This window comes from Neisseria shayeganii 871 (assembly GCF_000226875.1).
Classification (GTDB): Bacteria; Pseudomonadota; Gammaproteobacteria; order Burkholderiales; family Neisseriaceae; genus Eikenella; species Eikenella shayeganii.
In genome coordinates, this window is sequence record NZ_JH164926.1 from 305,281 (window position 1) to 362,444 (window position 57,164).

Below are 57,164 nucleotides of genomic sequence, written 5' to 3' on the forward strand. Positions count from 1 at the left end.
CTAGCTTGCCTATCTATCTGATATGTCTGCACTCGCTGCGCTGCTACGCCTTGAACTGCATCCACATCTGGGGCTTTTGCAAAGGTCTCAGGCTACCTGAAAGGCGTGCCGGCATGGAGCAGCTGTTTTCAGGTAGCCTTTTGTGCGTTGGCGGTTTAGGGCACCAGTTTTTCGGCGCCGCCCAGATAGGGGCGCAGGGCGGGCGGAATGGCGATGCTGCCGTCTGCCTGTTGGTGGTTTTCCAGCACCGCCACCAAGGCGCGGCCGACGGCGAGGCCGGAGCCGTTGAGGGTGTGCAGCAGGCGGTTTTTGCCGTTTTCGTCTTTGAAGCGGGCTTTCATGCGGCGGGCTTGGAAGTCTTCACAATTGGAGCAGCTGGAGATTTCGCGGTAGGTGTTTTGCGCGGGCACCCACACTTCGAGATCGTAGGTTTTGCTGGCGCCGAAGCCCATGTCGCCGGTGCACAACACGATCACGCGGTAGGGCAGTTCGAGCAGTTGCAGGATTTTTTCGGCGTGGCCCACCATTTCTTCCAAGGTAGCGTAAGACGTGTCGGGGTGGACGATTTGCACCATTTCCACTTTGTCGAACTGGTGCTGGCGGATCAGGCCGCGGGTGTCTTTGCCGTGCGAGCCGGCTTCGCTGCGGAAGCAGGGCGAGTGGGCGGTGAGTTTAATCGGCAGCGCCTCTTGCGGCACGATGCGCTCGCGCACGGTGTTGGTGAGGGTGACTTCGGCGGTGGGAATCAGGTATTGGCCGAGTTTGCTTTCGTCGCCGCCGCGGGTAACGTGAAAGAGGTCTTCGCCGAATTTCGGCAGCTGGCCGGTGCCCAAGAGGGTGCTGTCGCTGACGATGTAGGGCGTGTAGCACTCGGTGTAGCCGTGCTGCTGGGTATGGGTGTCGAGCATGAATTGCGCCAGGGCGCGGTGCAGGCGTGCGATGGGGCCTTTCATCAGGCTGAAGCGGGCGCCGGAGAGGGCGGCAGCGGTCTCGAAGTCCAACCCCAGTTTTTCGCCCAAGTCAACGTGGTCTTTGACTTCGAAATCGAATTGGCGCGGGCTGCCGACGCGGCGCACTTCCACATTGTCGTTTTCATCGCGGCCGGCGGGCACGCTGTCGTGGGGCAGGTTGGGGATGACCAGCAGCCAGTCGTCCAGCTGTTTCTGCACGTCTTGGTAGGCGGCATCGGTTTGTTCCAATTCGCTTTTGATGGCGGCCACTTCGGCCATGGCCGCTTCGGCTTCCGCGTGTTTGCCTTGGCCTTTGAGGGCGCCGATCTGTTTGGACACGCTGTTGCGGCGCGCCTGCAATTCTTCGGTTTTCACTTGCAGGGCTTTGCGGCGGCTTTCCAGTTCTTCAAAGGCGGCGGTGTCAAGAGCGAAGCCGCGGGCGGCCAGCTTGGCGGCGACGGCGGCAGAATCGTTGCGGAGGCGTTGGATGTCTAACATGATGGGCGCGAATAAACGGAAAAAATAAAGCGCGTATTGTAAACGCGCCGCAGCATAAAGGCTACCTGAAAGGCTTTCAGGCAGCCTGTTTTCAGGTAGCCTCTGCCGGTGCGGGGGAGCGGCCGGAGGCGGCCATCAGTTCGGCGACGGACTTGCCCTGCAGTTCGGCCAGTTTGGTGGCCACTTGGGCTTCGGCTTCGGCACAAATCTGCTGGCGGGTTTTGCCGGCCACGGCAATCGGCTCGAGAAAATACAGCGCCACTTCGCTTTGCTTTTGCGGCAGGATGCGGCAGAACGACTGCCACATGCTGAGGTCGCCGAAGTAGGCCATATCGGTGTTCGGGCTGCCGTCTGCTTTCGGGTAATAAAGGGCAATCGGCCACACGTCCTGCCCGCTTTGCACGGCGGCTTCAAACAGATTGCTGCGGAAGGGTTTGAGCTCGGTGCCGTCGGTGCTGGTGCCTTCGGGAAAGACCACGGTGTAGTCGCTTTCGGCCAAAATCTGCAACAGGATGTCGCGCACCTGTTGCGAGGAGCGGCGGTTGTTGCGTTGGATGAACACGGTTTCCGCCCGTGCCGCCAGCCAGCCGACGGCGGGCCAGCTGCGCACTTCCTCTTTGGCCACAAAGCGCACCGCATGTACGGAATTGACGGCGAAAATATCCAGCCAGGAAACGTGGTTGCCCACCATAAACAGGCCGCCGGAAGCAAAAAAACGCTCGGCGCCGTAAACGCTGAGTTTCACGCCGCACACGCGCATGCACTGGCGCGACCACTCGCGCACGCGCCGCTGGCGGCCCGGACGGCCTTCGCGTTTGAAAAACAGGGCTACCTGAATGCAGCCCCAAGCAATCACGCCGCCGATGCCGATCAGGCGCAGCCACAAACGAAGGGTGCTCATGCGGCTGCCTCAACGGACAAAATGTTTGGCATAGCGCGGATGGATGCGCCACATCGGCATCATCACCAGCATATCGGCTGTTTTGAAATCCTGATCCCAGTGCGGTTCGCCGCAAATCCATACGCCGGCACGCAGATAGCCTTTTAAGAGCGGCGGGGGAGCCACCGGGAGGTCTTGCCGCAACTCGTCCAGCGGCAGGGGATGCTTGGGGAAAACGCGGTATTCTTCCGGCGCGTAGTGGTGCTGTTCGATGTAGCGGAACAGGCTGGCGGCTTCATGCCCGCCGTCGGCCATGGCCACGCTGCCGCAGCCGATCATGTAGTCCAGATGGTTCAGCTTCATAAACTGGGTGAGCCCCATCCAAAGAAGGGAGATGGTGCTGCCGGAGCGGTAATCGGCGTGCACGCAGGCGCGGCCGAGCTCGACCGCTTTGGGCAGAATATTCTCGATGCGGCTCAAATCGAATTCGGAAGCGGAATACCAGCCGCCGTTGGCTTCGGCGGCTGCTTGGGTGGTGAGGCGGTAAGTGCCCACAATTTCGCCGCTGTGTTTGTCGCGTACCACCAAATGGCGGCAGAAGGCATCGTAGCGGTCGATGTCGCGGCCGTCATGGCCGGCAATATTGGCGCCCATTTCGTGGGCGAAAATGTCGTAACGCAACCGTTGGGCCGCTTCGACAGTGGCTTCGTCTTGGGCAAGCAAGACCTCCAGCCGGCTGCTTTCGATGGCGGGCCAGGATTCGGTTTTCGTTCGCTGCATAAAAGACTCCCGAAGGTGTACTGTGGCGAAGGCCGAACTGTAAAGCCCAACGCGGGCAAAGGCAAGCGGATTATCGGGAAAATCAGCACAAACCCGGCCGTCGGGTAAGCCGGGCTGAGACCTTTGCAAACCCTCCAGATGTGGATGCAGTTCAAGGCGTAGCAGCGCAGCGAGTGCAGACATATCACACGATAGGCAAGCGAGCGAGCAGCGCACAACGCAGAAATGCGCCGCAGATGGGGGGTTGCAAAGGTCTCGGGCTGATGTTTTTCCCCGCCCGCCGTTTTATAATCACGGCCTGTTTGTAAAGGAATGGTTTGGTGAAGATGTTTGAGGAACAGCCGCAGAGCCCGCAACGCCGGCATTGGCTGCTGTCTGCCGCGGCCTGCTCGGCCGTCTGCCTGCTGCCGGCCGTGGCGAGAGCCGGCGCCCAGCGTGAGGAAACCCTGTCTGACGACGTGGCTTCGGTGATGCGCCATTCGGTCAACAATGTCAACCCGCCGCGGCTCGTGTTTGCCGATCCTTATGATGCGCCGCGTTGGCTGAACGATATGTCGCTGCGTTTGGCGCGCTATGTGCCCGATGTGCTGGCGCGGCGGCGTTTGTTGATCAACATCCAATACGAGTCGGTGCGGGCGGGCTTGGACACGCAGATGGTGCTGGGTTTGATTCAGGTGGAGAGCGCGTTCCGCCAATACGCCATCAGCGGCGTAGGCGCGCGCGGCCTGATGCAGGTGATGCCGTTTTGGAAAAACTACATCGGTAAGCCGGAACACAATCTTTTCGACATCCGCACCAATTTGCGTTACGGCTGCACCATTCTGCGCCACTACCGCAATGTGGAAAACGGCAATCTGCAGCGGGCATTGGCGCGCTACAACGGCAGCTTGGGCAGCAGCCGTTATCCCGATGCGGTTATCGGTGCGTGGAAAAACCGTTGGGATTGGGCTTAGGGGCGGCGTTTGTGAGACGCCGCCCCCAAAAACGGAACGAGTCGGGCCCTTACCAGCGATAGCGCAGACCGGCGCGCAGAGCGGCGCCTTCTTCTCCTGCGTTGCTATGACGCCACACTCGGTTGCCCTTACCCAAAGAACGAACATAGCGCACGTCGCCGTAAACACTCAAACCTTTGGCGGCTTGAATCTGACCGCCCAAGCCCAACTCGGTTTTCCAACGCGTATCGTCCGAAACCAGCACATCATTGCCCAGGCGCACGTCTGTGCGTCCGAAGGGACGGATCAGATTGGCAATCAAATACACGTCATTGTTCCCGTCACGCCACATTAGGCGGCTGCCCACGCGCGCAGTCAAACGATGATCTGCACCGTCCGCTATCTCACGCACGCCGTCGTGTTTGCCGTTCAAATATTGGTATTGGTATACCAGCTGGGCCTGCGGTTCTACATACCAATTACCGCCCAGCAGGAAAGGCTTGCCTACTTCCGCAGAAGCCGCTACCGCATAACCTTGCTGAGAAGCCAGGCGATGTCGGTTTTTCAGCCAGGAAATCTGACCCACCAAATCCAAATAGCCGCCGCTAGCTGCGTAACGGGTGTGGTACACACCGGCCGAAACAATATCGGTTTTGGCGCTGCCGATGTATTTGTCGTCGCTTACCAAACCATTGGTTGCACGGTATTTATCGTACAGGTTGTGATCGGCATGGCTATATGCCAGCATCAAGCCGGTGCGTCGGCTGCCTTGTTCTGCGTGGGAGCGGTGGATGTCGGCGCCGATTTGCAAGGTATTGGTACGGCTGCGTGCGCCGAAGCGGTCTTTATCCTGAATGCGTTTATCCGCATTGATTGTGCGCACCCATACATCCGGTCCCTCACCTTGTTGTGCGTCATTTTGGTAACGGCTGCCTACCCGCTGGTGCAGCATGCCGATATGTTCCAAGCCTAGGTTTAAAGCCAAGCCGCGGGTTTGCACATAATGGGCCGCTTCAGGCGCAATGATTTCCCTTCCCCCAGCTTTTAACGTCCAGCGGTAATTATTGTCGTTGCGCACCAGCTGTACCTGTTGCGCTCCATCGGTTTGAGCCGTGCCGAAAAAGGCATGGCCGTCCGGGGTCTGCGCTTCATGCTTCCCATTTACCACAATCACATCCTCAGAGAAGATATCGGTATTTTTCGGCGTAATATTGCCGATGGTGCGGCTGTGGAGCTTCACTTGTGTGGCTGCATTAACCTTAAGATCGGTAATGATCAGCCGATTGCTTTGGGTAGTGCCGTTCGGGTCGGCAGCATCATCATCCCAAGTGGTATTCATCACAATGGTGCCGCCCTTCGCCTCGTATCGATCGGCGTATATCGAATCGGTACCGTTGATGGCAAATTCGATTTTGCCATCCGTCAGGCTTAAGCTCGTGAGAAACGAATCCAATTTGTCAGTGGTGCGCCATATGCTGTCTGAGCCATACTGAGTCAAATTCAATTCACCATCACCCTTATGCAGGCTGCCCTGTAGCAAGCCATTTGCATCGGGTTTGCCGTTGGATTCGTTCTTGATATCAACCACGCCAGCGGCCTCATTGCGGACAGCATAAACTTGTCCTGTTGATTTCAAACTGCCTGTATTGCTGATTGCAAACTTACCGTCGCCGTGGTGACGCGCGATACCGCCTTGTCGCTCAATACTACCGGTGTTTTTAAACTCAGCCGCAGTGTTGGCAGCAGCAGTAGCATGCACCGCAATATCTTCTTTTTCTGTTACTGCTAACTTTCCATCGTTTTGCAGCACCCCGCCGCCCTTCAGCTCAATGGCGCGGGCATGCGGTGTCTTGATGGTGGCGTCACCCTTAAAGTGCAGGGTATTTTTGCCGTCGGGCGAATCCGGGGTGGGGGGCGAACCCACATCGATGGCCAAGCCGACGGCGGGCTCCTCGATGGTTAAGCTTAGCTCATTGAATTCGAGCCGATTGCCTTGGTTTTGAACCATGTCTATAAAAGTATCGCCCACTTCGGCCACGGTCTTTGCACCGAAAATTAATTCGGCCTCCGCTCCTCCAACACGGATGCGGCCGCCTTGATTGTGTCCCACTCCCTTTCGGCCTTGGATATCGGCGCCGCCGTTCAAGCGATAGGTGCCGTAACCCAAGCGGATCAAATCGGAGCCTGCCGTATTCGCCGTCAGCTTGCCCTCCAGCGTCATAGAGGTATCTTGGCGTCCTTTCTTAGTAAGTAAACGGATACTATTCCAACCGTAGCCTAAATCCAATATCGACCCCGTATAGTCACCATGGGTCACCGACAAATCGCCTCGAATGTGCAAATCGCCTCCACCGCCCACCACAATATCGCGGGTATTGCGCACGTTCGCCTGCTCTACCACCACATCACCTTCGAAAACCGCACGGTTTCGGACGTCACCTGACTCATCGCGTAAATAAATAGCCGAATAATCTTGCGGCTTATTGCCTGCTCCCGGCCCCGACTTATGCAACTGTACGCGGTTTGCGCTAAACGTGGCGGACCCGCCACCCCGCACATCAATAACGGCAGATGTTCTGCCGGCAGCGCTGAATGTGTCTTCAGCATAACTGCATGTCTCTCCGGATATGGCCAAAGCCTGAGTGGCGCTGTAGGTGGGGCAGGCCGCTTGGCTTAATGCCGGCAGCGCAGCCAAAACGGCGGCCAAAACGGTGAGTTGCGGTTTGTGCAGTGTGCTTTTGGCCGCAGAGAAGCCGTGTCGGGCAATATTGGAGGATAGGATATTTAAATTCATAAGTATGACTCCCGTACTTTAAATAAATGTTATTGATGAATTTATCGACCGAATGATTGGAAGAAGGCTCGGTAAGCCAGGCAATGGCGAGAGAAAAAGTGTTGCCAGCAACACACTTGCCGGATGCCCACCCGGCAAGTGTGTTGGTGGATCTGCCCTAAGCCGACTGGATAAGCTGTTTTAACGCAGCTTGCCAATCTGAAGGCAAATAGCCCACTTGGCGGATTTTATCACAGTTTAACACACTATAGGGAGGACGCGGCGTGTGCTCATCGCTTTGCTGAGAGAATGCTTCTTGCACCGTGGCGTTGACCGGGCAGATTTTTTCCAAAGTGTGCAGAATGATTTGGGCGAATTCATATCGAGTTACCGGAACATCGCCACAGAAATGATAAATCCCAGGTGTGATCCTGGACTCTTGGGCGAATTGAATCATTAATTTGGCCAAATCGCCGGCATAAGTGGGACAACCGACTTTGTCCGTGACGACGGAAATCATTTCTTGATCGGCTTGGCTAAGGATGTCTTTGACAAAATTGCTACCGTATTCGGAAAAGACCCAGGAGCTGCGGATAATGATACTGTCAGGATTGGCCGCCAAAGCCAGCAGTTCTCCGGCTAATTTGGATTTGGCATAGGTGCTCAGCGGGTTGGGGTAGTCTAATTCGGTATAGGGCTCGTGTTTTTGGCCGTCAAAAACATAATCGCTGGAGATATGGATGAATCGGACATTGTGCTTGGCTGCGGCTGCGGCCAAGTTACGTACGCCTTCTGCGTTGACGGCAAAAACCTTGTCTTTATTGTGTTCGGCTGCTTCCAAGTCGGTATAGCCTGCGGCGTTGATGATGACGTCAGGCTCGAAATTTTGCACCATATTATCGACGGCTTGTGCTTGGGTAATGTCTAGGGTGGCAGAGTCGGCTGCGATCATTTCCCAGTGTTCGGGTTTTTGTTGTTTCAGACTTTGGCCGACTTGGCCTTTGGCTCCGGTCAATAATATTCTCATGTAATGTATCTTTCAGTTACTTTAAAAAATAATTAACTCAATTATATCAATATATTATTTTAATATAAATTTGAAAACAGGTCTCAATTATAGCAGCTTATCTCAAGGTCTGTTGGCATTGGTATTGCAGTGGTATTTTAGCTTCCAAGCCTGTTTTGCTATCCGGTTAAAATCTATGTCTGATGTGTTGGTAAGGTGAGCAAGTTTGGGCATATTTCTGTCTGGTATGTGTTGTATCTAGTTGTTGTCAAGCTAACTGCCTCAGTAATCCAGACCGATACTTGGCGTATTTGGATATGATCTGTTATAATAAAAACCAGATAAATTACAACAAGCCGCCGTTTGCGCGGCTTGCCTTTTTTATGGAAAATCGGTTCGGGCGGCATTAGGAAATGCTGCCCGAATCGTACTTTATTTGGAGAATGCGTAATGCAGAAAATCCCTTTAACCGTACGCGGTGCCGAACTTCTCAAACAGGAATTACAACAACTGAAAAGCATTGCCCGCCCCGCCATTATTGAAGCCATTGCCGAGGCACGCTCCCACGGTGATTTATCTGAAAATGCGGAATATGAAGCAGCTAAGGAAAAGCAGGGCTTTATCGAAGGTCGTATTGCCGAAATAGAGAATAAGCTGTCACTTGCACATATCATTGATCCAACTGAGATTCATGCTGAAGGCAAAATTGTTTTTGGCAGTACCGTGGTATTGGAGGATTTGGAAAATGAAACTCAAGTCCGCTATCAGATTGTTGGTGACGATGAGGCAGATATTAAAGAAAATAAAATTTCCGTCAGCTCTCCGATTGCTCGCGCCCTTATCGGCAAAGAAGAAGGAGATGTGGCTGAAGTCCAGGCTCCGGGTGGTTTGCGAGAATACGAAGTGGTGGAGGTATTGTATATCTGACATATTATTATAGAGCCAAGCTCTTGTTCCATTTTGCCTGGTGATGAGCCAAAGAAGAGGCACCTTAACCCTAGGGCATAAACGCATAACGCAACAATGCGCCGCAGATGGGGTTTTACAAAGGTTTCAGGCTACCTGAAAATTTCAGGTAGCCTGTTTTATCTTTTATCGGAGCGGAAAACGGTTTATTTCACCAGATTCACTTTCACGTAGCTGCCGGGCGCGGCGGCCAGTGGCGGGAAGTTTTCGTTGCCGATGCTGCGGGCAGGGATTTTGTCGCCGGCGTAGGCCTGCACCCATCGTTGCCAGTATGTCCACCATGAGCCTTCGTGATGCGCGGCGCCGGCCAGCCAATCGCTGCCGTTTTCAAAGGCGGCGGTGTTGGTGAAGTAGCCGTATTTGTTTTTGGCCGGCGGGTTGACGATGCCGGCCACGTGGCCAGATTCGCCCAACACCAAGGTGCTCTCACCGCCCAGATGTTTGGAACCTTTAAAAGTTTCCTCCCATAACGCGATGTGGTCTTCTTTGGTGGAAATGAAGAAATTGGGTGTTTTGACGCGCGACAGGTTGATGCCGACGCCGCCCAGTTTTACTTTGCCCGGCTCGGCCAGGCTGTTGTTGAGGTAGAGATCGCGCAGCAGGAAGCTGTGGACTTTTGGGGTGACATTGGTGCCGTCGCTGTTCCAGTAGAGGATGTCGAATTCGGCAGGTTCTTTGCCTTTCAGGTAGTTTTCGATGTAGTAGTTCCAATAGAGCGAGTTTTCGCGCAGCAGGCTGAAGGTAACGGCCAGTTGGCGGCCGTCGAAATAGCCCAGCTGTTTGTCCATGCTTTCGATGGCACTGATGACGGGATCATTGATGAATACGCCCAACTCGCCGGGGTTTTCGAAGTCTAGGATGGTGGTCATGTAGGTGGCGGACTTGATGCGGTTTTTCAGCCGTTTGCCCACATAGTAAGCTTGGGTGGCGGCCAACAGTGTGCCGCCCATGCAGTAGCCGAGGGCGTTGACTTCTTTTTCGCCGGTGATGTCTTCAATGACGCGTACGGCTTCGCAGATGCCGGATACGGCCAAGTCTTCAAAGCCGATGTGTTGTTGGGATTTGTCGGGATTGGCCCAAGACATCAGGAACACGGTATGGCCTTGGCTGCGCAGCCAGTGTACGAAAGAGTTTTGCTCGCGCAGGTCGAGAATATAGTATTTGTTGATGAAAGGCGGCACCACCAGCAGCGGTGTTTTGTAAACTTCTTTGGTAACGGCTTCGTATTGCAGCAGCTGGAAAATTTCGTTTTCGAAAACCACGCTGCCGGAGGTGACGGCCAAATCGGTGCCCACCTCGAAGGCATGATCTTTCATCATGCGGATTTTCAGGTAGCGGGCGCTGTTCATCAGGTCTTCGTGAAACAGTTTCATGCCGCGCAACAGGTTTTCGCCGTTTTCTTCAACGGTGAGCTTGAGGATTTCGGGGTTGGTCCAGATGAAATTGCCGGGGGAGAGCGCGTTGATGGTTTGGCGCATGAAAAAGTGCAGGCGGTTGCGTACCTGCTCGCTCAGGCCGTCAACGGAATCAATCATGCTTTCGCAGGTGGTGGAGAAATGCAGGTAAGATTGGCGGAGCAGGTCGAATTGGGGCTGGGTTTTCCACAATTCGTTTTTGAAGCGGCGGTCGCCGGGCAGGTCGTCGATAAAGGGGGTTACGCTGTTGTCGGAAGCGCGCAGCATCACGTTGCGGTAGATTTCCATTTGCCCTTGCCACCATTTCATCTGCATTTCCATCAGGCGGGCCGGATTTTTGGCGACGGCTTCGTAGAATTTGCCCAAATCTTCAGTATTGATTTTGGTGAGCGCTTCGCTCAGCGGGCTTTCGCCATAATAGAATTCTTGGATTTTCTGCCAGATGTTTTCGTTGAAATTGAAAAACTGCTGTAGGGTTTCGTTTGGCTTGAAGGCGTCCTGCATCATGTTTGCTCCCGAAGCGAGTGTGCGGTTAGGTAAACAAAAAAGGAAAGGCGGCCGCCGTTGCCGGCGCCGCTTGCGGGCTGCAGCCTTTCAGGTAGCCTGAATCGGCTCAGGGCGGTTTGACGGGCGGCAGCCCCGAAGGTGTGGAGATTTATTTCTTTTTCTCTACGGATTCGGCAACCAATTTGTCCAGCTCGGTTTTGAATTCGTTGGCCAAAGCAGACAGTTTTTTGCCGTCTTCAATCATTTGCTGGCTGATGCGGGTCATGGTTTCCATTTGTTTGGTGCCACTGCTGATCAGGCTTTGCACGTCTTTGATCTGGCTGTTCATGTGGATTTGGGCCAGGCCGATGTCGGCGTATTGGCGGGCAGAGTCCAGTTGCAGATTGGTCAGTGCGGAAAAGTTTTTGGCGACCAATTGGTTGAACTTCAATACCGGCTCGAAAGTGTTTTGGGATTGGTCGCTCAAGGTTTTGAAGAGATCGGTGTACATAAAATCTAACTCCTAAATAATTAAGGTTGGTTTCGTTTGTTTACGGTTTAAAGGATGCCGGATTTCCGGCGGAACGGGCCGCTAAGGTTTAACGGCAAATCAATGCATATACAGCCCGCCGTTGATCGACAGGGTTTCGCCTGTGATGTAGGCGGCGCCGTCGGAAGCCAGGTAAGCGACGGCGGCAGCAATCTCGTCGGGTTCGGCCAAGCGCTGCATGGGAATTTGGGCCTTGATGCTGTCCACCACGTCATCCCGCATGGCGGTTACCATCGGGGTGGCGGTATAGCCGGGGGCGATGGCGTTCACACATACGCCGGCACGGGCGCCTTCGGCGGCCAAGGCCTTGGTAAAGCCGATCATGCCGGCTTTGGCGGCAGAGTAGTTGGCTTGGCCGAATTGTCCTTTCAGTCCGTTAACCGAAGTAATGTTGACGATGCGGCCGGATTTTTGCTCGAGCATACGCTGGAATACCGGTTGGGTAATGGTAAACAGGGATTTCAAATTGGTGTCCAAGACGGCACACCATTGCTCGAAGCTCATTTTTTTAAACTGGGCATCACGGGTGATGCCGGCGTTGTTAACCAGTAAATCGATGCGGCCTTCCGCGTCTAAGGCTTTGTTGATGGCTTCGGTGGCGGCTTCGTGGCTGTTGACGTCGGTCACCACAAAACGGATGGACGACGCATCGAAGCCTTCCTGCTGCAGCCATTGCCGTTCGCGCTCGCCGTTGCCGGAAGACAGCAGGGCGATGATGCGGTAGTTTTCCGCCAGCAGTGTGCGGCAGATGGCCGAACCGATGCCCCCTAGCGCACCGGTTACCAAGGCAACTTTAGGGGTGGGGTTGTGTGCAGACATGGTACAGACTCCTTTGCAGTCGTTGTGATGATGCCGGTTGCAGACAACCGGCGCTTGATTATTTTATTTTTTATTATTGCTTGGTTTCAGGTAGCCTTTGGCTGCTGAAAACTGTGTTTGCACGATGTGCGGATTTATACCATAAATCGGCCGCGGATAAATGGATTTATGTCAAAAAGAAATAAAATTCTAATTTATGTAAACGTGTTTTGTTTGTTTGGCTCTGATGCAAGCCGTTTTTTCAATTGAAGCGTTTACTCGGATATTAGCATAAGATTGTGACGGTTTAAGTACATTCTGCCTTTGACAGAGCGGGGGAGCTGATATTTCAGCGGCAGAAGAGAAGGGTGCCGGCCAGTTCGTTATCAGTGTAATGAATGCATGGCTTTCTGTATCCGATTGGGAAGCTTGTTTATTTTTCTCTTAAAAAACGGATATATTTCAATTGGCTAATCCTTTTGGCTAGGCTTTGCGGCCTTCTTTCGGTAGAATGACGCGTTTAAAGCAGAGGCGCAGGCCGCCTGTTTGCAAAAATTTTTTAAAAAACGTGAACAACGCAGATGCAGGCCGTCCGCAAAGTAGGGGATGGCGGAGTTTTTCATAATGATTGAAACAATTAGTCCGATTTTGCCGCCGGCGATGTTGGGTATTTTGGGTGGCGGTCAACTGGGTCGGATGTTTACCGTGGCCGCTAAGCAGATGGGGTATCGGGTCACCGTGCTGGATCCTGATCCGCAAGCGCCGGCAGCCGAGTTTGCCGACCGCCATATTTGCGCGGCCTACGACGATTTGCAGGCTTTGGCCGATATGGCGGCCTGCGCGGCGGTGACCACCGAATTTGAAAACGTCAACGCCCAAGCCATGCGTGCTTTGGCTTTGGAGACGGTGGTATCGCCCTCGGGCGACTGCGTGGAAATTGCGCAAAACCGCATCCGCGAAAAAATGTGGATACGCAAAGCAGGCTTGCAGACCGCGCCGTATCAGGTGGTGGAAAAGCTTGAAGACATTACCGAGGCCGAAACCGCCGCCTTGCTGCCGGGTATTTTGAAGACTGCGGCGCTGGGTTACGACGGCAAAGGCCAGGTGCGCGTGGCCACGGTGGAAGAGGTGCGGGCCGCGTTTCAAACCCTAAAAAGTGTGCCCTGCGTGCTGGAAAAAATGTTGGACCTGCATGCGGAAATTTCTGTTTTGGTGTGCCGTTTGAACGACCGCCAAATCAAATGTTTTCCGCCTGCCGAAAACCGCCATGAAGACGGTATTCTGGCGTATTCCATCGTGCCGGCCCGTCTGCCCGACAGCGTGCAGAGGCGGGCTCAGGAATTGGCGGCGCGTTTGGCCAATACCTTGGATTATGTGGGTGTGCTGGCGGTGGAAATGTTTGTGATCGGCACACAGCAGGAATTGATTGTGAACGAAATTGCGCCGCGCCCGCACAATTCCGGCCACTATACCTTGGATGCCTGTGTCAGCGACCAATTCGAGCAACAGGTCCGCCTGATGTGCGGGCTGCCGCCTGCCGACACCCGTCTGCTCACGCCTTGCTGCATGGCCAATTTGTTGGGCGATATTTGGCCGGCCGACGGCGAAGTCAATTGGGCGCCCGTGTTGCAGCGGCCGGATGCGGCTCTGCATTTGTACGGCAAAAAAGAAGCGCGGCCGGGGCGCAAAATGGGACATTTTACCGTGATGTCCAATCAGTCTTCCGACATTGCCTTCATGTTGGCCTATAAGCTGCATTGCCAACTCAGTCGGGCTGCAGATTGCGGCCAACCGGCCTGAGCCATTGTTTTCAGGTAGCCCGAACCATTTTTGGGCAGGTTTTGAAAACAGCGTGACGACTTGACTATATTGAAAAACAACCATGATGAACAAAGAACAATTTGCCGATAACCATTTCATCCGCAACATCATCGACGAAGACCTGAAAAGCGGCAAACATACTGCGGTCCAAACCCGCTTTCCGCCCGAGCCCAACGGCTATCTGCACATCGGGCACGCCAAATCCATCTGCCTGAACTTCGGTTTGGCTTATATCTACGATGGCTTGTGCAATCTGCGCTTCGATGACACCAACCCTGAAAAAGAAAATCAGGAATACGTGGATTCGATTAAAGAAGACGTAGAGTGGTTGGGCTTCAAATGGGCGGGCGAGCCGCGTTATGCGTCCGATTATTTCGATCAGCTTTTCGATTACGCCGTCGGCCTGATTCAAGACGGCAAAGCCTATGTGGACGACTTAAGCGCCGAAGAAATGCGCGAATACCGCGGCACGCTCACCGAACCGGGCAAAAACAGCCCTTACCGCGAGCGCAGCGTCGAAGAAAACCTCGATTTGTTCATGCGCATGAAAAACGGAGAGTTCCCCGACGGCAGCAAAACCCTGCGCCTGAAAATCGACATGGCTTCCGGCAACGTGAACCTGCGCGATCCGGTGATTTACCGCATCCGCCGCGCGCATCACCACAACACCGGCGACAAGTGGTGCATCTACCCCATGTATGACTATACCCATGCCATTTCCGATGCCATCGAAAAAATCACCCATTCGCTGTGTACGCTCGAATTTGAAGCCCACCGCCCGCTGTATGACTGGGTGCTCGACAATATCCCGATCGACAACCACCCGCGCCAATACGAGTTTTCCCGCTTGGAACTGCTGTACTCCATTACTTCCAAACGCAAACTGAACCAGTTGGTTAGCGAAAGTCATGTGAACGGTTGGGACGACCCGCGTATGCCCACCATCTCCGGCATGCGCCGCCGCGGCTACACGCCTGAAGGCTTGCGTCTGTTTGCCAAGCGCGTCGGCATTTCCAAGTCGGAGAACGTGGTGGACATGAGCGTGCTCGAAGGCGCGATTCGCGAAGAACTGGAAAACTCCGCCCCGCGCATGATGGCCGTGTTAAACCCGATTAAGGTCACGCTCACCAATTTCGAAGCCGGCAAAACCCAAAGCCGCAGCGCGCCTTACCATCCGCACCACGAAGAAATGGGCGAACGCGAAGTGCCCATCAGCCCAACCCTGTATATTGAAGCCGACGATTTCAGCGAAAACCCGCCAAAAGGTTGGCAGCGCCTCACGCCGGGCGGCGAAGTGCGCCTGCGTTACAGCTATGTGATTAAGTGCGACGAAGTGGTGAAAGACGAAAACGGCAATGTGGTCGAACTCAAATGCAGCATCGACCACGACACCTTAGGTAAAAAGCCTGAAGGTCGTAAAGTGAAAGGGGTCATCCACTGGCTGTCTGCCGAACACGCCGTGCCCGCCACTGTGCGCCTGTACGACCGCCTGTTTACCGAACCGCGACCCGATGCCATTCGCGGGGAAGACGGCGAATACCGCCCGTTCACCGATTTCCTCAACCCGGACTCCATGAGGGAAATCACCGCTTATGTAGAGCCGGTGGCGAACACTTTGGCACCGGAAAGCCGTTGGCAGTTTGAGCGCTTGGGCTATTTTGTGACCGACCGCTACGACCACAGCAAAGAAAAACCGGTGTTCAACCGCACCGTCGCCCTAAAAGACACCTGGCAGGCCAAAGAAGCCTGAGCGGCTACCTGAAAGCCGATTGGCGACATATCGTTAAGTAAGGATGTCTGTGATGATGCAGGCATCCTTTTGTTTTCAGGTAGCCTGAGGCCTTTGCCGCAGACCCAGCGGCATGGTGCTATAATCCGCCCTTTTCCATTTTCCCGAATCTGCAAGGAACGGTATGAGCTTAAAATGCGGCATCGTCGGCCTGCCCAATGTCGGCAAATCTACTTTATTCAACGCCTTAACCCAATCGGGCATTGAGGCGGCCAACTATCCTTTCTGTACCATCGAGCCCAATGTGGGCATTGTGGAAGTGCCCGATCCGCGCATGGCCGAGTTGGCGAAAATCGTGAACCCGCAGAAAATGCAGCCGGCCATTGTGGAGTTCGTCGATATCGCCGGCTTGGTGGCCGGCGCCAGCAAAGGTGAAGGTTTGGGTAACCAGTTTCTGGCCAACATCCGCGAAACCGACGCCATCGTGAACGTGGTGCGCTGCTTCGACGATGACAACATTGTGCACGTTTCCGGCAAGGTGGATCCGATTGCCGACATCGAAACCATCGGCACCGAGCTGGCTTTGGCCGACTTGGCCAGCGTGGAAAAAGCGATTGTGCGCGAAGGCAAACGCGCCAAAGCGGGCGACAAAGACGCGCAAAAACTGGTGGCCTTGTGCGAAAAACTGCTGCCGCACCTCAACGAAGGCAAACCCGTGCGTTCATTCGGCTTGGATGCCGAAGAACTGGCTCTGCTCAAGCCGCTGTTCCTGCTCACGGCGAAACCCGCCATGTATGTGGGCAATGTGGCGGAAGACGGTTTTGAAAACAACCCGCACTTGGCGCGCCTGAAAGAATTGGCCGCCAAAGAAAACGCCCCCGTTGTGGCCGTGTGTGCCGCTTTGGAAAGCGAAATCGCCGAGCTCGAAGACGAAGAAAAAACCGAGTTCCTCGCCGAAATGGGCCTAGAAGAACCCGGCCTTAACCGCCTGATCCGCGCCGGCTATGATTTGCTGGGTTTGCAAACTTATTTCACCGCCGGCGTGAAAGAAGTGCGCGCCTGGACCATCCACAAAGGCGATACCGCGCCGCAAGCCGCCGGCGTGATCCACACCGATTTCGAGCGCGGCTTCATCCGTGCCCAAGTGATTGCTTATGACGATTACATCGCCTTGGGCGGTGAAGCCAAAGCCAAAGAAGCCGGCAAAATGCGGGCCGAGGGCAAGGAGTATGTGGTGCAGGACGGCGATGTGATCCATTTCCTGTTTAATGTGTAAACCCGCCATTCAGGCTGAGACCTTTGCAAAACCCCCAGATGTGGATGCAGTTCAAGGCGTAGCAGCGCAGCGAGTGCAGACATATCATGAAGATAGGCAAGCGAGCGAGCAGCGCACAACGCAGAAATGCGCCGCAGATGGGGGTTTTGCAAAGGTCTCAGGCTACCTGAAAGCTTTTCAGGTAGCCCGATGCACGACATCCCCGATATTTGGTGTTATCCTTGCGGCTTGACCGCTTATTGAATTTGGTTGTTGCATGAAAAAGTCATTATGGGCCGCTTCCGGCGTGGCCGTTACCGCCGCCGTTTTGTTCGGCGCCGCCCCGTATTATCTGGGCATTAAGGCCGAGCAGAGCTTGAGCCGCCAGCACGAAATGCTGGCGCAAACCTCGTTTCTGCAAGTGGAATCGCGCGAGTATGCGCGCGGCTGGTTTTCGTCCACCGAAACCACGGTGCTGCGTTTCAAGCCCACCTTTTTGGCGCAGATTCAAGACAAGCTGCCTGATAACCTGAAAACCTTGCTCAAGCAGCCGATTACGGTCAACAACCACATCCGCCACCATCTGTTTGCCAACGGCGTGGTGCCGGTGCGTGCGGTGGTGGACAGCGAGTTTGTCTTCCAAGCCGAATCGCAACAAATTCTGCAGCGCTTTTTCGGCAACCAACAGCCGGTCAGCCTGAGCAACGTTATCCGTTTGGACGGCAGCGGCAAGCTCGAATGGCAGATTCCGTCATTCCAATACGAAGAGCTGTCGGGCATTGCGATCCAATGGCAGGGCTTGCAGGGCGAAACCGAATATGCGCGCCATTTTTCGTCTTACCAAACCGATATCCGCAACCCCGGCGTTACCATGACGTTGGCCGACAAAGGCAGTGCGGCCTACAGCGGCTTGCACATCCGCACCCACACTGAAGAAGGCCGCCACGGCTTGTCTTTAGGCAGCAGCGAATTCAAGCTCGATTCACTCACTTTGGAGTGGAAAGACAGCATCGAATACGACATCAAGCTCAACGAGCTGATCAATATGGTGTCCGGCCTGCAAATCGGCAGCTTTCTCAACCCCTACGGCCAAGTGGCGCCGTCTAAAGTGAAGCTGGAAAACCTGTATATGAACACCGCCATGTCGGAAGACGGGCAATGGATCAATACCGAAGGCCGTTTCGGCTTTGCCAAACTGGTTTACGGCGAAGAGCAATACGGCCCGTTGGCGATTGAGGCCGCTGCCGAGCATTTGGACGCCGCCAGCCTGCTGGCCCTGAAGCAGCGCCGCGACGAGTTGATTTCGCGTCAGTTGGATGAAAATGAAATGCGCGAAGCGCTGTTGGCCAGCATTCGCAATGAAGCGGCCGGCCTGTTTACCAACGATCCCCTCATCACCCTGCGCCGTTTCGAGTTTGCCATGCCGCAAGGGGCCATCCGTAGCGAAGGGGCGTTGAAATTCAGCGGCCTGACCGCCCCGGATTTGAACGATTTCAATGCGATGATGCGCAAAACCGATGCCGATTTCCAAATCAGCCTGCCGCAAAAATTAGTCGAGCAGCTGGCGGTGGCGCAAGCGAAAAACTACATCAGCGTTGATCCAGAAGCGGGCGATGCCGATGCCGAAATCAGCGAGGCAGTGCGCCTGTGGCTAGACAGCATGCTGACGGCCATGGCCGATCAAGGCTACCTGAAACTCGATCAGGGCATCATCAGCACCCAGATCGTGGTGCGCGACAATACCTTGAGCATGAACGGCAAGAAAGTGGATGTGCAGCCCGATGCCGACCTGCTGCCCGACAGCGCTTTGGAAGAAGGGGCGGCAGAAACGGCGGCAGAGGCAGATGCGGCTTCTGCGCCGGCTTCATCGTCTTAATCCTCCCCCATAAAATCGGGGCTGAAGCGGTAATCGCTTCAGCCCCGATTTTATTTTTCCAAACCGAAATGCAGATAACTGCGCTCGGTGGCCACGCGCCCGCGCGGAGTGCGCTGCAGAAAACCCTGTTGGATCAGATACGGTTCGATCACGTCTTCAATGGTATCCGTGCTCTCGCCGATGGCGGCGGCTATATTGTCCAGCCCCACCGGGCCGCCGCCGAATTTTTGCAGCACGGCTTCCAGAAATTTTCTGTCCATCACGTCCAAGCCTTCTCCATCCACATCCAGCATCTGCAAAGCCGCATCGGCGGTGGCGGCATCTACGCGGCCGCTGCTTTTCACTTCGGCATAGTCGCGCACACGGCGTAGCAGGCGGTTGGCGATGCGCGGGGTGCCGCGGCTGCGTTTGGCAATTTCAAATGCGCCGTCTTCTTCAATCGTCATCTGCAGCAAAGCCGCCGAACGCGACACGATGGTGGCCAAATCGCTGCTTTCGTAAAACTCCAGGCGGGAAACGATGCCGAAACGGTCGCGCAGCGGATTGGTGAGCATACCGGCGCGGGTGGTGGCGCCGACCAAGGTAAACGGCGGTAGGTCGATTTTTACCGAACGGGCGGCCGGCCCTTCGCCGATCATGATGTCGAGCTGGTAGTCTTCCAAAGCGGGATAGAGGATTTCCTCCACCACCGGGCTGAGGCGGTGGATTTCGTCGATAAACAGCACATCATGTGGCTCCAGATTGGTGAGCAGGGCGGCCAGATCACCGGCCCGCTCCAGTACGGGGCCGCTGGTTTGGCGCAGATTGACGCCCAATTCGCGTGCAATGATGTGGGCAAGCGTGGTTTTGCCCAAGCCGGGCGGGCCGAACAGCAGAGTGTGGTCCAAAGCCTCGCCGCGCTGTTTGGCGGCGGCAATAAAAATGCCCAGCTGCTCTTTGGCTTTGGCCTGGCCGATGTAGTCGGACAGGGTTTTCGGCCGCAAAGCGCGTTCCAGCAGCTCTTCTTGGGCAGACATCTTTTTGGTGGTAATCAGCCGTTCTGGAGCGGTGGCGGTGAGGGAGTCGGTGTGCAGCATGGCGGAGACAGAATGGGCGGAAGAGGGCGTTATGATAACCGAACGGGGGGAATTTTTCAGGCAGACGGGGTTGTGTGGGTTTTCAGGTAGCCCGAACGGCATTCAGGCCCCGCCGCAGCGGAGCCTGAATGGGCAGACAGCGTTTGATTTAGCGCACACGCTGCCAGGTTTGGGTACGGCCCAAGGCGGATACGCCCATATAACCTCGCACTTTCAGCGCATTGCCACCGTCGGCCAGTTCGGCTTTGGCGCGGTAGGTATTGCCGCTTTTCGGATCAAAAATGCGGCCGCCCACGTATTTGCCGTCTTCTTCTTTCAGGCCGGTGAGCACGGTCATGCCGACCAGCGGGGCATTGGCTTTGTCGCCGCTGCAGCCGGGGCAGCGGTTTTCGACGCCGGGCATCAGTTGTACGATGGTGCCGTTGTAAACACCGTTGTTTTCGCTGATGCGGATCACGGCTTTGGGTTTGCCGGTTTCATCGTCCACGGTACGCCATTGGCCGACAATGCCTTCTGCACCGGCAACGGCGGTGAGGCAGGTGAGGGCGGCGGCAAGCAGCCATTGTTTGGGATTTCTCATAGCGGTACTCCTGTGTAGTGTTTGGTATTCATGAGGAAGGCGGTCTGCCGGAGAGGGATGCTGTCCGCCGTGTGCGGAGCAGGCTGGGGCAGTGGCTGGCACTATAGGGATAATCAGCGGCGGATACAAGCATTTGGGGCTGAAATCGAGCAACAAAAATCGAATAAATATTACTAAATTTTGCTCTAAATCGAATTTAAGATTCTATTAAATATATATTTTTTAACTGTTCGGATTCAAACGGAATCAGGAGCGTCCGGCAGCAGGGCCGACAGTTCTGGAATGCGGCAAACGTAACCGCCAGCTACGGCCGCTTCGGGGGAAACGGCCAGTTGGGCCACGGCCAGGCAGCGGTTTTTGTCATCCGACCACACCGGCCACAGCGGACGCAGAAAAGGCGGTACGCGGCGCTCCTGCAGCAGACGGCGCACACTTTTGTGGCCGCCGCCGCGCAAAGGCAGGCGGTCTTGCGCCGATACCGGCCGCCAGTGCCCGTGGCGGATGATTGCTTCGGGCAGGCCGTATGCTGCGGTTTGCCACTCAGGCGTGAGGCTACCTGAAAGCAGCTGCCGGATGGTTTGGACGGCAGCCTCGGCCGAATAGAGGCAGTCGCCGTAATACACCGCACGGCCTTGCGGCAGCGGCCATTCGGCTTGTTGCGTGGCGGGGGCAGCCAAAGTGGCGGCGAAGTCGGCCACGGAAGCGGCGGTGGGCGTACCGAGTTGGAGCTTACGGGCAAAGGCGTACAGCTGCTGCTTGCGGCGCAAGGGGCTGAGGGCGCGCCATCGGGAAACATGGAAGCGGCCTGCGGCATCATGAACGGCGGCCCAATCGGCAGCGGCATATTCTTCCAGCAAAGCCAAATCGCGCTGAAGCTGGGCGACTGAGGCGGCCAGTTGTCGGGCGAAATGGGGCACGCGCTGGCGCCAAGGCGGCAGGCCTTCCAAACGCAGCCAGTTGCGCAACAGGGCGGTGTCTTGGTTGCTGTCGTCTTCGATCCAGCTCAAGCCGTGTTCGCGGGCATAAGCTTCCAGCTCTTGGCGGGAAAAAGCCAGTAGGGGACGCCATAAGCGGATCTCGCTGCTCAAATCCCTTTGCGCGGGCATGGCGGATAAAGCGCGCAGCCCGCCGCCGCGCAGGGCGGCCAGCATAAAGGTTTCGATTTGATCGTCGGCGTGATGGCCCAGGGCAATGATGCGGGCCGAACTGGCAGAAAAACAGCGGTAGCGTTCGGCACGGGCGGCGGCTTCCCAGCCTAAGCCGGCAGAGGCTACCTGAACGTATTCCACGCGCAGCGGAATCTGCCATCGGGCGCACAACTGCCGGCAAAATGCCACCCAATCGTCGGCTAAGGCGCTCAGGCCATGGTGGACGTGAACCGCGCTCAGCTCCAGCGGCAGGGTGCTGCGCAGGCTGTGCAGGATGTGCAGCAAAACCACCGAATCGAGGCCGCCGCTGAGCGCCGCTTCCACGGAAAAACGGCCGGCTGCGGCAGCCGGCCATTGTTGTGCCACGGAGGCAGCCAGTTTATTTTTCGCTGAATTGGCCATAAGCCATGATGCGGTCGAAACGTTTGGCCAATAGGGCGTCTGTGCTTTGGGCGGCACATTCGGCCAGCTGCTCGCTGATGACGCGGCGCACGTTTTCCATTACCGCTGCGTGGTCGCGGTGGGCGCCGCCCAAAGGTTCGTCGATGATGCGGTCGATTAGGCCCAAATCCAGCAGGCGTTTGGCAGTGATGCCCAGGGCTTGGGCGGCTTCGGAGGCTTTTTCGGCGGTTTTCCACAAAATGGAGGCGCAGCCTTCTGGGGAAATCACGGAGTAAGTGGCGTATTGCAGCATATTCACCGCATCGCCCACCGCAATCGCCAGTGCACCGCCGCTGCCGCCTTCGCCGATGACGGTGCAGATCACCGGCACGCGAAGGCGGGTCAGCTCGTAGAGGTTGCGGCCGATGGCTTCGGATTGGCCCCGTTCTTCGGCACCGATGCCAGGGTAAGCGCCTGGGGTGTCGATAAAGGTTAAAACGGGCAGGCCGAATTTTTCTGCGGTTTTCATCAGACGCAAAGCTTTGCGGTAGCCTTCGGGGCGCGGCATGCCGAAATTGCGGCGGATTTTTTCTTTGGTGTCGCGGCCTTTCTGATGGCCGATGACCACCACGCTTTGTCCTTCAAATTTGGCCAAACCGCCCACGATGGCATGGTCGTCGGCGTAATGGCGGTCGCCGTAGAGCTCTTCGAAGTCTGTGCACAGCGCATCGATGTAGTCTAGGGTGTAGGGGCGTTGGGGGTGGCGGGAGATCTGCATCACCTGAACAGGGGTGAGCTTGGCGAAGATGTTTTTGGTGAGTTCGTTGCTCTTTTTCTGCAAGCGGGCGATTTCTTCGGAAATATCCAGCACGGAGTCGTTTTGCACAAAGCGCAATTCGTCGATTTTCTGTACCAGCTCGGCAATCGGCTGTTCGAAATCCAAGAAAATCTGCTTCATCGGTTGGCTTCTTTCTGGGTAAAAACTCCCGCTATGATACGCCAATACGGGCACAGTTGCAGCTTTTCGGCGGCTTATTCGGAGCAAGTGCGGAGGGGTTTGGGAGTAAGCATTTGTTTTGCCGAAAAGATAAAGAAAAAATTTTTGTTAAGACGGACTAACTGAAAACGGATGGTCGGTTATTTATTGCTTAATATCTTGAGTACAATACGGAAAGAATGAAGATACTTTATTCAAAATCAACATCATTCCATATTTTCAGCTAGCCCTTGGTGGTTGTTTGGGTTGTAGGTGTGGAAACTAAGCCATTCAACGGTAAATCGGGGCAGTTTGAGTAACAGCTGGCACAGCAAAACGCTGCGTTACATCAATGCGCAGGCCGGTGTTTTCCGTTAGAATTTGTCGTCTGTTCAGCCGATTTCTATGTGAAGGAGTATTCCTGATGAAGCCGCATTACCTGCATCCTTTGTTTGCGCCGTCGCATGTGGCGGTGGTGGGCGCCAGCGATACCTCGGGCAGCGCGGGCCAGATTCTGCTCGGCAATCTGTTGGCCGGCGGCTTCAAAGGCAAAATCACGCCGGTCAATATCCGCCATGGCATGGTGGGCGGTTTGAAGGCTTATGCGCACCTGAGCGAGATTCCCGACCCGGTGGACGTGGCGATTGTATTGACGCGGATTTCTTCGCTGGAAGCCATTTTCAAAGATTGTGCAAAAAGCAAAATCAAATTCGCCGTGTTGTTGAAAACCCATAACCAAACCACGGCCAAAGACCGCAAGCTGCTGGAAAAAGCGGTGAAAACGGCAAAGAAATTGGGCGTGCGCGTACTGGGGCCGAGCTTTTTGGGCATGATGCGGCCGGCCGTCGGCTTGAATGCGGGCATCCACAACGGCACGGTGAAGGCGGGCAATCTGGCCCTGGTCAGCCAGTCCAGCGCTTTGTGCAGCGCCATGTTGGATTGGGCGGAGAGCCGCGACATCGGCTTCTCTACCGTGCTCTCTCTGGGCGAATACACTTGGGACGTGGATTTCGGCGAGATTCTCGATTATTTGGTCAACGACCGCAGCACGCAGGCGATTTTGCTGCATATCCACCATGCCGGCAACGGCCGCCACTTCATGAGCGCTTTGCGCTCTGCCGCCCGTTCCAAGCCGGTGGTGGTGATCAAATCGGGCAATGCCAACGGTCATTTGGCCGGCTACACCCTGGCCAGCCGCCGTTTGAGCGCCGGTCATGTATTCGACAGCGCTTTGGCGCGGGCGGGCGTGCTGCAGGTAAGGACCATGTCGGAAATGTTTACCGCGGTGCGCGTATTGGCGGCCAATTACCGCAGCAGCGGCGACCGTCTGGCGGTGGTGTGCAACGGCGTCGGCTTGGGCCTGCTCGCCGCAGATACGGCAGCCGATGCCGGTGTGCCCTTGGCGCAATTGGGCGAGCGTACCTTGGCTGCCCTGGCGGCCGGGCTACCTGAAAACTGGCCGCAGACCAATCCGGTGGATATTTTGGGCGATGCCGGCCCGATGCGTTTTCGCACGGCGGTGAAGCTGTGCTTGGAAGACGAAAACACCGATGCCGTGCTGGTGTTGTTCTCGCCGCAAAACGGTACCGACCACCTGACCACCGCCAAGATGATGATTCAGCTGCAAAGCGAAACGCAGAAGCCGATTTTGCTGTCTTGGCTGGGCGGCACCAAGGTGCAGAGCAGCCGGGATTTGTTTGTCCAGTCCAAACGGGTGCATTTCAGCAGCCCCGAGCAGGCCATGGCGGTGTTCCGCAAACTGGCCGACTACAACCACAACCAGCGTCTGTTGCTGCAAACCCCGCCGCCTTTGAACGACACGCATTTGCGGCCCGATCTCCCCGCCGCACACCGTTTGCTCGACTGGGTAGCCAAGAGCGGCCAACACATCGCGCCCGAACACATTTCCAAGCAGCTGCTCGGTTTATTCGGCATCCACACCAATCCGACACGCTTGGCGCTCAATGAAGAAATGGCCTGCGAAATTGCGGAGGAGATGGGTTATCCGGTGGTGCTGAAAATCGATTCGCCCGATTTGTTTTACAAATCCGATATCGACGGCGTGCGTCTGAATCTCGCCAACCGCGAAGAACTGGTGGCGGCTTACCGCCAAGTCTTGGCCAATGCCGAGGCGGTGGAGCCGAAAATCCGCATCAACGGCCTCACCGTGCAGCCGATGTATGCCGCCAAACACGGGCGCGAGGTATCGGTGAGCGTGGCCAACGATGCGGTATTCGGCCCGATTCTGACCTTGGGCGCAGGCGGAGACAGCGCCGACATACAAGGCAAGCTGGCAGTATCGCTGCCGCCGCTGAACGACACCCTGATCAGTGATATGTTTGCCCGTGCCGAAGTGGGCAAAACCTTCGGCAGCTACCGCAATATGCCGCCGATCGACGATTTGGCGCTGCGGCACCTCCTACTGCGTGTGTCGGAAATCGTGTGCGAGCTGCCGGAAATTGCCGAAATCGAAATTGATCCGATTATTGTGGGGCCGGAAGGCATCATGGTGCTGGATGCGCGGATGGTGTTGCGCCAGCAGGAAGCCCCCGTCGCCCGCTACGGCCACATGGCCATCATGCCGTACCCGCATTTCTTGGAAACCGAGACCACATTGAAAGACGGTACCGCCGTGTTCGTGCGGCCGCTGCGGCCGGAAGATGCCGATATGGTGCAGGCCTTTGTGCGCGGATTGTCGGACGAAAGCCGCTACAACCGCTTTATGTCCAGCATCAAGCAGTTGTCGCAAAACGTTTTGGTGCGTTTTACCCAACTCGATTACGACCGCGAAATGGCTTTGGTCATGCTCAAGCGGCACCCGGACGGTCATGAGGAAATTTTGTCGATTGCCCGCTATATTACCGACCCGGATATGACCACTTGCGAATTCGGCATTTCGGTTTCCGACCAGTGGCAGGGCCACGGCATCGGCGTGATCATGATGAATTTGCTGTTTGATGCGGCCCGCCATCAAGGCCTGAAAACCATGCGCGGCGAAATCCTGACCGCCAACACCGGTATGCAGAAGCTTACCCGCAAGCTGGGCTTCAATATTAAGAAAGATCCGGACGACACCAGCATTTGCCTGGTGGAGCGGCCCTTGGTGGAAAAAACGGAGCAGGCTGGTAAGGCTTAAGAATCGATAAGCCATGCCATATTGTTGCCCACCAGCTACCTAAGCCCTTTTACTTAACATATGCAAGATTCTCGTGCGGCACATTTCTGCGTTGTGCGTTTATGCCCTATGGGTACTGCTCGCTCGCTTGCCTATCTAGATGATATGTCTGTCCCGCAGGGACTCCTTCGTTCGCCTCGCTGCGCTGCTACGCCTTGTACTGCATCCACATCTGGGGGTTTTGCAAAGGTCTCAGGCTACCTGAAAACCGCTTCAGGTAGCCTGAACGTTAAAATGCGCAGACCGGCCGCGGATGTTTCTTTCTGCAGGGGTGTTCACACGACACGTTTCGGTAAGGGCCAAATCACGGCTACCGTCATGGCGGCCACAATCAGTAAACCGCCGAGCCAGACATGGCTACCGATGTGTTCGTTCAGCAGCCACCAGGCAAACAGGGCGGAAAAGAGCGGTTCCAGATTGAAAATCAGTGCCGCCCGCTGCGGTGTGGTTTGGTTTTGAAAACGCATCTGCACCCAGAAGGCAAAGGCGGTGGCAAAACCCGCCGTCAGCAGCAGGGCGCGCCACAGGCTGAAATCCCAGTTTTGCGGCCACAGCGGCTGCCCGCTCGGCAGGCAGAGTGCGGCAAACAGCAGGGCGGCGGCGGCCAGTTGGATCACCGTCAGCCATTCGGCGTTGTGGCGCAGGGTGAGCCTATCGGCGGCGATGATCTGCAGGGCGCTGAATACGGCGCCCACCAACACCAACATATCACCGAGTGCCACGCCCTCGAAGCTGAGTTGGGAAAGCACGGCCAAACCGGCCAGGCCGAGCAGTACCGACCATTTCACGCCGGCCGACATCGGTTTGCGCCACACCATGCGTTCCAACACAGGCACAAACAGCATGGTCAGCCCGGCCACGAAGCCGGTGTTGGCGGCGCTGGTGTATTGCAGGCCGCCGATGAGAAAGGCGAAGGTGAGAAACAGCAAAGCGCCCAACACGCTGCCGGTAAACAGGGTGCCGCCTGTCAGCTCGCGCGGCCGGCGCAGGGCAAACGGCAAGACCAGCAGGGCGGCCAAGGTAAAACGCAGCCACAACAGCGTCCACATGCCGTGCTGGGCCATGGCGTCTTTCATCAAGGGAAAGCCCAAGCCCCAGGCAATGGCGATGTTGAGCAGCATCACTTCGGCCAGCAGGGTGCGGCGGTTCAGCAGGGTAGTCATTAGGAACGTATAGAGAAAGGGTAGGGGAGTGAGAGAAGGCTACCTGAAAACGGTTTCAGGTAGCCTTCGGCGATGCGGCGGATTACACACCCTGTTTCAGGCTGGCTTCGATGAAGCCGTCCAAATCGCCGTCGAGCACGGCCTTGGTGTTGCCCATTTCGTAACCGGTGCGCAAGTCTTTGATGCGCGAGGAATCGAGCACATAGGAGCGGATTTGGTGGCCCCAGCCCACTTCGGATTTGCCGTCTTCCAGCGCCTGTTTTTCTTCGTTGCGCTTGCGCATTTCCAATTCGAACAGTTTGGATTTCAGCATGTCCATGGCCGCGGCTTTGTTGGCGTGCTGGGAGCGGTCGTTTTGGCACTGCACCACAATGCCGGTGGGCTCGTGGGTGATGCGCACGGCGGAATCGGTTTTGTTGATGTGCTGGCCGCCGGCGCCGGAAGCGCGGTAGGTATCGATGCGCAAATCGGCGGGGTTGATCTCGATTTCGATGCTGTCGTCCACTTCGGGGTAAACAAACACCGAGGCAAACGAGGTGTGGCGTTTGTTGTTGGAATCAAACGGCGAATAGCGCACCAGGCGGTGGATGCCGGTTTCGGTGCGCAACAGGCCGTAGGCGTATTCGCCGTCGAGCTTGATGGTGGCGCGGTTGATGCCGGCAATCTCGCCCTCGTCTTCCTCCAGCACCTCCACTTTGAAACCTTTGCGCTCGCCGTAGCGGGTGTACATGCGCAACAGCATGCCGGCCCAGTCTTCCGCTTCGGTGCCGCCGGCACCGGCGGTAATGTCGATGAAGCAGTTGTTGACGTCGGCGGGCTGGTTGAACATACGCTTGAATTCCAACTCAGCCATTTGGGCCTCCAAGCCGGCCACATCGGCTTCCAAAGCGGCAAAGCCGTCGGCATCGCCTTCTTCCACCGTCATTTCGATCAGCAGGCGGTTGTCTTCGATGCCGCCGGCAATGGTGTCGAGCGTGAGCACGATGCCTTCCAGCACTTTGCGCTCTTTGCCGATTTCCTGGGCTTTTTTCGGGTCGTTCCACAACTCCGGGTCTTCAGACAAGCCGATCACTTCTTCCAAGCGGTCTTTCTTGCCGTCGTAATCCAAGTAAACGCGGATTTCTCCGCTGCGCTTTTCGAGGTCGTCGAGGGTGTTGTTGAGTTGGTTGATGCGTTCGGCTTCCATGAGTTTCTTTATTAAGAGCTGAATTTTTTAAGGCGCGTATTGTAGCAGAGTTTGCCCTCGGCCGAGAGGGCGGAAAACCGCCCGCAACGGCGGGCTTCCGGCTTTCAGGTAGCCTGATGGCGGCCGTTATTTTGTTGATTCGCTGCCCCCGCCCGTCATCTGCTGCATGGTCTCAAAAAAGGCTTTTTGCTGGTTCAGCAGGGCTTTTTGGCTTTGTACCGCCTGTAATTGGAACTGCAGCCAGGTTTCGATGTAATCCAGCTCGGCGATTTTGCGGGCGGCCTCTTCCGCCGAAACCGGCGGCATAAAGGGCAGGGCGGTGGCGCTGCTGTTTTGCCAGAGTTGCTGCCAGGCGGCGAAAGGGTTGTCTGCGGACATGGTTTTCTCCTCGATGGTGTGGTGGTCTTGTGTTTATTGTCTGGATTGGCCTCAGGCTACCTGAAAAGCGTTTAGCGGCAAACGGTAACGGGTTCGTCTTCGCCGTTTTCTTCATGGCAGGCTGCGGGAGCGGGCACGGGAATGGCCGGTCCCACTGCGGGCTTGGCCGACAGGGCTTCGAGCAGTCTGGCGTATTCGGGCGACTGCTGCAACAGCACGCCGGCGGCGGTTTTCAGGTTGTTGACGTCTTGATTCGGCAGCTGGAAGCTGGTGGAAATATTGAGCACGGCGTGGCGCAGCGGCGTATCGGGCAGGTCGCGCAGATTGAGGCTGACAAAATGCATGCCGATTTTGCGGCCGGCCGGCGTGCGGATGTCGCTCTCGTTCCATTGGTCGGCCACGGCGCGGAAGCGGCGCAGCGATTCTTGGGAATATTGGTCGATCGGCACGTTGATCACGGCATTCAATACGTCCACAAAGCCCGGAACGGCAGCCGATTGGTCGATGTTGCTGCTGAGCTGGTTTTGCGCATTCACATTGATGATGGCGATGGTGTGCACCTTGCCGTTGGCAAACTGGCGGCGCAGCATGTTTTCGGGATAGATTTCGGAGGCATCCAGCAGGCTGCGCAGGCCGAGGTTGTCGGTAAGGCCGCCGTCGATCAGGTGGATGTACGGGCGTTTGCGGCTGTCGCCGTATTGGTTCAGGTGTTGGACGGTAAACTCGCGGCGGGTTTGGCTTTGCAGCCGTTCTTCGTCGCTGTCGGCCAAGGCTTGGCGCATATTCGGCGGCAGAGTATAGCCGCAGTTGCCGCCGTGGTTGTTGAGCGTGAGCGGGCTGAACACCAAGGGCACGGCGCTGGACGCGGCCACGGCGCGCGCCACCGGCAGCTTGGATAAATTCAGGCACATCACGTCGAAATATTCTTGGGTGAAGTCGAAACGGTGTCCGAGCGACATATCGGTGGCGGAAATCACCGCAAACGGCCCTTTGCGGCGGGCGGCCAAATCGCCGAAAGTGGTGTGGCCGAACAGGGTGTTTTCAAACTGCTCCTGCAGCAGATCGCCGCGGCCGAATTCCGGCGACGTCAGGCGGGGCAGATTGGCCAACGAAAATACTTGGCTGACCACCTGCTTCTGAAAGTTCTGCTTCAGAAAATTCTGCTCGAAAGCCGGAATGGTGTCTTTGCCGTGCATGGCGTAATAGGCGGCCAATACCGAGCCGCCGGAGACGCCGTATACCAAATCCACGCTGTCCATCAGCGTGGTTTCGCGTCCGTTCACATACACTTTCTGGCGGCTCAATTCTTCCAAAACGCCGTAGCCCAAAGCGGCCGCCCGCGAACCGCCGCCGGAAAACATCAAAATCACAAACACGTCATCATCGTGTTTCTGCAGGTTGTGGCTCAAACGGTAGCCCTGCTGGCGGTCGATGCGGCTGATGGTTTCCACCGGCTGATATTGCACCAGGGCACAAGCGGAAAACATCAAGGCCACCGCCGCCAGCCATAAGCAGCGGCCAAGCAGGGAGAGCAGACGGAGCGCTTGCATGGTGTTCGACCCGAATGGAATAGAAGAGAAAAAGAATGCAAAACTGCCGTGCGGCAGTATAACCGAAAGCCAGCGGCAGCGGATATGGCGGACCATAGAAAACAGGCTACCTGAAAGCGTTTCAGGTAGCCTGCTCGGCATCAGTCTGGCATCAGGCACCGTAAACCGGATTTTTGTCGCACAAGGCTTTGGCCGCGGCGGCCACACGCTCCAGCGTGGCTTGGTCTTCTGGGTTCTCCAGCACGTCGGCAACCAAATTGGCCAACTCGCGGGCATCGGCTTCGCTGAAACCGCGGGTGGTAATCGCTGCGGTGCCGACACGGATGCCGGAAGTGACAAACGGTTTTTCGGGGTCGTTCGGAATGGCGTTTTTATTGATGGTGATGTGCGCTTTGCCCAAGGCTTCTTCGGCGGCTTTGCCGGTAATGTTTTTGGAGCGCAAATCCACCAAGAAAACGTGGCTTTCGGTGCGACCCGAAATAATGCGCAAACCGCGTTTCACCAACTCTTCCGCCATGGCTGCGGCATTGATTTTCACTTGTTTGGCGTATGCTTTGAATTCCGGCTCCAATGCTTCTTTGAAAGCCACGGCTTTAGCGGCAATCACATGCATCAGCGGGCCGCCTTGCAGGCTCGGGAAAATGGCGGAATTGAGGGCTTTTTCGTGCGTGTTGTCGCGGCACAGAATCACGCCGCCGCGCGGGCCGCGCAAGGTTTTGTGAGTGGTGGTGGTGACGAAGTCGGCATAAGGCACGGGATTGGGATATTCGCCCCCGGCCACCAAGCCTGCGTAGTGCGCCATGTCCACAAACAAGTAGGCGCCCACTTTGTCGGCGATTTCGCGGAACTTGGCCCAGTCGATTTGCAGGGCGTAGGCGGAAGCACCGGCCACAATCATTTTCGGTTTGTGTTCCAAAGCCAAGCGTTCCACTTCGGCGTAATCCAGCACTTCGTTTTCATCCAAACCGTAAGTGATGGCGTGATAGAGTTTGCCGGAAATGTTGACCGATGCGCCGTGAGTTAAGTGGCCGCCGTGTGCCAAGCTCATGCCGAGAATGGTGTCGCCGGGTTTCAGCACCGAAGCGTATACGGCTTGGTTGGCTTGCGAGCCGGAGTGCGGCTGTACGTTGGCGTATTCGGCGCCGAAGAGTTTTTTCACGCGGTCGATGGCCAGTTGCTCGGCGATGTCTACATATTCGCAGCCGCCGTAATAGCGTTTGGCGGGGTAGCCTTCGGCGTATTTATTGGTCAGCTGGCTGCCTTGCGCTTCCATCACGGCGCAGCTGACGTAGTTTTCGGAAGCAATCAGCTCGACATGGTCTTGCTGGCGTTGCACTTCTTTGGCGATTGCGGCCGCCAGTTCGGGATCGTATTGCTCAATCGTCACGCTCTTGGAGAACATGTTTTTTCCTTTTGCGGGGTAGGGGGTGAAAACGGGCCTTATTGTAACCGAGTTTGCTGCGGTGGTTGGCGGATTTTCAGGTAGCCTTTCGGGCTACCTGAAAGCCGGAACCGTCATCTGGCGAACAGGTTTTATTCGGCCAATAAGGCCGGCACAAAACGCAGCAAGGTATCGCGCAGGGGAATCAGTTTGCCGTGGAAAAAATGGGAAGCCTGCGGCAGCACGGTAAGCGGCAGATTCTGCGGCGCGCTCCAATCCAAGGCATTCTGCAGCGGCACCACATCATCGGTTTCGCCGTGTACCAACAGGGTTTTGGCCACATCCGGCACGGCAGGCGCCGCTACGGGATAAATGCCCACCGCCGGCCCCAGCAGCACCAAAGCATCCGGCTCGCGCTGTTGGGCGGCAAATGTGGCCACATAGCCGCCAAAGGAGAAACCGGACAACAATAATTTGGCGGCTTCGGGGTGCTGCGCACGGGCAAAATCTATCACCGCCACACAGTCGTCGGTTTCGCCGCGGCCGTAATCATGGGTGCCGTCGCTTTCGCCCACGCCGCGCAAATTCGGCAGATAACAATGAAAACCGAGCTTGGCATAGGCTTTGGCCGCGGTTTGGATGACCTTGTTGGTAAACGTGCCGCCGTGCAGCGGATTGGGATGGTTGACCACCGCCACGCCGCGCACTTCGCCTTCGGCCGGCAGATAAATGGTTTGCAGTTTGCCGGCCGGGCCGTCAATCCACAGCAGGTTTTGCGGAGTGAGCATACAGCGATTTCCGTTCGATTGAATCAAATACTTCCCATAACTGTAATTATGGGAAGTATTATTTGGGTTGGAATAGGGCGTTTTGAGGCAATTTATTCACGGCTGTTTTCATACAGGAACCGCCCTGGTTGTTACTTGGGCGGCTCCCTCTGAACTTTCAGGTAGCCTGCATCAGCCTTTGTGGCTCAACGCCGCTTTGATGAAGGCGGTAAACAAAGGATGGCCTTTGCGCGGCGTGGAGGTAAACTCGGGATGGAACTGGCTGGCAAAGAACCACGGGTGCTGTTCTGCCGGCAATTCGATGGTTTCCACCAAGCGTTCGCGACCGCACGATAATCCGCCCACCACCAAACCGGCGGCTTCCAACTGCGGCACATAATGATTGTTCACTTCGTAACGGTGGCGGTGGCGCTCCTTGATGCGGGTGCTGCCGTACACTTGAGCCGCCAGGCTGTCGGCTTTCAGTTCTACTTCCTGCGCGCCCAAACGCATGGTGCCGCCCAAATTGGCGTGTTCGTCGCGTTTTTCCACGCTGCCGTCGGCGGTTTGCCATTCGTCAATCAAAGCCACTACCGGATGCTCGGCTTTCAGGTCAAACTCGGTGGAATTGGCACCGGCCAAACCGGCCACATGGCGGGCAAATTCGATCAACGCAATCTGCATGCCCAGGCAAATGCCCAAATACGGCACGTTGTGTTCGCGGGCATAGCGGGCGGCGGCGATTTTTCCTTCCACACCGCGAGCGCCGAAGCCGCCGGGCACCAAAATCGCATCCATGCCTTTCAGGCAGCCGGGACCGTCGGTTTCGATGGCTTCGCTGTCTACATAGGTAATCTGCACATCGGTTTCGGTGTGGATGCCGGCGTGTTTCAGCGCTTCGGTGAGCGATTTATAAGATTCGGTGAGATCCACGTATTTGCCCACCATGGCAATGCGCACGGTGTGCTTGGGGTGTTCGATGGCGTGGACGATTTTTTTCCAAGGGGTCAAATCGGCCTGCTGCACATTGAGCTGCAACTGCTCGCAAATGGTGTTGTCAATGCCTTGATTGTGCAGCATTTCGGGGATTTTATAGATACTGTCGGCATCGTAGCAGCCGATAACGGCGCGCTCTTCCACATTGCAGAATAAGGCGATTTTGCGTTTTTCTTCTTCCGGCAGAATGCGGTCCATGCGGCAGATCAGCACGTCGGGCTGGATGCCGATTTCGCGCAACTCTTTGACCGAATGCTGGGTGGGCTTGGTTTTGATTTCGCCGGCCGCGGCGATATAAGGCACATAGGAGAGATGCACAAACAGGGTGTTGTTGCGGCCCAGCTGGCTGCGCATCTGGCGGATGGATTCCAAAAACGGCAGCGATTCGATGTCGCCCACGGTGCCGCCGATTTCAACAATAGCCACATCATAACCGGCTGCACCTTCATGCACTTTGCGCTTGATTTCGTCGGTGATGTGCGGAATCACCTGCACGGTGCCGCCCAAGTAGTCGCCGCGACGCTCTTTGGCGATCACGGTTTCGTACACCTGGCCGCTGGTGAAGTTGTTGCGCTTGTACATGGTGGCGTTGATGAAACGCTCGTAGTGGCCCAAGTCCAAGTCGGTTTCAGCGCCGTCTTCGGTCACGAACACTTCGCCGTGCTGGAAGGGGCTCATGGTGCCGGGATCGACGTTGATATAGGGATCAAGCTTGAGCATGGTCACGCTCAGGCCGCGCGATTCGAGGATGGCGGCAATGGAAGCGGCGGCGATACCTTTACCCAAAGAAGATACAACGCCGCCGGTTACAAAAATAAACTTGGTCATGATGTGCTGCCTGTTTCGGAAAGCGCGATTTTACCTTGTTTCGGCAAAAAGCAAAAGCGCCCCGCTTTCGATTTGAGGCTACCTGAAATAGCCGCATTCTATGGCTTGCATAACTTTCAAAGCCTTTGCCGCTATGCGATAATACGGCTTTCCCATACGGCTGCAACCGCATCATGCTTGGCAATATTTTCATCATCTCCGCCGCATCGGGCACCGGCAAAACCACGCTGGTTTCCCGCTTACTGCAAAAACATCCCGACATCCGCGCCTCCGTGTCGCACACCACCCGCCTGCCTCGGGAAGGCGAGGAAAACGGCCGCCACTATCATTTTGTCAGCATCCCCGAGTTTGAGGCCATGATTGGCGATGCCGGTTTCTTGGAGTATGCCCGCGTGTACGACAATTATTACGGCACCAGTATGCGCCAGCTGGAAGAGCTGACCCGACAAGGGGTGGACGTGATTCTAGAGATTGATGTTCAAGGCGCCGCACAAGTGCGCCAAGCCTTGCCGCAGGCAGCCAGCATTTTCATTGCCCCGCCCTCTTTTGCCGTACTGGAATCCCGCTTGCGCGGCCGCGGCACCGATGCGCCGGAAGTGATTGCCAAGCGCTTGGTCGAGGCCCGCAACGAAATCGAGCAGGCGCCGCTGTTCGATTATTTGGTGGTGAACGATGATTTGGACAACGCCGAAGCCGCCCTGCTCAACATCATCCGCGCCAAGCGTTTCCTCAGCTCGGCACAGGAAAAAACCTTACACAGTCTCTTGGCAGAAACCCGATAAGCCTTACAATAGGCCGCTGACTGCAGGCTACCTGAAACCTCCATCCGCTTTTCAGGTAGCCTGCCCCCTCGTCCCCAATCGTTTTAACAAAAGGAAACCCACATGGCCCGCATTACCGTAGAAGACTGCATCACCCGCATCCCCAACCATTTCAACCTGACGCTGGCCGCCGCTTACCGCGCCCGCCAGCTGGCCAACGGCACCGCGCCGCTGGTGGACGACATCCGCAACAACAAACCCACCGTGACCGCCCTGCGCGAAATCGCCGCCGGCCAAATCGGCGAAGAAATCCTCTCGCGCAACAAATAAAAAATTGCACCTGCCCGCGCCATGATTGCCCCGACTGCCGATTACGATACCGCCACCCTGAGCCTGCGCACAGGGTTGTTCGCCCGCGTCCAATACCTGAAAAAAGAAGAGCGCTGGGCCATGCTCGAGGCCGCCTGTGCCTACGTTTTCGAAACGGCAGCCAAGTCGGGCCAAACCGAGCAGTTGTCGCGCGCGTTTGCCTTGTGCACCGCTTTGGCCAAGGAAGAGCAGCGGGTGCACGCTCTGTGTGCGGTACTGATCCAAACCGCCATGGAAGACCTCGGCACCCAAGCCGAGTTAGACAAACTGCAGCCGCTGTTCGGCGATGTCTGTACCGAAATCATCGCCCACCTCAACACCCGCAGCGGCACCACGGCGGAAGAGCAACTCGCCCTCTGCCGTCGTCAAATCAACGAGGTGTACAGCCTCATTATTGAGCGGGAGCGCGCGCGGCTGTTACAGGCCGCAGGCTACCTGAACGAAGAAGAACGCGCCCTGCTCAACCGCGCTTGCGACTTCGGCATCCAGGCACACGAAGGCCAGTTCCGCAACAGCGGCGTGCCTTATATTACACATCCGATGACCGTAGCCGCCCAGCTCGCCGGCTGGCAGATCGACATCCAAGGCTTGTGCGCCGGCGTGCTGCACGATGTGCTGGAAGACACCGGCACCAGCAAAATGCAGTTGGCCGCCGAATTCGGCGACGCCATTGCCGATATGGTGGACGGTCTCTCCAAATTGGAAAAGCTGGAGTACAACGACCAAGCCCAGCATCAGGCGGAAAGTTTCCGCAAGCTCATCATGGCGATGGTGAAAGACATCCGCGTCATCATCGTCAAGCTTTCCGACCGCCTGCACAATATGCGCACGCTGGATGCGAAAAAGCCCGAAAGCCGCCGCCGCATTGCGCAGGAAACCATGGAAATCTATGCCCAGCTGGCCAACCGCATCGGCCTCAACCATGCTTACCGCGAGCTGCAGGATTTGTCTTTCATGCACCTCTACCCCAACCGCTATTCCGTGTTGGAAAAAGCCCGCAAGGCCAGCCGCCGCAACCGCCGCGACGTAGTGGGCAAGGTGTTGAGCGCGTTTAATGTGCGCCTGTATGAAGCCGGCATCGAGGCGCAAATCAAAGGCCGCGAAAAAAACCTCTACAGCATCTATAAAAAAATGCAGGACAAACAGCTGCATTTTGCCGAGGTGATGGACATTTACGGCTTCCGGGTGATCGTGAACAGCATTCCCGACTGCTATGCCGCCCTCGGCGCCCTGCACAGCCTTTACAAACCCAAGCCCGGCAAGCTCAAAGACTACATAGCCATTCCCAAAGCCAACGGCTACCAAAGCCTGCACACCACACTGGTCGGCCCTTTCGGCCTGCCCATCGAAGTGCAGATCCGCACCCGCGAAATGGACAAAGTGGCCGAAGAAGGCGTGGCCAGCCATTGGCTCTACAAAACCCCCGGCGGCGCCGACAATGCCGCCACGCTGCGTACCCACCAATGGCTGCAGAACATTCTCGATTTCCAAGCCCAGGGCGACAATGCCATCGAATTTCTCGAGCATGTCAAAGTGGATTTATTCCCCAACGAAGTCTATGTGTTCACGCCCAAAGGCCGCATCCTCGTGCTGCCTGAAGGCGCCACCCCCATCGACTTCGCCTACGCCGTGCACACCGACATCGGCCACCGCTGCGTCGGCGCCAAGGTGAATCACAATATGGTGCCGCTGCGCACCCGATTGCGCACCGGAGACAGCGTGGAAATCATCACTTCCGACAAACCCCGCCCCAATCCGGCGTGGCTCAACTTCGTCGTTTCCGGCCGCGCGCGCAGCGCCATCCGCAACCAACTCAAACACACCGACCGCCGAGATGCCGTGGCTTTGGGCGAAAACCTGCTGCAAAAGGCCCTCTCCGGCCTGCTGCCCAAAGACGTCCTGTTGTCGGAAGAACTCAAAGACCAATACCTGGCCGACCTGAGCAGCCGCAACACCAGTTTCGAAGACATCCTCTACGAAGTGGGCATGGGCCGCCTGCTGCCCGTTTCCGTGGCCATGCACATTGCCGCCCTGGCCGGCGAACATGGTGGCAGTGAAGTCAAAATCGCCCCCATCAGCGTGAGCGGCAGCGAAAGCGGCCGGGTGCGTTTCGCCCAGTGCTGCCACCCGATTCCCGGCGACAGCATCAAAGCCCTGTTGATCAAAGACCAAGGTCTGATCATCCACCGCGACCACTGCCCCAATGTTTTGAAAACCGACCCCGAGCAGCAGCTGGATGCCAATTGGGACAAACTGGAAAAACGGCAATACCGCGCCGGCATCCGCGTGGCTTCCATCGACACCCACGGCCTGCTGGCTTCCTTGGCGCAAACCATTTCCGCCAACGGCGCCGACATCGAATCGGTCGATACCCTGTCGCGCAAACAAGACGGCACCGAAGGATTCATCGAATTCCGTTTCTCCCTGCAGGTGCAAAACTGCGAGCAACTGCAAAAAATCAGCCACGCCCTACAATCGATACCGCAGGTACGGCAAGTGGAACGCGTCTAGCGCCGAACACCCTTTCCACACTGCTGTCCTTCATCGGGCTGCCGCTTTCAGGTAGCCCGATGCCGATAAACAAAACACCCGCCGCGCTTATTGCCTTCAGGCTACCTGAACACCCGCCACATCATGAAACCTTCTTTACTCGACAAACTGCACGCCCTCTCCGAGCGGCTGGAAGAAGTGACCGCCCTCTTGGGCTCGCCCGAAGCCACCGCCGACATCGACCACTACCGCCGCCTCAACCAGGAACACGCCGAACTCACCCCGGTGGTGGACACCTACCGCCAATACCGGCAGGCGCAAAGCGACTTGGCCGCCGCCGAAGAGCTGTTGGCCGACCCGGAAATGAAAGACTTTGCCGCCGAAGAAATCGACGATGCCAAAGCAAAAATCGACACACTCGACACCGAGCTGCAAAAACTGCTGCTGCCCAAGGATGCCGACGACGACAAAAACATCTTCATCGAAATCCGCGCCGGCACCGGCGGCGACGAAGCGGCCCTGTTTGCCGGCGACCTGTTGCGCATGTACACCCGCTTTGCCGAGCGCCAGCGCTGGCAGGTGGAAATCGTGTCGGCCAATGAGAGCGATTTGGGCGGCTATAAAGAAGTGATCGCCCGCATCGTCGGCCACGGCGCCTACAGCCAGCTCAAATTCGAAAGCGGCGGCCACCGCGTGCAGCGCGTGCCCGCCACCGAAAGCCAGGGCCGCATCCATACCTCGGCCTGCACCGTGGCGGTAATGCCAGAAGCCGACGAATTGGAAACCATCGAGCTCAATCCCGCCGATTTGCGCATCGACACCTTCCGCGCCTCCGGCGCCGGCGGCCAGCACATCAACAAAACCGATTCCGCCGTGCGCATCACCCACCTGCCCAGCGGCCTGGTGGTGGAGTGCCAGGACGGCCGCAGCCAGCACGCCAACAAAGCCCAGGCCATGAAAGTGCTGGCCGCCCGCCTCAACGACATCCAAAAACGCGAAGCGCAGGCCAAAGAAGCGGCCGAGCGCAAATCGCTGATCGGCAGCGGCGACCGCAGCGAGCGCATCCGCACCTACAACTACCCGCAAGGCCGCGTGACCGACCACCGCATCAACCTCACCCTGCACAAGCTCGATTTTGTGATGGACGGCGACATGGGCGAAATCACCGCCGCCCTGATTGCCGAACATCAGGCCGAGCAATTGGCGGCGATGGGCGAATAAAGCCGCATTCAAGCAAACAGGCTACCTGAAAACTTCGGCTGGGCATTCATCTGCTTGGCCTGTTTTCAGGTAGCCTGTTTGTATTGGCTATGTGCTCTACGGTACGGCTTCGTCTTGCAAATACTCCGCCCAACTGTAACGGCATGGCTCACCGCGTTGGTTTTGCCAAGATACGCTCAAGGTCTGTGCGTCATACACAAAATGCCGCCGCAGCCACAACCACATCGACACCCCATAGCAGGCACGGCCGAGCAACCAAACCAGCCAACCCGGCCAGCCCCAAAACCAGTCAAACCAAGCCAGGCCGGCAATCCACAGTATCAAGGCTAGCCAACTGAGCCCATCCGACACATTGAGCAACACATAGCCTGCCGGGCTGCAACGCCGCCAGCCCAATCTTTCGATCTCATGCTGCCACATCGGGCTGAACAGAATCATGCCGCCCCTTTCTGCTTTATCGGCACATCACAAGGGCTTTAAGACGCCTCGTCCTCCGCCTCAAACCAAGTCCTTTCCAAGCGTAGCGCCTTCCCTTCGCAAGACAAACTCTGCCCCGCAGCGGCAAATTTGATGACCGAAAGTTGGATAAAACCGTTTTCATCGGCGGCATTGTTGATGACAATGCCCGCCTCTTCTCCGGCCACCTCGATTTTGTTGCCCGGTGCCACAGCCGATTCGCTGCGGGTTTGCGCCAAGCCGCGCTTCACTTGGCCACGATATTGCGCCCGGGCAATGATTTCCTGCCCCGGGTAGCAGCCTTTTTTGAAATGCACGCCGCCCAAACGGTGTTGGTTCAGCATTTGCGCCACCGCCGCCTCGCTGGTGGCGGCCGATATCCAAGGCCGGCCGGCGCGGATTTCCCCGGCAAACCAAGCCGATTCGGCCGCCGCCGTGTCGGCCGCCGGCAGGCTTTCCCGACTCAACAGCAAGCCGTTGCCGCCGGCCAACACACCGCTCAGCACGCCTTCTGCCTCAGCAAACGGCAGTTTCAAAGTATCGGCCGCCGGCTGCGGCCCGCTCATGCCGCTCTGGCCGTACACCTGCCAGCCGGCAGCTTCATCGAACACCACTTTGCTGCGCAAGACAAACATACGCAGGCGCTTAACCACCGCCGCCGCCAAATCCGCCGCCATCAGCAGCAAAAAGCGGTTTTCCAGCCGCCACACCAACATATTGGCCAACACCCGCGCTTTGGGTGTGTTGTAGGTAGCGAAACAGGCTTCGCCCACGGCCAAATCGGTGATGTGGTTGGAAAGCTGGCCGTGCAGAAACTCGGCGGCATCGTCGCCTTCCACGGCAATGACTTGGAAAAAGGGCAAACGGCATAAAGCAGGCATCGGCTTCTCCTATTTGGTCAGCGTTGTTCGCCGAAAAAGGCGTGGACGGCATCGTGAAACACATCGGTCATCGGGCTGTCTTCGTATTCCAAGCGCGCCAATTCGTCATCAAAGCCCAAGCGCACCGATTCGGCCACTTCCTGCACCATATCGGCTGGCAGGGCGCGCACCAAGCTGCGCAAGGCAGTGGCCAATACCAGGTTTTGCGTGCGCAGGATGTCGATTGACTCTTCCAAATAGCTGATTCTTTGATGCAAATCTTCCATCGTATGCCTTAAAAAACGGTAAGGGTAAAGGGCGGCCATTATAAACCCGCCGCCGCTGGTTTGACAAAAAGACCGCCTGCGCCCGATTCGGCTATAATACCGACGGTTCCGATCCCCTATCCACACTCCCTGCCATGAATCAAGACCATCCGCAAAACCCGCTGGTATTTACTCTCAACGACGACGGCCCCGCTACCTCTTCCACCGCAGACACCGCCGATATGGAAGATTGGGAAAAAGGCCTGCAACGCCTACAACAGAAAAGACGCTACCTGAACAGCCCGGACAGCGCGCCCGGCGCCGAACCTTCCCGTCAGATGTTTACGCTGGAAGAACCCGTTCCGCCCCCGCCGCCCAAGCCTGCCCCTTCCGCTGCCAAAACCCATATCGCCGAAGCCGGCCGCCGGCGCAAACTGAGTTTGGACGAACAAAAACAGACCTATCAGGCTTACTTGGCACATTGGCAGCAACAGCACAACAGCCGCCAGCCGGAAGGCGATTTGGACGACCCGCAGATTCTGTTTCAGGAAGACTGGCTGAACGCGCAAAACTCCTTGTATGTGGGCCGCCATGATGAGGCCGCCGCCCAAGCCACCGTTTGGCTGAACAACCGCCGCCCGTCGAGGGTAAGCGAAGGCCAAACCATTTTGGACAAACTGCAAGCCTTGGAAGCGGCTGCCCAGCCCCAGGCTGAAGGTCAAAGCGGGGCCGCAGCGGCGACGCTTCAGGCCGACCTGCCTGCCCAGCCGGAAAACGGCGACGCCACCGCTGCTTTGGCCGCCGCCGCCGAAAAAATCGTACTGCTCAACATTTATGCCCCGCCCGAAGCGGCCGGCCGCAAAATGCTGTGCTTGAGCGAGCAAGTGTTGCTGGAGCGCTTGGCGGAAAAACTGCGCCCCCATCTGGCCGACGCCGTGGCCGGCATGGTGAAAACCGCCGTGCAAAAGCAAACCGCCGTCATGCTGCAGCAGATGCAGCAGTCGTTTTTAGACGAAGTGCCGCAGCTGGTGGACGATATCCTGCGCCACAACCTTGGCCGGGCTTTGAATGCGGTCAAGCGCGAACAGCTCTGATTGATCCGCACCACAACAAACAGGCTACCTGAAAACAAGCGCCGCCAGTTTCTGCGAAGCTAAAGCGTTTCAGGTAGCCTGTTTGGGCTAGAAGCAAATGGTTAACCGGGCGTATGCCTTATTTGGCCACCACCACCAGTTTCTGGTTCACAAACTCTTTGATGCCCAAGTCGCCCAGTTCGCGGCCGAAACCCGAGCGTTTCACGCCGCCGAAAGGCAGCTCGGCCACCGAATCGCCGCCTTGGTTGATGAACACCATGCCGGTTTCGATGCGCGAGGCCAAGCGTTTGGCGCGCTCCACATCGCCCGAGAAAATGGTGCCGCCCAGGCCGTAGTGCGAATCGTTGGCCAGAGCCACCACTTCGTCATCGTTTTCCACCACATACAGCTGCGCCACCGGGCCGAAAAATTCTTCGAAATAAGCCGGGTTGTCGCGGCTGATGTCGGTGAGCACCGCCGGCGCGAAAAACTGACCCTGCGCCGGCACCGGCGCATTGCCGCACAACAGTTTGGCGCCGTTGGCCACCGCACGATCGAGCTGCTGCTGCAAATCTTCTTTGGCCCGTTTGGACGACATCGGCGCCAAGGTGCTGGCTTCGTCCAAGGGGTCGCCCATCACCACCGACTGGAAAGCCTCCAACACGATGCGGGTAAATTCTTCGGCCGCGCCGGCCTGCACGATATAGCGCTTGGCAGCGGTACATACCTGGCCGGCGTTATACAGGCGCGCGCCGACGGCGGTTTTGGCGGCGCGGGCCACATCGGCGTCGTCCAACACCACAAACACATCGTTACCGCCCAATTCCATGGTGGCTTTTTTCAGTTTGGCACCGGCTTGGCCGGCCACAATGCTGCCGGCGTATTCCGAGCCGGTGAGCGCCACGCCCTGCACGCGGTCGTCGGCAATGATGGCCGCCACTTGATCGGGGCTGATAAACAGATTGGTGTAAGCGCCTTCAGGTGCGCCGGCTTCACGAATCACGTCTTCCATGGCCTGTGCGCACTGCGGCACGTTGCTGGCGTGTTTCACCACTACCGGATTGCCGGCGGCTATGGCGGGGGCGGCCACGCGGATCAGCTGGTAAAACGGGAAATTCCAAGGCTCCACCGCCAAAATGATGCCGATGGGGTGGTGTTCCACCCAAGCTTCGCCCAAGACATCGGGATACGGTACCGGCGCCAGCAGGCGCGCGCCGTTATCGGCGTAATAGCGGGCGATGTCGATACACGACTGCACTTCGCCGCGGCTCTGGCCGATCAGCTTGCCCATGTCGATACTGATGTAGCGGGCCAGCTCTTCTTTGCGCTCGGTCATCACATCGGCCAAACGGCGCAGGGTATCCAAGCGTGCCGCCATATTGGCGGGCGCGGCCCAGTCTGATTTATACAGCGCGTGGCCGGCGGCCAAGGCAGCCTCTACCTCGGCATCGGTGTGCGGAGTAAAGGTTTTCACCACTTCGTCGGTATAGGGATTGCGGGTTTGATAAGCCATCTTGATATGCTCCTTGATGCAGACTCCGGTGCCGGAAAGCGGCACCGCTTATAAAAATTCAGGGCGGATTGTAGAGGCTGGCATCGGTTTTGGCTACTGCGGCAAACGCAAACGGCCTTTCAGGTAGCCTCTCCGGCATGCTTGCGCGAAAACGAACATTTTGGCACAATCGTTTTCACTTTCTTACTTCTTCAGAACACAAACCGACATGCCGCACCGCATCCCCCGCCATCAGAAAATCATCCAACTCGTGCGCGAAAACGGCTTCATGCCCATCGACGAACTGGCCCGCGACTTGGATGTGACCCCGCAAACCATCCGCCGCGACATCAACACCTTGTGCGAACAAAACATTCTGCGCCGCTATCACGGCGGCGCCGCTTTGGGCAGCAGCGTGGAGAACGAAGACTATTTCTCGCGCAAAAACAAGCTGCAAAGCGAAAAAGCCCACATTGCCGATTTGATCGCCGAGCACATTCCCGACAATGCCTCTTTGTTTATGAGCATCGGCACCACCATCGAAGCGGTGGCGCTGGCGCTGATCAAAAACCACAAAAACCTCTGCATCATCACCAACAATATCCACGTGGCCTCTATTGTTTCCAGCCGCCAAGACTACACCGTGATGATCACCTCCGGCGTGGTGCGGCCGGTGGACGGCGGCATCACCGGCGTGGCCACCATCGATTTTATCAACCAGTTTAAAGTGGATTATGCCGTGCTCGGCGCTTCCAGCATCGAGCCGGACGGTTCCTTGTTGGATTTCGACTATAAAGAAGTCAGCGTGATGCAGGCAATGATGGCCAACGCTCGCCACCGCTATTTGGCCGTGGACCACAGCAAATTCGGCCGCAACGCTTTGGTGCGCATGGGCGACATCACCGAATTCCACGCCCTGTTTACCGACGAACAACCCGGTGACGGCATCTGCAAAAAACTGGATGACGCCGGCGTGCGCTGGTATTTGGCCGACAAAGAAGACGAGTAGGTCTGCTTGGCGGACTGCCGGCACGGTCTTTATGAAGCGAATCCCAGCTCTAAAACAAATGCCGTCCGGTCCGCAATCCGACCGCCCCAAGCCGCCGAATGCTGTTATCATCACACCGCCCCAGGCTACCTGAAAACCCCAAAAAATAACCACCAGAGGAACCGAATTATGTCTGTTTTAAAGCGCCCGGAAGAAGTGATCATGGCCGTTATCTGCGCCTTATGGGTGGTGCTCACCTACTTCTGCGCCCGTTATTTCGGCGCGCCTTGGGAACGGGTTTTGCTGATCAGCGCCCTCACCCTGATTGTTTTGGTGCCGGCCTTTCTACTGTGGCAGCGCAACCGCATCACTTGGCTGTGGCCGCTGTTTCTCGGCCTGTTGGTGGCCTGCTGGTGGCCGTTTCTTGATTGGTTGGCGATTAAAGACATCCCCCTCTCCAGCCTGCATGGCGACACCATCATCCTGCAGCGTCCGTGGTACGCCTCTTGGCCGTTTAAAGCGGCGCTGGCCCTGCTGCCGGTGATCGGCGGTTACGCTTGGATTTGGCAAGGCCGCCGCAAAGCCTTGCCCCCGGTGTGATGTCCGATTTACCAAACTTCTGGCGCCTACCTTAGGCAGACCGCATTGCCATGCCCGACCAGCTTATGCAACTTAAAAGTCGGGCTGTTTTGTGTTGATGGGCATAAGGGCTGCCCAAACAACCTCGCTTTCAGGTAGCCTGAGACCTTTGCAAAACCTCCGGATGTGGATGCCGTTCAAGGCGTAGCAGCGAACGTGAATGCCGGAAATCCCTGTGGGAAGACATATCATCTACAAGGCTAAGCAGGCAGGCAGTACCCATAGGGCATCAACGCACAACGCAGAAATACGCCGCAGATGGGGGCAAAGGTCTCAACCTGCAACGTTTGTCGCGTTGCGGCACCAACCGTTGGCGCACCTGTTTCGGCACCGCCTGCCGCCCCTGCGACTCCGGTATTACCTGACAGCCAAGCGCCTACCGCTCCCCCTGCGCCGCCCGCCGCTGCAGCTCCCGCCGCACCTGTACCGCTGGCACCTGTACCCGTGTCTACGGCCATCCCTGCGGCTCCGGTTATGGCGCCCGCCGCATCTACCGCACCTAGCGGTGTTGCCGCAGCGGCGGCTGTGCTGGCTGGCGGAGGTGTCGCCACATCTGAGCAGGTAAACGCTTTGTATAGTCAGCTTGGCTTGATTTCCTAATCTCATAACCGACAACCCCGCTTCGGCGGGGCATGGAGACAATTATGCAACAAATCGACGACCCGCGTATTCCGTTGCGTTTCACGCAGACCGAGGCCAAGACCGATGCGGCTTTACGCAATGGAGACTTGCCGCAGTGGCATCGGAACTTCCTCAACATGATGTGGTATGCGAGAATCCCGGCCTCAGTCTGGAATGACATTTACCTGCGTACTTCCAAATACACCAGCTTGAAGCTGATGAATGGCGAACCTGTCGAGCTGGATTCCGGACAAATCGCTGTCATCGAACATTTGACCAACATCGCCAGCTCGCTATATACCGCCGGCGCGTTACCCTGTAAGGACACCAAGGCTATTGCCGGTGTCTTCAAGTTGGGTATGGATAACGCTAACTATCCGCCACAACTGGAGCGGCTAACCGCCCGCGTCAAAGAGCTGGAGGCACAGCTCCCTCGTGAGGTCCCCGCCGCTACGACCACACCGAATATGCCGCCGCCCCCGCCGGTTGCTCCTGTAACGCCTACTTCGCCTGTTACGGCTCCTGCGATGCCCGCATCGACTCCTGTGGTACCCCCGCTGGTACCCTCGCCCCCCCGAAGATTGAGGTAGCCCCCCGCTCCTACCGCGCCGGCGGCTACAATTGCGCCGCCGGTACCTCCTACTCCGGCCGATGATGTAACGCCTACTGCATCCATCCCGGCACCCGTAGCTCCGCCACCTGCCGCTAAAGATGCGGTAGCCAACCGCCTTGCATATCTTTGCTTCCTGTTGATTCTTTTACTTTCCAGCGCTTGTTTCCCCTCTTATGCCCCGCATTCTGTCCGCCGCCGAAGCCCGCCGCCTGCGCAGCCACCTCAAGCGCGGCGGGCTGGTGGCTTATCCGACCGAATCCAGTTACGGTTTGGGCTGCCTGCCCCAACACCCGCACGCGCTACGGTGCCTGATTCGCCTGAAAAAACGGCCCCAACACAAAGGACTGATTGTTATCGGCAGCAGCCTCTCCGATTTGCAGCCTTTGCTCGGCAGGCTACCTGAAACGCAGCGGCAATTGGCCGCACAAACATGGCCGGCGCCCGTTACCCTGCTTCTCCCCGCCCACCCTGCCCTGCCTGCCGCCCTGCGCGGCCGCCGCCGGCACAAACTGGCCGTGCGCGTCCCTGCCCATGCGGCGGCCAGAGAACTGTGCCGCTTGCTCGGCACGCCTTTGGTGTCCACCTCGTGCAACTTTGCCGGCCGGCGGCCCTGCCGCAGCGAACGCGAAGTGCGCCGCCAATTCGGCCGCCAAGTCGCTGTAATCCGCGGGCGCTGCGGCGGCGCCAAAACGCCCAGCCGCATCATCGACGCCGAAAGCGGCCGCCGCCTGCGCTAAACCGCTCTTTCCGCATACTTTGCTCTGAATCAAGGCAAAGTATGCGATACAATCCCTCCCGTTTTCTTTCAGGTAGCCCCACTATGCCGCACTCCGTCTGGCAGGCCGGACGTTTCCGCCTCACGCTCGACGCCCCCAAAATCATGGGCATCGTCAACCTTACCCCCGATTCCTTTTCCGATGGCGGCACGTATTCCGCCAACACACGCTCCGCCTTGGCGCACGCCGAACGCCTGCTGGCCGAAGGCGCCGATATACTCGACATCGGCGGCGAATCCACCCGGCCGGGCGCACCCTATGTTTCGCCCGAAACCGAATGGGCCCGCGTGGCACCGATTTTGGCTGAATTGGCCGCCTGGCAGGTGCCTATCAGCTTGGACAGCCGCCGCACGGCCGTGATGCGCCAAGCTTTGGCACACGGCTGGGCCGACATCATCAACGATGTTCAAGCCTTAGAAGACGAAGGCGCGGTGGCGCTGTTGGCCGAATATGCCGACACCGGCATTTGCCTGATGCACATGCAGGGGCTGCCGGAAACCATGCAGCAGAATCCGCAATACGGCGATGTGGCTGCCGAAGTGGCAGGCTACCTGAAAACACGGGTGGCGCAATGCGAGGCCGCAGGCATAAGCCGAGCACGCCTGATGCTTGACCCCGGCTTCGGTTTCGGCAAAACCCTGGCCCACAATATCGAGCTGATGCAGCGCCTGCCCGAACTGGCGGCCGACACCGGCCTGCCGCTGCTGGTGGGCGTGTCGCGCAAGCGCATGATCGGCGAGCTGACCGGCGAAACCGATGCCGCCGCCCGCATACATGGCAGCGTGGCGGCCGCCTTGGCCGCCGCGGCGCGCGGTGCTGCGGTGTTGCGCGTGCACGATATCAAAGCCACCGCCGATGCCCTGAAAGTATGGCAGGCCGTGGGGATCAGCGCCGCCGGCTGAAACGGACACAATCGAAATAGGCAAAGTGCCGAAGAACGCCCCCTGCCGCCAGCCCGAGGCCTGATTTTCCCGATTTAACGGCACAGAAACTGGCACAAGCCCGGCCGCTGCTTTACAATTCGCCACTGCTCGGCCCAGCCGCATTTCCCGGACATTTGGACAATTAAGGACCCCGTATATGGCAAAAAAATATTTCGGTACCGACGGCGTACGCGGTGAAGTAGGCAAATTTCCAATCACGCCCGATTTCGTACTGAAATTGGCCTATGCGGCCGGACAAGTGCTGGTCAAACACGACGGCGAACACAAGCCTACCGTGCTCATCGGCAAAGATACCCGTATTTCCGGTTATATGCTGGAAACCGCTTTGGTGGCCGGCTTCACCGCCGCCGGCGTCAACGTCATTCAAACCGGCCCGCTGCCTACGCCGGGCGTGGCTTATCTCACCCGCGCCCTGCGCCTGTCGGCCGGGGTGATGATCTCCGCTTCCCATAACCATTACGCCGACAACGGCATCAAGTTTTTTGCCGAAGGCGGCGTGAAACTTTCCGACGAGCTGGAACAGGAAATCGAAGCGCAAATCGACCAGCCGATGCAGACCGTGCCTTCCGACCGTTTGGGCCGCGCCCGCCGCGTCAGCGGTGCCGACGACCGCTACATCGAATTCTGCAAATCCACCTTCCCCGCCAATATGAACCTGCGCGGCTTGAAGCTGGTGGTGGACACCGCCAACGGTGCCGGCTACCACGTGGCGCCCAAAGTGTTTCACGAACTGGGTGCGGATGTGGTGGAAATCGGCAACCAGCCCAACGGTTTCAACATCAACAATAAATGCGGCGCCACCCACCCGAAAGCCCTGCAAGCCGCGGTATTGCAGCATGAAGCCGATTACGGCATCGCTTTAGACGGCGACGGCGACCGCCTGATTATGGTTGACCGCCACGGCAAGGTGTATGACGGCGACAGCCTGATCTATGTGATTGCCAAAGCCCGTGCCAAAAGCGGCGTCGACATCGGCGGCGTGGTCGGCACCGTGATGACCAATATGGCGATGGAGCTGGCTTTGCAGGAGCAAGGCGTGGCCTTCTGCCGCGCCAAAGTGGGCGACCGTTATGTGTTGGAGCAGCTGCATCAGCGCGGTTGGCTGATCGGCGGTGAGGCCAGCGGCCATATTCTGTGCATGGACAAACACAATACCGGCGACGGCACCATTTCTGCCCTGCAGGTATTGGCCGCCCTGCTAACCCTGGACGAAGACTTGGTCAGCGCCGTGGATTGGCAGCCTTTCCCGCAAACCATGATCAATGTGCGCATCGAAAAAGACAGCGATTGGGAAAAGGCTTCGGCCCAAGCCTTGGTTGAGGCGGAAGCCGAGTTGGCCGGACAGGGCCGCATCGTGTTGCGCGCATCGGGCACCGAGCCGGTGGTGCGCGTGATGGTGGAAGCGCAAAACGCCCGCCTGGCCCAACAGTGCGCCGAGCGCATTGCCCAAGCCATCCGCCCATCCTGACCGACGGAGACAGACAAATAAGATGCTGGATATTTTAGAAGCCTTTTTTTCCGAATACGGCTACGCCGCCGTCTTCTTGGTGCTGGTGGCCTGCGGTTTCGGCGTGCCGATTCCCGAAGACATTACCCTGATTGCCGGCGGCGTGATTTCCGGCCTCGGCCACACCAATGTACATGTGATGAACCTTGTCGGCCTGTTGGGCGTATTGGTGGGCGACGGCATGATGTTCCTGCTCGGCCGCCGATTCGGCCCGAATATTTTGAAAGTGCGCTTCGTCTCCAAGGTGATGACGCCCTACCGCTATGCACAAGTGCAGGAAAAATTTGCCAAATACGGCAACTGGGTATTGTTTGTGGCCCGTTTTTTGCCCGGCCTGCGTACCCCCATTTTCATCAGTGCCGGCATGAGCGGCAAAATATCGTTTTGGCGCTGGCTGGCGATGGACGGCTTCGCCGCCCTGATTTCTGTGCCTTTGTGGGTGTATTTGGGCTATTTCGGCGCCGCCAACAAAGACTGGCTGCTGGAAAAAGCCCATCAATTTCAATACGGCCTTTTTACCCTCATCGGCATCGGTGCCGCCGTATTGTTTTATTTTTGGTGGCGCAAACGCCAACGCCGCCGTTTCTTCTACGCCAAACGCGAAGAATTGCGCCGCAAACGCCAACGCTAAACCGCTTTCAGCAGCTTTCAGGTAGCCTTTAAGGCTACCTGAAAACCCATTCCCACCCCTACCGCAAGCAATAACATAGAGGAACACATCATGAGCCAAAACAAAATCTACGGCGACGGCGCCTTCCGCCGCGACGGCGTCATGGGCAGCATTGTCGAAAACACCTATGCCGGTGCATTATCGTTTATGCGCCGAACCTACACCCGCAATCTGGAAGGCGTGGACGTGGTGGTGTCCGGCGTGCCGCTGGATTTGGCCACCACCTTCCGCTCCGGCGCCCGCCTCGGCCCCGCCGCCATCCGCGCCGCCAGCGTACAATTGGCGGAATTGAATCTGTTTCCCTGGGGATTCGACCCCTTCGACGATCTGGCTGTCATCGATTACGGCGACTGCTGGTTTGACGCCCACAATCCGTGGACCATCCGCGAAACCATCAAACAGCACGCGCTGGACATCATCCAAAACAGCAACGCCAAAATGCTCACCTTCGGCGGCGACCACTACATCACCTATCCGCTCCTGCAGGCACATGCCGAAAAATACGGTAAACCCCTGAGCCTGCTGCATTTCGACGCTCATTGCGACACTTGGCCCGATGATGAGGAAGAATCGCTCAACCACGGCACCATGTTCTACAAAGCGGTGAAAAACGGCCTCATCGACCCGAAAACCTCGGCCCAAGTCGGCATCCGCACCTGGAACAGCGACTTTATGGGCATGAACATGCTGTTTGCACCGTGGATTAACGAAAACGGCGTCGAGGCCACCATCAAGCGCATTTACGAAGTGGTGGGCGACAACCCGGTTTATCTCACCTTCGACATCGACTGCCTCGACCCCGCCTTCGCCCCCGGCACCGGCACCCCCGTGCCCGGCGGCCTTAATTCGCACACCGCCTTGTCCATCATCCGCGGCCTAGGCGATTTGAACATCGTCGGCATGGACGTGGTGGAAGTGGCCCCGGCTTACGACAACGCCGAAATCACCGCCATCGCCGCCGCCCACGTGGCCGCCGATATGCTGTGTCTGATGCGCAATAAAAAAGTGAACGGTCAGTGGTAGGCTGAAGACGCTTTTCTCGCGCACCGATACGCTTTCAGGTAGCCTGTTCCCCCGCCGTGACGGCAGGAAACAGGCTACCTGAAATCTTTTGGGCGGCCGCGCCGCCGGTGTTGGGGCGCGGGCGGTGAGGGAAAATCAGTATTTCATCAATGTTTCGTAAGCCCTGCGGTGCTGCGCTTCGCAAAATCTGAGCATGGCCTGCGGATCGCGCTGGAGGCGGCGCACTTCTTCGGCCACCGGCAACACATAAGCCTGCAGTTCCCGCTCAATGCGTTGGGCATTTGCGGCGTATTTGCCGGCCAGCAAATCTTCGCAACGCTGTGTCTGGCGCAAATGGTTTTCCAGCTTTTCCTCCGCCAGGGGCTGCGCGGGCGGTACGCCTGTGCAGCGCATGGGGAACACGACGATGTTCATATTGTCGCGGAAGATTTGGCTGCATTGCGCCAGTTCGTCGTCTTTGCCTTGCGCCCAAACGGCGGCCGGAAACAGCATCAAGGCGCATAACATTCTTTTCATTTGTGTGTCTTTTGAGTGAGGGAAATCGGTGTGATGTGCATCAAAAATCGCACTCCCTGTGCTTGGTGAATGTAAGTTGGTGCCGCAAGCCGTATTAAACCGGGTAATGGCTCGGCCATCACGGAAAACCGCAGCTGTTTTGGCCGCCGTGAATCCGAAAAACCGCTTTCAGGTAGCCTGCTGATAACACCCGCCCATCTTGCAAACGTCAAACACGGCTAGCGGTTGGAGCCGCTCACCATCTCCAGCAAAAACAGGCGGCAGTCGAGATTGCCGTTGTAGAGCGGAATTTTGCGTTTGGGCGACAGGCGCATCAGTTTGGGCATGTTGCGGTCGGCGGTGAACATGCCGGCCAGCCAGCCGGCGTAATGCTGCTTCAGCCAGCTGCCCAATTGCGGATACAGCGCGTGCAGCGCCTGCACCTCGGCCAAACGCACGCCGTAAGGCGGATTGGACAGCAAAATGCCGTGTTCGCCGTTGGGACGGGTGTCACACACGTCCAGGCAGTCGAAAACCACCGCCGCTTCCACCTCTGCCGCACGGGCATTGGCTTGGGCGATGCGGATTAGAGCCGCGTCGTTGTCGCTGCCGGCAAGCGGCATCGGTGCCGTTGGCAGAATGTCGGCCTCGGCGGCTTGGCGCAAACGCTGCCAGAGGGCGGCATCGAAATTGTTCAGCCTTTCGAAGCCGAACCGGCGCTGCAGGCCGGGCGGACGACGGGTGGCGATGAGGGCGGCTTCGATCACCAGCGTGCCGCTGCCGCAAAACGGGTCTTGGAAGGGTTGGCTGCCGTCGTAGCCGGCCAACAGCAGCAGGCCGGCGGCGAGGTTTTCGCGCAAGGGCGCGCTGCCGGTGTCTTGGCGATAGCCGCGTTTGAACAGGGCTTCGCCGCTGCTGTCGATAAACAGGCGGGCGTCCTGCTCATCGAAAAAGGCGTGGATGCGCACATCGGGCGCGGCTTTGTCCACGCTGGGGCGGGCTTGGCAATACTCGCGGAAAGCATCGCACAGGCCGTCTTTCACTTTCAAGGCGGCAAAATCCAAACTTTTCAGCCGCGCGCGGCGGCCTTCGGCTTTGATTTTGAAGGTTTGCGCCACATCAAACCATTTCGCCCAAGCGATGCTGCGCGCCAAAGTGTAGATGTCCTGCTCGTTGCGGTAGCGGCTTTTGCCCAGCTGGATGAGCACACGGCCGGCGGTGCGGGCGTGCAGATTGAGGCGGTAAACGGTTTCCAATGTGCCGCGGCAGTAGGCACCGCCGTCAGCAGGCCGAACATCGCTGCCGCCGCAAGCGGCCAGCTCGGCGGATAAGACGCTTTCCAAACCGCGCGGGCAGGTGGTGAACAGGGTATAAGTGGTCATGGGATATTGGGAGAATGTGGTTTCAGGTAGCCTGAGGCGGCTCCTTGGTAAGCGCTGCGGCGGTATTGGGGCGCCCAATCGGCCTCGGCGGGCTTATCCCGCACGCACAAAGAAAATGTGCGCAAGCGGCCAATCTGGTTGTCCGCCACGGCCGTGGCGTGGAAACGGGAAGAGAACGGCTATCGGCAGGCGGCCGGCTGTATTGAGCCGAATATGCCGGTCAGGAATCCGGCGCGGGGGCTCTGCCTACCCTACTCTTTCAGTGATCGGCTTCAGGCCGGCTGCTGCGGTAGTATTCCCATTCGTCAACGGTTCGGCCGTCGGGCAGATGGCAGACGCCGTATTCGTTGCCGTATTCGTCTTGCCGGATTTCGGTTTGCCCGCCCTGCTTGGCACAGTGGGCGCTGGCGGGATTGACGGCCTCTAGCGGCAGAGCCGGCTGTTGGGCGGCGCAGGCGGCTAAGGCAAAGGCGGCTAATGAGGCATGCAGCTTGTTCATGGCGGATTCCCGGCGGAAAAAGGTTTTTCAGGTAGCCTGAGGCAATGTGCAGGCTACCTGAAACAAGGGTTATTGCTCTACGAAGGCGCGTTCGATCAAATAGTCGCCACGCTGGCCCATTTTCGGCGACACGGTGAGACCGAAGCTGTTGAGTACGGCGGCGGTGTCGCGGTTCATGGAGGGACTACCGCAAATCATGGCGCGGTCATCTTGCGGGTTCATCGGCGGCAGGCCGATGTCGGCGAACAGCTGGCCGCTTTTCATCAGGTCGGTGAGGCGGCCTTGGTGTTCGAAAGGCTCGCGCGACACCACGGGGTAGTAGATGAGTTTGTCGCGCACCAAATCGCCGAGGTATTCGTGTTCGAACAGCTCTTTGGTGAAGCGGTCGTAATAGGCGAGGTCTTTTTTCAGGCGCACGCCGTGCACCAGAATCACTTTTTCAAACTGCTCATATACATCGGGGTCTTTGGTGATGCTGAGGAAGGGAGCGATGCCGGTGCCGGTGGAAAGCAGATACAGGTGTTTGCCGGGGTTGAGGTCGCCGAGGATCAGGGTGCCGGTGGGCTTTTTGCTGATCAGGATGTCGTCGCCCACTTTCAAATGCTGCAGGCGGCTGGTGAGCGGGCCGTCGGGCACTTTGATGCTGAAAAATTCGAGATGCTCTTCCCAGTTGGCGGAGGCCACGCTGTAAGCGCGCATCAGGGGTTTGCCATCCACCATCAAACCCACCATGACGAATTGGCCGTTGTCGAAACGCAGGGCGTCGTCACGGGTGCAGGTGAAGGTGAAGTAGTCTTCGGTCCAGTGGTGGACGCTCAATACTTTCTGAACATTGAATGCTGCCATATTGTCTTTCCGAAATCATACGAAGTTGCAAAATAAGGAGGGATGCGCCAAAACCGTAAAGCGCACCGGCAAAATATCGGGCTACCTGAAAGGCAGAAAAAAGCCGTTTTCAGGTAGCCTTTGTGTGGTTTGGTTGGGCTTCCTGCTGCTCGTGAAACTGCATGCGGTGCAGATCGGCATAGCGCCCGCTGCGCGCCAACAGCTCGGCGTGTTTGCCCTGCTCCACAATCCGCCCCTCGTGCATCACCACGATATTGTCGGCCTGCTCGATGGTGGAGAGGCGGTGGGCGATGACGATGGTGGTGCGGTTTTCCATCAGCTTTTCCAAAGCGGCCTGCACCAAGCGCTCGGATTCGGTGTCCAGCGCGCTGGTGGCTTCGTCCAAAATCAGAATCGGCGCGTTTTTCAGCAGGGCGCGGGCGATGGCTAAGCGTTGGCGTTGGCCGCCGGAGAGTTTGAAGCCGTTCTCGCCGATTTCGGTGTCCAAGCCCTGCGGCATGGCCTCGATAAACGACCAGGCATTGGCGGCGCGGGCGGCGGCTTCGATTTCGCTGCGCTCGGTATCCGGCCGGCCGTAGGCAATGTTTTCGGCCACCGTGCCGTTGAACAGCACCACGTCTTGGCTGACCAGGGCCATTTGTTCGCGCAAGGAAACCAAGCTGTATTCGCGGATGTCGCGGCCGCCGATGTGCACGGCACCGTCGGTGGGGTTGAAAAAGCGCGGAATCAGGTTGGCCAGCGTGGTTTTGCCGCAACCGGATGCGCCCACCAAAGCGACCACGCTGCCCTGTGCAATGGTGAGGCTGATGCCGTTGAGGCTGTTGCGGGCGGCGCCGTCGTAGCGGTATGCCACGGCTTGCAGTTCGATGTCGCCGGTTTGCGCAGGCAAAACAGCCTGTCCTCGGTCTTCTTCGGCCGGCTCGTCGAGAAAAGTAAACACGCTCTCCGCCGCCGCCAGGCCGCGCTGCAGGGAGGACATGATGCCGGTCATCCGCTTGATGGGGTCGAACATCATCAGCATGGCGGAAAGGAAAGACATGAAATCGCCGGCGCTGAAGGCGTCTTCGGCGGCGCGGCTGGCCGCCAGATAGAGAATGGCCGCCAAGGCAGAAGCAATCATCAACTGGGTGATGGCGGTATTCATGGAATTGGCCGCGGTCTGTTTGACACCGTTGCGGCGCACGCTGACGGCGGCTTGGTCGAAACGGCGGCTTTCGTGCGCTTGCCCGCCGTACACCTTGATGACCCGCGCCCCGTCTATGCTCTCGTTGAGCACCTGTGTCATCAGCCCCATGTGCTGCTGGTTTTCGCGCGACAAGGTACGCAATCGCTTGCTCACCTGACGCACGCACCAGGCCACAATCGGCAGCACGGCAAACGTGATCAGGGTCAGCTGCCAATCCAAATACAGCAGCAAACACAGCAAACCGATCACCGTCACGCCGTCCTTGGCGGTGACCGTGATCACGTTGAAACCCGCTTCGGTGATTTGGCTGGCATCGTTGAGGATGCGCGACATCACGCGGCCGCTGGAATGGTTGCTGAAATAAGCGGAAGGTAGCGCCAACATTTTGGCGAACATCTGGCGGCGGATTTGCTGCACCAAATGGCCAGACAGATAGCTGGTGCTGTATTCGTTGATGAAATTGGCCACCCCGCGCAGGATAAACAGGCCGATGATCGCCGCCGGCACCCAACGCATGGCTTCAATATTCTTCGCCACAAAGCCTTCATCAATCAACGGTTTGAGCAACCAGGCAAACAAAGGGCCCGTGCCCGCCACCACAATCATGGCCGCCACCGCCACCGTAAAAATGCGCCAATATCCCTTCAGATAGGGAAACAGGCGTCGGTAAAGGACAAAGCCGTTGTGTTCGGGTTGGGACATAGAAAAAGAGAGGGAAGGCCGGCAAAGGCGCGATTGTAAGCCAAAAGCGGCAGGGCAACAATGTATCGCGGCGCCGGTAAGATAAAAACTCTAAAGCCTGTTGACGTTTGGCCGGTGCAGCGGTTTTGTGGGGAAAGAGTTGATGCCTAGGAGGCTCTCACTCGAAGAGGGCTGGTTTGACACGCTGCGCTAATCAAACCAGCCAACGCAGCAAGATCGGACATCTTGCGCGCATTTCTGCCGAAGTCAGCGGAGTTTTTTACCCAAATAGCGCCGTGAGGCGGATGCTCAACCGGCCTTAACGCAGCAAAACCTTCAGCAGCAGGCGGAACACCCGGCCGTAAGGCGGCGCCAGCAGGCCCATGCTGTTGAAGCGGGCTTGGTAAAACACCGGTTTCAAATGCGAAAACGTATCGAAGCCCGCTTGACCATGGTAGGCACCCATGCCGGAAGGCCCGACGCCGCCGAAGGGCAGATTGTCCTGGGCTATGTGCAAAAGCGTATCGTTTACCGTGACTCCGCCTGCCACACTCTGCCGCAACACCCGCTCAATCTCCTTCGGATTGCGGCCGAAAACATACAGTGCCAAGGGGCGCGGACGGGCGCGGATGTAGGCCAGCGCATCGTCCAAGCTTTGATACCCCACCAGCGGCAGCAAGGGACCGAAAATCTCCTCCTGCATCAAACGGCAATCCTCCGGTGCGTCCCACACCAGATAAGGCGGCAGCAAGGTCGTGCCGTTTTCGCCTTCGGCAGATGCGCCGAGCGCCATCACTTGCGCCCCGCCCTGCTGCGCCTGTTTCAGGTAGCCTGTGAGGCGTTGGTGCTGATCGGGATTAATGATGCGGCTGTAATCGGGATTGTCCGCCAACTGAGGGTAATGCGCCGCCACCCATTGCTTGGCGGCGGCCGTAAACTCGGCTTTGGCTGCTTCGGGCAGCAGCACATAATCGGGGGCGATACAGGTTTGGCCGGCATTCACCAG

The 57,164-nt window shown here is 57.5% G+C and carries 49 protein-coding genes and 3 pseudogenes (1 of these 52 running past the window's edge); 22 read left to right on the forward strand and 30 right to left on the reverse strand.

Going from position 1 to position 57,164, the window contains the following annotated elements; all coding sequences use genetic code 11:
* Positions 1-4 precede the first annotated feature (4 nt).
* Positions 5-100: pseudogene (locus HMPREF9371_RS12985) on the forward strand (lipoprotein signal peptidase); the annotation flags it as partial.
* Positions 101-155: 55 nt separating this feature from the next.
* Here the strand turns inward: HMPREF9371_RS12985 and serS are convergent.
* The 3 genes from serS to HMPREF9371_RS01385 form a co-directional block, all read right to left on the reverse strand.
* Complete coding sequence (serS, locus tag HMPREF9371_RS01375) at positions 156-1,448, reverse strand: serine--tRNA ligase (protein ID WP_009118021.1); 1,293 nt, start codon at positions 1,446-1,448, stop codon at positions 156-158.
* A 91-nt stretch (positions 1,449-1,539) separates the two neighbouring features.
* Positions 1,540-2,349 carry a lysophospholipid acyltransferase family protein gene (locus HMPREF9371_RS01380; protein WP_009118022.1) on the reverse strand — a complete coding sequence of 270 codons (810 nt, stop codon included), beginning with the start codon at positions 2,347-2,349 and terminating at the stop codon, positions 1,540-1,542.
* A 9-nt stretch (positions 2,350-2,358) separates the two neighbouring features.
* Positions 2,359-3,108, reverse strand: coding sequence for a GNAT family N-acetyltransferase (locus tag HMPREF9371_RS01385; protein ID WP_156786961.1), 750 nt, complete (start codon positions 3,106-3,108; stop codon positions 2,359-2,361).
* A gap of 326 nt (positions 3,109-3,434) precedes the next feature.
* On the opposite strand from HMPREF9371_RS01385, the gene HMPREF9371_RS01390 reads away from it, so the two are divergent.
* Positions 3,435-4,061, forward strand: a complete 627-nt coding sequence (locus tag HMPREF9371_RS01390) for a lytic transglycosylase domain-containing protein (RefSeq protein ID WP_009118024.1) — start codon at positions 3,435-3,437, stop codon at positions 4,059-4,061.
* Between the two features lie 49 nt (positions 4,062-4,110).
* Here HMPREF9371_RS01390 and HMPREF9371_RS01395 read toward each other — a convergent pair whose 3' ends face one another.
* Both HMPREF9371_RS01395 and rfbD read right to left on the reverse strand, forming a co-directional pair.
* Entirely contained in the window at positions 4,111-6,834 is a 2,724-nt protein-coding gene (locus tag HMPREF9371_RS01395; RefSeq protein WP_009118025.1) for an autotransporter outer membrane beta-barrel domain-containing protein, read from the reverse strand.
* 157 nt (positions 6,835-6,991) lie between these two features.
* Complete coding sequence (rfbD, locus tag HMPREF9371_RS01400; RefSeq protein WP_009118026.1) at positions 6,992-7,840, reverse strand: dTDP-4-dehydrorhamnose reductase; 849 nt, start codon at positions 7,838-7,840, stop codon at positions 6,992-6,994.
* 429 nt (positions 7,841-8,269) lie between these two features.
* Between rfbD and greA the strand changes: the two genes are divergently transcribed.
* On the forward strand, positions 8,270-8,746 hold the full coding sequence (gene greA / locus HMPREF9371_RS01405; protein WP_009118027.1) for a transcription elongation factor GreA: 477 nt from the start codon (positions 8,270-8,272) through the stop codon (positions 8,744-8,746).
* A 185-nt stretch (positions 8,747-8,931) separates the two neighbouring features.
* Here greA and phaC read toward each other — a convergent pair whose 3' ends face one another.
* The 3 genes from phaC to phbB all read right to left on the reverse strand — a co-directional run bounded on the left by phaC (position 8,932) and on the right by phbB (position 12,055).
* Positions 8,932-10,707, reverse strand: coding sequence for a class I poly(R)-hydroxyalkanoic acid synthase (gene phaC, locus HMPREF9371_RS01410; protein WP_009118028.1), 1,776 nt, complete (start codon positions 10,705-10,707; stop codon positions 8,932-8,934).
* 148 nt (positions 10,708-10,855) lie between these two features.
* Entirely contained in the window at positions 10,856-11,197 is a 342-nt protein-coding gene (locus HMPREF9371_RS01415; RefSeq protein ID WP_009118029.1) for a phasin family protein, read from the reverse strand.
* A 99-nt stretch (positions 11,198-11,296) separates the two neighbouring features.
* Positions 11,297-12,055 (reverse strand): acetoacetyl-CoA reductase, encoded by a 759-nt coding sequence (gene phbB, locus HMPREF9371_RS01420; RefSeq protein WP_009118030.1) that lies wholly within the window; start codon positions 12,053-12,055, stop codon positions 11,297-11,299.
* A gap of 606 nt (positions 12,056-12,661) precedes the next feature.
* On the opposite strand from phbB, the gene HMPREF9371_RS01425 reads away from it, so the two are divergent.
* The 3 genes from HMPREF9371_RS01425 to ychF all read left to right on the forward strand — a co-directional run bounded on the left by HMPREF9371_RS01425 (position 12,662) and on the right by ychF (position 16,860).
* Positions 12,662-13,834: a 5-(carboxyamino)imidazole ribonucleotide synthase gene (locus HMPREF9371_RS01425; RefSeq protein WP_050797931.1), complete on the forward strand. Its 1,173-nt coding sequence runs from the start codon at positions 12,662-12,664 to the stop codon at positions 13,832-13,834.
* An 82-nt stretch (positions 13,835-13,916) separates the two neighbouring features.
* Complete coding sequence (locus HMPREF9371_RS01430; protein ID WP_009118034.1) at positions 13,917-15,605, forward strand: glutamine--tRNA ligase/YqeY domain fusion protein; 1,689 nt, start codon at positions 13,917-13,919, stop codon at positions 15,603-15,605.
* A gap of 163 nt (positions 15,606-15,768) precedes the next feature.
* Positions 15,769-16,860 carry a redox-regulated ATPase YchF gene (gene ychF / locus HMPREF9371_RS01435; protein ID WP_009118035.1) on the forward strand — a complete coding sequence of 364 codons (1,092 nt, stop codon included), beginning with the start codon at positions 15,769-15,771 and terminating at the stop codon, positions 16,858-16,860.
* 11 nt (positions 16,861-16,871) lie between these two features.
* Here the strand turns inward: ychF and HMPREF9371_RS13845 are convergent.
* Positions 16,872-17,012: pseudogene (locus HMPREF9371_RS13845) on the reverse strand (lipoprotein signal peptidase); the annotation flags it as partial.
* A gap of 104 nt (positions 17,013-17,116) precedes the next feature.
* On the opposite strand from HMPREF9371_RS13845, the gene HMPREF9371_RS01440 reads away from it, so the two are divergent.
* On the forward strand, positions 17,117-18,715 hold the full coding sequence (locus HMPREF9371_RS01440) for a YdgA family protein (RefSeq protein WP_009118036.1): 1,599 nt from the start codon (positions 17,117-17,119) through the stop codon (positions 18,713-18,715).
* Positions 18,716-18,765: 50 nt separating this feature from the next.
* Here the strand turns inward: HMPREF9371_RS01440 and ruvB are convergent, their stop codons facing one another.
* The 4 genes from ruvB to HMPREF9371_RS01460 all read right to left on the reverse strand — a co-directional run bounded on the left by ruvB (position 18,766) and on the right by HMPREF9371_RS01460 (position 22,858).
* Positions 18,766-19,791 (reverse strand): Holliday junction branch migration DNA helicase RuvB, encoded by a 1,026-nt coding sequence (ruvB, locus tag HMPREF9371_RS01445; protein ID WP_009118037.1) that lies wholly within the window; start codon positions 19,789-19,791, stop codon positions 18,766-18,768.
* 148 nt (positions 19,792-19,939) lie between these two features.
* On the reverse strand, positions 19,940-20,371 hold the full coding sequence (locus HMPREF9371_RS01450) for a DUF2147 domain-containing protein (RefSeq protein ID WP_009118038.1): 432 nt from the start codon (positions 20,369-20,371) through the stop codon (positions 19,940-19,942).
* 236 nt (positions 20,372-20,607) lie between these two features.
* A complete protein-coding gene (gene tilS / locus HMPREF9371_RS01455) occupies positions 20,608-21,885 on the reverse strand; it encodes a tRNA lysidine(34) synthetase TilS (protein WP_232203062.1) in 1,278 nt (425 codons plus the stop codon).
* A gap of 13 nt (positions 21,886-21,898) precedes the next feature.
* On the reverse strand, positions 21,899-22,858 hold the full coding sequence (locus HMPREF9371_RS01460) for an acetyl-CoA carboxylase carboxyltransferase subunit alpha (protein ID WP_009118041.1): 960 nt from the start codon (positions 22,856-22,858) through the stop codon (positions 21,899-21,901).
* A gap of 442 nt (positions 22,859-23,300) precedes the next feature.
* Here HMPREF9371_RS01460 and HMPREF9371_RS01465 point away from each other — a divergent pair, with 442 nt between their 5' ends.
* Both HMPREF9371_RS01465 and HMPREF9371_RS13990 read left to right on the forward strand, forming a co-directional pair.
* Positions 23,301-26,012 (forward strand): bifunctional acetate--CoA ligase family protein/GNAT family N-acetyltransferase, encoded by a 2,712-nt coding sequence (locus HMPREF9371_RS01465; RefSeq protein ID WP_009118042.1) that lies wholly within the window; start codon positions 23,301-23,303, stop codon positions 26,010-26,012.
* A gap of 60 nt (positions 26,013-26,072) precedes the next feature.
* Positions 26,073-26,256: pseudogene (locus HMPREF9371_RS13990) on the forward strand (hypothetical protein).
* A 70-nt stretch (positions 26,257-26,326) separates the two neighbouring features.
* On the opposite strand, the gene HMPREF9371_RS01470 reads toward HMPREF9371_RS13990, so the two are convergent.
* The 7 genes from HMPREF9371_RS01470 to HMPREF9371_RS01500 all read right to left on the reverse strand — a co-directional run bounded on the left by HMPREF9371_RS01470 (position 26,327) and on the right by HMPREF9371_RS01500 (position 34,300).
* Positions 26,327-27,214, reverse strand: coding sequence for a DMT family transporter (locus HMPREF9371_RS01470; protein WP_009118043.1), 888 nt, complete (start codon positions 27,212-27,214; stop codon positions 26,327-26,329).
* Between the two features lie 82 nt (positions 27,215-27,296).
* Positions 27,297-28,400, reverse strand: coding sequence for a peptide chain release factor 2 (gene prfB, locus HMPREF9371_RS01475; protein ID WP_009118044.1), 1,104 nt, complete (start codon positions 28,398-28,400; stop codon positions 27,297-27,299).
* A gap of 126 nt (positions 28,401-28,526) precedes the next feature.
* Positions 28,527-28,778 (reverse strand): PhaM family polyhydroxyalkanoate granule multifunctional regulatory protein, encoded by a 252-nt coding sequence (locus HMPREF9371_RS01480; protein WP_009118045.1) that lies wholly within the window; start codon positions 28,776-28,778, stop codon positions 28,527-28,529.
* Positions 28,779-28,849: 71 nt separating this feature from the next.
* A complete protein-coding gene (locus HMPREF9371_RS01485; RefSeq protein ID WP_009118046.1) occupies positions 28,850-30,328 on the reverse strand; it encodes a patatin-like phospholipase family protein in 1,479 nt (492 codons plus the stop codon).
* A gap of 151 nt (positions 30,329-30,479) precedes the next feature.
* Positions 30,480-31,730 (reverse strand): serine hydroxymethyltransferase, encoded by a 1,251-nt coding sequence (gene glyA, locus HMPREF9371_RS01490; protein WP_009118047.1) that lies wholly within the window; start codon positions 31,728-31,730, stop codon positions 30,480-30,482.
* Between the two features lie 131 nt (positions 31,731-31,861).
* On the reverse strand, positions 31,862-32,497 hold the full coding sequence (locus tag HMPREF9371_RS01495; protein ID WP_009118048.1) for an alpha/beta hydrolase: 636 nt from the start codon (positions 32,495-32,497) through the stop codon (positions 31,862-31,864).
* A gap of 171 nt (positions 32,498-32,668) precedes the next feature.
* On the reverse strand, positions 32,669-34,300 hold the full coding sequence (locus tag HMPREF9371_RS01500) for a CTP synthase (RefSeq protein ID WP_009118049.1): 1,632 nt from the start codon (positions 34,298-34,300) through the stop codon (positions 32,669-32,671).
* Between the two features lie 173 nt (positions 34,301-34,473).
* Between HMPREF9371_RS01500 and gmk the strand changes: the two genes are divergently transcribed.
* The 4 genes from gmk to prfA all read left to right on the forward strand — a co-directional run bounded on the left by gmk (position 34,474) and on the right by prfA (position 39,141).
* Positions 34,474-35,082, forward strand: coding sequence for a guanylate kinase (gene gmk, locus HMPREF9371_RS01505; RefSeq protein ID WP_009118050.1), 609 nt, complete (start codon positions 34,474-34,476; stop codon positions 35,080-35,082).
* A 102-nt stretch (positions 35,083-35,184) separates the two neighbouring features.
* Entirely contained in the window at positions 35,185-35,391 is a 207-nt protein-coding gene (gene rpoZ, locus HMPREF9371_RS01510; protein ID WP_009118051.1) for a DNA-directed RNA polymerase subunit omega, read from the forward strand.
* Between the two features lie 21 nt (positions 35,392-35,412).
* Positions 35,413-37,941, forward strand: coding sequence for a RelA/SpoT family protein (locus HMPREF9371_RS01515; protein WP_009118052.1), 2,529 nt, complete (start codon positions 35,413-35,415; stop codon positions 37,939-37,941).
* A 123-nt stretch (positions 37,942-38,064) separates the two neighbouring features.
* A complete protein-coding gene (prfA, locus tag HMPREF9371_RS01520; RefSeq protein ID WP_040660612.1) occupies positions 38,065-39,141 on the forward strand; it encodes a peptide chain release factor 1 in 1,077 nt (358 codons plus the stop codon).
* Between the two features lie 96 nt (positions 39,142-39,237).
* Here prfA and HMPREF9371_RS01525 read toward each other — a convergent pair whose 3' ends face one another.
* Genes HMPREF9371_RS01525 through HMPREF9371_RS01535 form a run of 3 tightly spaced genes read right to left on the reverse strand, consistent with a single transcriptional unit; the run spans position 39,238 to position 40,744 of the window.
* Positions 39,238-39,579, reverse strand: coding sequence for a hypothetical protein (locus HMPREF9371_RS01525; RefSeq protein ID WP_009118054.1), 342 nt, complete (start codon positions 39,577-39,579; stop codon positions 39,238-39,240).
* Positions 39,580-39,617: 38 nt separating this feature from the next.
* On the reverse strand, positions 39,618-40,478 hold the full coding sequence (ygfZ, locus tag HMPREF9371_RS01530; protein ID WP_009118055.1) for a CAF17-like 4Fe-4S cluster assembly/insertion protein YgfZ: 861 nt from the start codon (positions 40,476-40,478) through the stop codon (positions 39,618-39,620).
* Positions 40,479-40,495: 17 nt separating this feature from the next.
* Positions 40,496-40,744: an NGO1151 family protein gene (locus HMPREF9371_RS01535; protein ID WP_040659928.1), complete on the reverse strand. Its 249-nt coding sequence runs from the start codon at positions 40,742-40,744 to the stop codon at positions 40,496-40,498.
* A gap of 134 nt (positions 40,745-40,878) precedes the next feature.
* On the opposite strand from HMPREF9371_RS01535, the gene HMPREF9371_RS01540 reads away from it, so the two are divergent.
* Positions 40,879-41,817 carry a hypothetical protein gene (locus HMPREF9371_RS01540; RefSeq protein WP_009118057.1) on the forward strand — a complete coding sequence of 313 codons (939 nt, stop codon included), beginning with the start codon at positions 40,879-40,881 and terminating at the stop codon, positions 41,815-41,817.
* Positions 41,818-41,935: 118 nt separating this feature from the next.
* Here HMPREF9371_RS01540 and HMPREF9371_RS01545 read toward each other — a convergent pair whose 3' ends face one another.
* Positions 41,936-43,309: an NAD-dependent succinate-semialdehyde dehydrogenase gene (locus HMPREF9371_RS01545; RefSeq protein ID WP_040659929.1), complete on the reverse strand. Its 1,374-nt coding sequence runs from the start codon at positions 43,307-43,309 to the stop codon at positions 41,936-41,938.
* A gap of 208 nt (positions 43,310-43,517) precedes the next feature.
* Between HMPREF9371_RS01545 and HMPREF9371_RS01550 the strand changes: the two genes are divergently transcribed.
* From HMPREF9371_RS01550 to speB, 8 genes are all read left to right on the forward strand, one after another.
* The gene (locus HMPREF9371_RS01550) at positions 43,518-44,297 is read left to right on the forward strand and encodes a DeoR/GlpR family DNA-binding transcription regulator (protein ID WP_040659930.1); all 780 of its coding nucleotides are present in this window, start codon (positions 43,518-43,520) and stop codon (positions 44,295-44,297) included.
* Positions 44,298-44,465: 168 nt separating this feature from the next.
* On the forward strand, positions 44,466-44,876 hold the full coding sequence (locus HMPREF9371_RS01555; RefSeq protein ID WP_009118060.1) for a hypothetical protein: 411 nt from the start codon (positions 44,466-44,468) through the stop codon (positions 44,874-44,876).
* 683 nt (positions 44,877-45,559) lie between these two features.
* Entirely contained in the window at positions 45,560-46,126 is a 567-nt protein-coding gene (locus tag HMPREF9371_RS01565; protein ID WP_040659931.1) for a hypothetical protein, read from the forward strand.
* A 196-nt stretch (positions 46,127-46,322) separates the two neighbouring features.
* The gene (tsaC, locus tag HMPREF9371_RS01570) at positions 46,323-46,886 is read left to right on the forward strand and encodes an L-threonylcarbamoyladenylate synthase type 1 TsaC (RefSeq protein ID WP_009118063.1); all 564 of its coding nucleotides are present in this window, start codon (positions 46,323-46,325) and stop codon (positions 46,884-46,886) included.
* A gap of 83 nt (positions 46,887-46,969) precedes the next feature.
* On the forward strand, positions 46,970-47,827 hold the full coding sequence (folP, locus tag HMPREF9371_RS01575; RefSeq protein WP_040659932.1) for a dihydropteroate synthase: 858 nt from the start codon (positions 46,970-46,972) through the stop codon (positions 47,825-47,827).
* A gap of 178 nt (positions 47,828-48,005) precedes the next feature.
* Positions 48,006-49,337 (forward strand): phosphoglucosamine mutase, encoded by a 1,332-nt coding sequence (glmM, locus tag HMPREF9371_RS01580; protein ID WP_009118065.1) that lies wholly within the window; start codon positions 48,006-48,008, stop codon positions 49,335-49,337.
* A gap of 22 nt (positions 49,338-49,359) precedes the next feature.
* Entirely contained in the window at positions 49,360-50,007 is a 648-nt protein-coding gene (locus tag HMPREF9371_RS01585; protein WP_009118066.1) for a DedA family protein, read from the forward strand.
* Between the two features lie 90 nt (positions 50,008-50,097).
* Positions 50,098-51,069 carry an agmatinase gene (speB, locus tag HMPREF9371_RS01590; RefSeq protein WP_009118067.1) on the forward strand — a complete coding sequence of 324 codons (972 nt, stop codon included), beginning with the start codon at positions 50,098-50,100 and terminating at the stop codon, positions 51,067-51,069.
* Between the two features lie 135 nt (positions 51,070-51,204).
* Here speB and HMPREF9371_RS01595 read toward each other — a convergent pair whose 3' ends face one another.
* The 6 genes from HMPREF9371_RS01595 to HMPREF9371_RS01620 form a co-directional block, all read right to left on the reverse strand.
* Entirely contained in the window at positions 51,205-51,585 is a 381-nt protein-coding gene (locus HMPREF9371_RS01595) for a hypothetical protein (RefSeq protein ID WP_009118068.1), read from the reverse strand.
* Positions 51,586-51,803: 218 nt separating this feature from the next.
* Positions 51,804-52,946 (reverse strand): THUMP domain-containing class I SAM-dependent RNA methyltransferase, encoded by a 1,143-nt coding sequence (locus HMPREF9371_RS01600; RefSeq protein ID WP_040659934.1) that lies wholly within the window; start codon positions 52,944-52,946, stop codon positions 51,804-51,806.
* Positions 52,947-53,205: 259 nt separating this feature from the next.
* The gene (locus HMPREF9371_RS01605; protein ID WP_009118071.1) at positions 53,206-53,445 is read right to left on the reverse strand and encodes a putative hemolysin; all 240 of its coding nucleotides are present in this window, start codon (positions 53,443-53,445) and stop codon (positions 53,206-53,208) included.
* 69 nt (positions 53,446-53,514) lie between these two features.
* Positions 53,515-54,291: a ferredoxin--NADP reductase gene (locus tag HMPREF9371_RS01610; protein ID WP_009118072.1), complete on the reverse strand. Its 777-nt coding sequence runs from the start codon at positions 54,289-54,291 to the stop codon at positions 53,515-53,517.
* Positions 54,292-54,400: 109 nt separating this feature from the next.
* Positions 54,401-56,179: a lipid A export permease/ATP-binding protein MsbA gene (gene msbA, locus HMPREF9371_RS01615; RefSeq protein WP_009118073.1), complete on the reverse strand. Its 1,779-nt coding sequence runs from the start codon at positions 56,177-56,179 to the stop codon at positions 54,401-54,403.
* 298 nt (positions 56,180-56,477) lie between these two features.
* Positions 56,478-57,164, reverse strand: the 3' end of a protein-coding gene (locus HMPREF9371_RS01620; protein WP_009118074.1) for a coniferyl aldehyde dehydrogenase. 717 nt of this gene lie beyond the right edge of the window; only the last 687 of its 1,404 coding nucleotides appear in the window; its start codon lies beyond the right edge, outside the window; it ends in the stop codon at positions 56,478-56,480.

Bases quoted from the DNA above. Each gene is read 5' to 3' on its own strand.
- rpoZ (WP_009118051.1), top strand. From the start codon at position 35,185: ATGGCCCGCATTACCGTAGAAGACTGCATCACCCGCATCCCCAACCAT.
- HMPREF9371_RS01480 (WP_009118045.1), bottom strand. From the start codon at position 28,778: ATGTCCGCAGACAACCCTTTCGCCGCCTGGCAGCAACTCTGGCAAAAC.
- prfB (WP_009118044.1), bottom strand. From the start codon at position 28,400: ATGGAAGCCGAACGCATCAACCAACTCAACAACACCCTCGACGACCTC.
- HMPREF9371_RS01525 (WP_009118054.1), bottom strand. From the start codon at position 39,579: ATGATTCTGTTCAGCCCGATGTGGCAGCATGAGATCGAAAGATTGGGC.
- HMPREF9371_RS01415 (WP_009118029.1), bottom strand. From the start codon at position 11,197: ATGTACACCGATCTCTTCAAAACCTTGAGCGACCAATCCCAAAACACT.
- folP (WP_040659932.1), top strand. From the start codon at position 46,970: ATGCCGCACTCCGTCTGGCAGGCCGGACGTTTCCGCCTCACGCTCGAC.
- HMPREF9371_RS01430 (WP_009118034.1), top strand. From the start codon at position 13,917: ATGATGAACAAAGAACAATTTGCCGATAACCATTTCATCCGCAACATC.
- HMPREF9371_RS01600 (WP_040659934.1), bottom strand. From the start codon at position 52,946: ATGACCACTTATACCCTGTTCACCACCTGCCCGCGCGGTTTGGAAAGC.
- HMPREF9371_RS01460 (WP_009118041.1), bottom strand. From the start codon at position 22,858: ATGAAGCAGATTTTCTTGGATTTCGAACAGCCGATTGCCGAGCTGGTA.
- HMPREF9371_RS01565 (WP_040659931.1), top strand. From the start codon at position 45,560: ATGCAACAAATCGACGACCCGCGTATTCCGTTGCGTTTCACGCAGACC.
- ygfZ (WP_009118055.1), bottom strand. From the start codon at position 40,478: ATGCCTGCTTTATGCCGTTTGCCCTTTTTCCAAGTCATTGCCGTGGAA.
- HMPREF9371_RS01595 (WP_009118068.1), bottom strand. From the start codon at position 51,585: ATGAAAAGAATGTTATGCGCCTTGATGCTGTTTCCGGCCGCCGTTTGG.
- phaC (WP_009118028.1), bottom strand. From the start codon at position 10,707: ATGATGCAGGACGCCTTCAAGCCAAACGAAACCCTACAGCAGTTTTTC.
- greA (WP_009118027.1), top strand. From the start codon at position 8,270: ATGCAGAAAATCCCTTTAACCGTACGCGGTGCCGAACTTCTCAAACAG.
- HMPREF9371_RS01585 (WP_009118066.1), top strand. From the start codon at position 49,360: ATGCTGGATATTTTAGAAGCCTTTTTTTCCGAATACGGCTACGCCGCC.
- HMPREF9371_RS01390 (WP_009118024.1), top strand. From the start codon at position 3,435: ATGTTTGAGGAACAGCCGCAGAGCCCGCAACGCCGGCATTGGCTGCTG.
- HMPREF9371_RS01380 (WP_009118022.1), bottom strand. From the start codon at position 2,349: ATGAGCACCCTTCGTTTGTGGCTGCGCCTGATCGGCATCGGCGGCGTG.
- msbA (WP_009118073.1), bottom strand. From the start codon at position 56,179: ATGTCCCAACCCGAACACAACGGCTTTGTCCTTTACCGACGCCTGTTT.
- HMPREF9371_RS01545 (WP_040659929.1), bottom strand. From the start codon at position 43,309: ATGGCTTATCAAACCCGCAATCCCTATACCGACGAAGTGGTGAAAACC.
- HMPREF9371_RS01465 (WP_009118042.1), top strand. From the start codon at position 23,301: ATGAAGCCGCATTACCTGCATCCTTTGTTTGCGCCGTCGCATGTGGCG.
- gmk (WP_009118050.1), top strand. From the start codon at position 34,474: ATGCTTGGCAATATTTTCATCATCTCCGCCGCATCGGGCACCGGCAAA.
- prfA (WP_040660612.1), top strand. From the start codon at position 38,065: ATGAAACCTTCTTTACTCGACAAACTGCACGCCCTCTCCGAGCGGCTG.
- HMPREF9371_RS01500 (WP_009118049.1), bottom strand. From the start codon at position 34,300: ATGACCAAGTTTATTTTTGTAACCGGCGGCGTTGTATCTTCTTTGGGT.
- HMPREF9371_RS01495 (WP_009118048.1), bottom strand. From the start codon at position 32,497: ATGCTCACTCCGCAAAACCTGCTGTGGATTGACGGCCCGGCCGGCAAA.
- ychF (WP_009118035.1), top strand. From the start codon at position 15,769: ATGAGCTTAAAATGCGGCATCGTCGGCCTGCCCAATGTCGGCAAATCT.
- HMPREF9371_RS01470 (WP_009118043.1), bottom strand. From the start codon at position 27,214: ATGACTACCCTGCTGAACCGCCGCACCCTGCTGGCCGAAGTGATGCTG.
- speB (WP_009118067.1), top strand. From the start codon at position 50,098: ATGAGCCAAAACAAAATCTACGGCGACGGCGCCTTCCGCCGCGACGGC.
- HMPREF9371_RS01605 (WP_009118071.1), bottom strand. From the start codon at position 53,445: ATGAACAAGCTGCATGCCTCATTAGCCGCCTTTGCCTTAGCCGCCTGC.
- phbB (WP_009118030.1), bottom strand. From the start codon at position 12,055: ATGTCTGCACACAACCCCACCCCTAAAGTTGCCTTGGTAACCGGTGCG.
- HMPREF9371_RS01555 (WP_009118060.1), top strand. From the start codon at position 44,466: ATGTCTGTTTTAAAGCGCCCGGAAGAAGTGATCATGGCCGTTATCTGC.
- HMPREF9371_RS01395 (WP_009118025.1), bottom strand. From the start codon at position 6,834: ATGAATTTAAATATCCTATCCTCCAATATTGCCCGACACGGCTTCTCT.
- rfbD (WP_009118026.1), bottom strand. From the start codon at position 7,840: ATGAGAATATTATTGACCGGAGCCAAAGGCCAAGTCGGCCAAAGTCTG.
- ruvB (WP_009118037.1), bottom strand. From the start codon at position 19,791: ATGCTGCACACCGACTCCCTCACCGCCACCGCTCCAGAACGGCTGATT.
- HMPREF9371_RS01385 (WP_156786961.1), bottom strand. From the start codon at position 3,108: ATGCAGCGAACGAAAACCGAATCCTGGCCCGCCATCGAAAGCAGCCGG.
- tsaC (WP_009118063.1), top strand. From the start codon at position 46,323: ATGCCCCGCATTCTGTCCGCCGCCGAAGCCCGCCGCCTGCGCAGCCAC.
- serS (WP_009118021.1), bottom strand. From the start codon at position 1,448: ATGTTAGACATCCAACGCCTCCGCAACGATTCTGCCGCCGTCGCCGCC.
- HMPREF9371_RS01515 (WP_009118052.1), top strand. From the start codon at position 35,413: ATGATTGCCCCGACTGCCGATTACGATACCGCCACCCTGAGCCTGCGC.
- glmM (WP_009118065.1), top strand. From the start codon at position 48,006: ATGGCAAAAAAATATTTCGGTACCGACGGCGTACGCGGTGAAGTAGGC.
- HMPREF9371_RS01535 (WP_040659928.1), bottom strand. From the start codon at position 40,744: ATGGAAGATTTGCATCAAAGAATCAGCTATTTGGAAGAGTCAATCGAC.
- HMPREF9371_RS01550 (WP_040659930.1), top strand. From the start codon at position 43,518: ATGCCGCACCGCATCCCCCGCCATCAGAAAATCATCCAACTCGTGCGC.
- HMPREF9371_RS01540 (WP_009118057.1), top strand. From the start codon at position 40,879: ATGAATCAAGACCATCCGCAAAACCCGCTGGTATTTACTCTCAACGAC.
- HMPREF9371_RS01610 (WP_009118072.1), bottom strand. From the start codon at position 54,291: ATGGCAGCATTCAATGTTCAGAAAGTATTGAGCGTCCACCACTGGACC.
- glyA (WP_009118047.1), bottom strand. From the start codon at position 31,730: ATGTTCTCCAAGAGCGTGACGATTGAGCAATACGATCCCGAACTGGCG.
- HMPREF9371_RS01485 (WP_009118046.1), bottom strand. From the start codon at position 30,328: ATGCAAGCGCTCCGTCTGCTCTCCCTGCTTGGCCGCTGCTTATGGCTG.
- HMPREF9371_RS01450 (WP_009118038.1), bottom strand. From the start codon at position 20,371: ATGAGAAATCCCAAACAATGGCTGCTTGCCGCCGCCCTCACCTGCCTC.
- HMPREF9371_RS01440 (WP_009118036.1), top strand. From the start codon at position 17,117: ATGAAAAAGTCATTATGGGCCGCTTCCGGCGTGGCCGTTACCGCCGCC.